This is a genomic window from Viridibacillus sp. NPDC096237, from assembly GCF_050278625.1.
GTDB lineage: Bacteria > Bacillota > Bacilli > Bacillales_A > Planococcaceae > Viridibacillus.
In genome coordinates, this window is the sequence record NZ_JBNNTI010000025.1 from 1 (window position 1) to 57,671 (window position 57,671).

The window sequence follows — 57,671 nt, forward strand, 5'->3', positions numbered from 1 at the left end:
TTTCGCAGCGAATGAACCGGTTTCTTGATGATTTTTAATCCAACGATCTAAAGCCGAAGGCGTTATATCATATTCTCGGGCAATATCTGCACGAGATTTTCCATTTTCATAAAGCTTCACTAATTGTAATTTGAATTCAGATGAAAAAGTTCGACGTTGACGTGACATAGTAGCACGCTCCTTTAAGTTGGTAGTCTAAGTGTAATAGCCCTTATTTTTTTTGTCCAACTTAGTGTAGCCGATTCACAATTTTCATCGAATATGGAGGGCCACATAACGTTAGAAGAGTTTAATCGTTGGCTGAAATGGCGAACATTCCCGCCTACAAGAGTCAATGCCGATGTACTACTGGCGTCCTTAGGGATAACTATTTTTAATCGGTGGGAGATTGTACAAGATGTAGAGTGATAATAAAGTAGTTTAATTTACAATAAAGTCCTTTAAAATATAATAAAGTTGTTTAATTCCTTATAGAGCTAACGGAGCAGTCTAGTTTAATAAGTTGGGAAGTAATGCTTAACTACTTGATAAAGCATGAGCTAATGAAATACAGAAAAAATAACTGTACCACGAAATAGTGCTATAATTGGGCTTAGAAACAAGTCGATAAATTAGAATTTGTAATGGAGATTATTTATATTTTGTGCGGAGCGCAACTTTGAATTGGCAGAAAGCAAACATTAGGTGATAAAAGTCAAAGCGTCCATCCGTTAAAATTTAATGAATACTTTAAAATGTGAGGTGAAGAAATCGTGACAGACAAAAAAATCACAGTACAATTTACGATGCTGACATTTTGCATAGCCTATCTTGTGTCAGGTGCTTTGATTGCTCTTGGGCAATTCGGATATTCGGTTCACAATTGGGTTCACTCGTTACAGCAATTCGGGATGAATATCCCTTTTGCAATCTATATTTTGTCGCCCGCTATTGCTTCATATATCGTTCTGAAGAAAAATAACAAAATAGCAGGTTTCAAGGAATGGTTGAGAACTGTTTTTTATGCCAAAAATAGCATATCTCTCTATTTGTTCGTTGTTGCGGGACTTGCACTGTATTTTTTGATACATATTGCAGTTTCAGGCCGCACGGAAATGGTGCTTCCATTTTATATGTTCTTCCTTTCCCTGCCTGGTAATCTTATTATCGGTGGCTTGGAGGAAGCTGGCTGGATGTACATATTGCAGCCTGAACTTGACAAAAAATACGGTTTTGTTTTGTCTTCTGTTTTTGTTGGAATCATTTGGATTTTATGGCATATCCCTCTCTTCTTCATTCCGGGGACGAATCACGGAGAGGGACTCATTAACTTTTGGATGTTTGCAGTTCAACTCATTGCGTTCCGGTTTTTCAACGGGGCAATCTACAAAATATCAGGAAAAGGCAGTGTGTTTATGTGCGTATTATTCCACACCATGTTCAATGCGGCATCCCCCATCTTCGGCACCATGACTATGTCTTGGGCGGGAACCATTGCCGCAAATGCTGTGATTGTTCTTGTTTCAATTGTAACCGTTGTGATATACGACAAAAAGAACAGGCGAATAGTATACTCATAATCCGTGTTCGCCAAATTCCAGTTTGTTGAATAGCCATTTACATAAACGAAACGTCTTTGCAGGAGTGGCGATGCCACGACTACATGAACAGCCCCCCAGTATCTAACAGGGGCGCAAATTAACCTATAATTCCCCTTTCTGAAAGAAATGTGATTAACATCAATGTGTAAGATTGTGAAATGTTGTACTTAAAGTAACAGGGGCTTTAGTTGAAAAAAAATTAAACAACTTTATTATCATTTTAAGTAACAATATTCATTTAGATCAATTCAGTTTTAAACAACTTTTTTAAAGCCTTATTACATTTGATATGTAGTAAGGCTCTTGCTTTATTATAGTGAATTAAACAACTTTATTATCACTCTACACAAGAAACGCACGGCGTGATGGCTGATGATGAGATATGGCTCCGGTTTAAAGGGGAAGTATTGAAACATCGCGATGTATGTTTAAGAAAAGAACTTTATTATCCCGAAGAATTTGAATAGTAAGTGGAATTATTTAAAAAACGGTCATCAGTTATATGATGTCCGTTTTCTTATGGAAGGGTTCGGTTATTTAAAGCTATTAACAGCAACAATCTTTGAGAAAACAGCCTTATTTTTTTTGAATAAGACCAAAACTAATGCCTGTAGGGTCAACTAAGTATGCGAGAAAAAATTCATCAAACTCCATCTTATCTCTAACTAAAGTAGCTCCATTATCTTTTGCTTTAGAAATAACATCATCTATTGAATTCATCCCATGGGTTCAGCTCACTTCAACAAAAAAACTTGTATTTTCAATACAGTCTTTTTCATCTTAAAAATATATATAAATAGATAACCGTTGATTTCCACTACGGTGGATGCTTTCCGCGGGCGGACGCCAAGCCGCTTCGTCGCTACGCTCCTGTAGGGTCTTGGACTGTCTCGCTTTTCCCGCTGGAGTCACCACCTACGCTCCAATCAACTACACATGTAATATAAACAAATACATAAGACGCTGATTTCCACTACGCTGGATGCTTTCCGCGGGCGGACGCCAAGCCGCTTCGTCGCTATGCTCCTGCAGGGTCTTGGGCTGTCCCGCTTTTCCCGCAGGAGTCGCCACCTCCGCTCCAATCAACTACACATGTAATATAAACAAATCTTTTGAAGTTAGGAAATGATGATTAAAAAAAATAATCCTGAAAGAGATCAAATTAAAATGACTACTTTAGATCAACTAGTACCTCAAGAACATCTTGTGAGAAAATTGAGTATGCGGTGGACGACTTTAAAAGATCTTAAAAATTGTCCATACAGGTGATACTGACTTTTGCTGCTATGAATTTTAAAGAAACTCTTCAAACGGGAATTTAATCAACTTAAAACCACATTTTTTTATTTATCGATCTTCTACTATTATATAAGTTGCTTTTATTGGTCCGTGCACACCAACTACTAGATTCATCTCAATATCAGCTGAATTACTTGGTCCAGATATGATATTAATACATGGCGGCACTGTTTCACCATTTTGAACTTTTTCAGAGATGATTTGTGCTGCTTGCGTCATTCTTGGGACAATTGTACTTTTTGGAATAATCGCAATATAGGTTTGTGGAAGCAAACTGACCGATCGCCCTTGACCGCCTGTTGAAAATAAGACAACAGTTGCAGACTCGGCAAGTGTTATATCACTAAATGTAATACCCACATTCGCATATTCTGCAAGTTTAATATTGTCATCTCCATTTTCTACATACCATTCATTCACTTCAACACCAGCTATTTGCCATTCTTCTTCCAATAGATTTCGTAAACCGAATGTGTCGAAGCGTTCATCTTTCCAAATAGAAACAGGACCACCTCCGTACAAATCTACACGATTTGCTAACACTTCTTTTAATTGGTCTGCAGTTGTTTCAATATAGTCTGTATGAATATTACTACATTGTTTCTGAAACACTTGCACTAGCTCATCTTGAGATAGATCAGTAAGAGTTTTTGCTTGCGGATTGTACTTCCAGTTTCGTTCAGGCTTTTTTGTTGTATTCATTTCTCGGCCAAGCGCTGTTGCGATATTTTTTATAAATGGTGCACGTTGTTGGATCATTTCTAGTCTCCTCCTTCACGGTTTTTATACCAGTCGCGGAAACGTTCATTTTTTGGTGCAGGGAATTCGCGAATCATCGTCCATTCTTTTAATGGTCTCGGCCCTTTAGATATAAACTCTTTATCTTTCATAAAGGGCTTCATTACTTTTGTTGCGAGTTTTGTTCCTGTTGTATATAGTGGATTGGACGCTGCCCCAATACCAAATGCCTTCATCATCAAACCTTCAGAAATTGGTGCTTTACCTTCTTTTTCTACTATTATTTGTCGATGCTTGTGAAGTAACTCATGCAACGGAATCTTCACAGGGCATGCTTCCGTACAAGCACCACATAATGTAGAGGCGTAAGGTAATTCTTTAAAGTCATCATATCCTGCAAGTAAGGGAGTCAAAACAGCTCCTATTGGTCCTGGATAGATTGAGTTATATGAATGACCTCCAATATGACGATATACAGGGCAGACATTTATACAGGCGGCACAGCGTATACATTGCAACACTGATTGAAATTCTGTACCTAAAATTTTTGAACGACCATTATCCACGATGACTAGATGGAATTCTTCAGGACCATCAGCATCACCTTCACGGCGTGGACCTGATAATACCGTGATATAACTCGTTAACTTTTGCCCAACAGCACTTCGTGTCAACAAACTCACGAGTACTTCTAACTCTTCAAACGTTGGTACAATGCGCTCCATTCCCATAACGGTAATTTGCGTTTTCGGAACAGTTGTAGCTAGACGAGCATTCCCCTCATTTGTTACTAAACTAATAGAACCAGATTCAGCAATTGCAAAGTTACAACCTGTAATACCGACATCTGCGGTTAAAAATTCATTACGTAGTGTCTCACGTGCATGACGTGCCAGTTCTGTTGGATCGTTAGATTTTTTATAGTTTATCTTCTCTTCGAATACCTTACGAATTTGTTCTTTGTTTTTATGTAATGCAGGTGCAACTATATGGGATGGTGGGTCGTGTTCGTCAAGTTGTAAAATATATTCTCCTAAATCGGTCTCAATTACATTACAACCAGACTTTTCTAATACAGCATTTAAGCCAATTTCTTCAGTAACCATAGATTTCGATTTGACAATCTTTTTTGCATCTTTCTTTTTAACAACCTCTTCAATATATCGATTAGCGTCATCTGCGGTTTGTGCAAAGAAAACGTGACCACCAAGCTTTTGTACGTTGTCAGATAACTCTTGTAAATAATAATCTAAATTTTCAAGCACATGTTGGCGAATTTCTTCCCCGTGAGAGCGCCATTCTTCCCAGTTCCCAAGTTCCTCAGCATTTTCTAATCGGCGAGAACGAAGGCGATCCTGTGCACCAGACACCGCACCGCGCATAAAATCATCTTGTAAATTAACTTTTACATTGTCTTTAAAATTCCCATCCTTAATTTTTACGGCCATACGTTCACCCCTCAATGTGAATTTAATACTTCTGCAATATGCATTACTTTCACCGGAACCTGTCTACGGTGCATTCGTCCAGCAATGTTCATAATGCAACCACCATCTGATGCTACTAAAATCTGTGCATTTGTTGAAATTGTCGCATCAACTTTTTCATCAACCATTTGTTCCGAAATATTGCCCATCTTCATGGAGAACGTACCCCCGAAACCACAGCAATTATACGCATATGGTAAAGGTTTCATTTCAAGGCCTTCTACGTTGGATAAAAGTGTATAGGGTGCATCTTTTATACCTAATAAGCGTGTCATATGACATGATGGATGATAAGTTGCTTCTCCAGTTAACTTAGCTCCGACATCTTCTACCTTTAATACATTAACGATAAAATCAGTTAGTTCGTACGTTTTTTCAGCCAATAGCCTTGCACGTGCAGACCAGCCTGGTTCATCTTTTAAAATTTTCGGATATTCATGAAACATTGTTGCACACGAACCTGATGGTGTGACAACAACTTCCGCTGCTTCAAACGTTTTAATCATTTTCTTAATAGCTGCTTTCGTATGCTCTACATATCCTGAATTGTAAGACGGTTGACCACAACATACTTGCGCTGTAGGAAAATCTATTTCACAACCAAGTCGTTCCAATAACTCCACAGTCGCTTTCCCCACATTCGTTTCAAACATATCTACAAGACATGTTACAAATAGTGTTACCTTCATGTACAACCCTCCATTAAAGATATGGTCATCTGATGACCTGTTTTTATAATAATACATGAATTAACTAAGGTTTTTCAATCTTTTTATTGAAAACACTAATTTTTCTGTTAATTGTAAATAGGTAAATGACCCTCTATCTAGTCATTTTCCTCCTGAATATGTTTTGCTAATACTGCCTCTACAAATTGCAAATGTGATTTCATCGCCTGTGTAGCACCTTCTTCATCTTGTGCTTCGATTTGATCATAAATCAAATGGTGTTGTTCGTTTAATTGGTCTAATGTTTGCTTTTCATCATATAAACAAATGCGACGTGTCTCATGCATTGATTCAGACATTAAATCAGACACATGCTGCATTAATGTGCTTAGTAATACATTATCCGCAGCCTTTGCTATGGCTAAGTGGAAGGCTAAGTCCGCACGCTCTCCTAAATCAGAGTTTTTTGTATGATGAATCATTTCCTTTAAATGAACGCGCATCACTTCTAAATCTTCAGCCGTTCTTTTTTGAGCCGCACTTGCGACAATACCTGTTTCTAAAATTTGTCGAACTTCTAACAACTCTTGAATATTTTTATTCGTCATAAGCATTGCACTTTGAATAGGATACGCTAGATTATCTGCAGTGAATGTTTTTACGAATGTTCCTTCCCCTTGTCGCATTTCAATAAGTCCCATTGCTCGCAAGGAAGTTAGTGCTTCACGAATTGCTGATCGTCCCACTTTGAAGTTGTTTGCTAATTCTTGTACAGAGTCTAATTGATCTCCGGGTTTCAACTGACCATCTTTAATCATTTCTAATAAGATTTCAGCTACTTCTTCGTATATCTTTTTACGTGTTATCTTTTTATAGTTCAATTGTAAGCCACCTCTATTCTATTATAACCAAATGAAATACTATTTTAAAAACTTAAATTAAATAATAATTGCAGGTCATTTTAATACATATACAGTTGGTTTATCGTGTATTCTTCAGTTATAAACAAAGTCACAAAAAGCATTGTTTTCTTTAGCTGTTGTGTTATTCTTGCTTATTTGTATGGTGGTAGAAGTATGTCTTGGTTGTTGAAAAAAATTGGGAAGCAGTGATGTATTTTTTATACAGACTAGCGAGGTTTATATATAAACTATTTATAGTTACATATCTTCTCCGTAATTGCTTTCTCTATCGAATTACATCATTTTTAGATTGACTAAAAAACCGTCCAGACGGTACAATAAAATATAAAAAGACTGCCTGGATGGTTTAATAATGGAGTTGAAAACATGGAATCAAAAGCGGAGGTTAAGCGCAAACATATCTTAAAATCTACTAAGGACTTTATTTTGGAAAACAATATTAATTCGCTTACTTTAGATTCCGTAGCGAAGCAAGCTGGAATTAGTAAAGGTGGATTATTGTACCACTTCCCAAATAAAGAAGCATTATTAATGGGATTAACACAATATATTTTCGAAGATTTCACTTCTCTATTTATTGAATATGCTATGAATGATTCGATAGAAAAAGGTAAATGGAGCCGCGCATTAATTAAAACGACAAAAGAGGACTTGAATCACAATGCTGAGTTAAATATAGGAATAATTGCTGCTTCTATGTTAAATCCAGATTTATCAAAAAGTATGTCTCAAAACTATCAGTATATGCAAAATCAAGTGGAGCAAGATAGTATAGACCCTGTAACAGCAACGATTATTCGTTTGGCAATAGATGGGCTTTACTACTCTGAACTGTTTAATATAGCCCCTTTAGATGAAAAGTTACGTGAAAATGTAATTCAAAAATTGATCAATATGACAAAGTAGGAGGAATTCATCTTGAATCCTTATGTAATTTTGGCAGTAGCCATTATTAGTGAAGTATTTGGTAGTTCTATGTTAAAAGTTTCGAATGGCTTTAAAAAGCTATTCCCTTCCATAGGAGTAATTTTTGGCATGTGTATAGCTTTTTACTGCTTATCTTTATCACTTAAAACAATTCACTAGGTACGGCTTATGCAATATGGTCAGGTGTAGGTACAGCCTTAACTGCATTAGTCGGTGTAATCGTTTATAAAGAATATTTTAATTTTAAAAAAGCATTAGGATTAGTGCTAATCATTGGTGGAGTTGTTGTATTGAAACTCTCAAGTGGTGGAGTTCATTAATCTTTAGTTAATCGGAGGTTATCGTATGAAAGGTTATATAGCTTTAGGGATATCCATAATAAGCGAAATATTTGGCACGACAATGTTGAAATTATCAGAAGGGTTTACTGTTGTACTCCCTTCTTTTGCGGTTATCATTGGCTTTGGATTAGCGTTTTATTGCTTATCACTATGCCTTAAGACAATTCCTTTGAGTTTAGCTTACGCTATTTGGGCAGGAGTAGGTACAGCTATAACAGCGGTAATTGGGATATTGTTATGGCAAGATCCATTTAGCATCCTGACATTCCTTGGCATAGTATTAATAATTGGAGGAGTAGTTTTATTAAATGCTTCCAACAGCCCTGAAAAAGTAGAAGAACTACCAAGTTAAAAGCTTGATGGATTCAGTATCTCTTTTGTTATTTTATATATTTTGATTATTTAAGATCCCCTTTTATAGATGAAATATTCTACGAGTATTAGCTTTTATGCCATTTTCAGAATTTACTAATTTCAATTGGCGAGTTTCTTATAATTCAGAAGCAAAAGTCATCATCGCCTGCAAGAACACTTTGCAGGATGATTTTGACTTTGAGTACAATGTGCGAACTTAAAAGATTTGTTTTTATTACATGTGTAGTTGATTGGAGCGAAGGTGGCGACTCCTGCGGGAAAAGCGGGACAGTCCAAGACCCTGCAGGAGCGTAGCGACGAAGCGGCTTGGTGCCCGCCCGCGGAAAGCGTCCACAGTAGCGGAAATTAACGGTCTTTTCTATTTATATATTTTTTAAAAAGACCGTAGACAAACCCGAATTTCTTCGAGTTTGTCTACATTCTGAAACCATCAAGTTAAAAGCTTGATGGTTTTTCTTTACTCTATATGAAGTTATTCCAGATATGAAAGCAAATCGAATTACGGTAATAGTCTTTTGCGTTCATCTAAACTTGGTAAATGGCAACTAACTGGTGCTTTCATTAATTTATGACGATTACGAGCTATTAGACGATATATTGGATTCCGCACAAACAGTGGAATAAGTTTAAAAATACTGAGTAAAGAAAATGGTGCTTTTAAATACGAGAGTAAAAAAAATACAGCCTCTGTTTCTGTCATTATTCCCGAAGGACCTTTTACTACAACAGAATCCAATTTCTTAGTAAGATTGGGCGACAGTGTATTTCTAGCTGTTTCACCTTGTAATGGAGCAAAAAAAATGTCGTGATTCCTTTCATGTTTTAATACGAACTGTACTGTCCACTGGCAGAATCCACAATTACCGTCATAAAACAGAATTATATTTTGATGACTGGTCAATATTCTCCCCCCCTTTTCTCTATGTATTACTATTAATTGTACATTATTTACTTCTTTCTTTTCAAAAAATCTAATCGAATTAGTAGAAGTTTCATTCTTATCCTCTCCAAAATATGGTTCATACTTTGTTTGATTTATGTATAATATAAATAATGGTTTTTTATTCAAATAGAAGGTCGTTGTAGTAAATTAGGGGGGATATTATGAGCAACTTAGCTTTATCAGGTGTTGTAAACTGGATCAGCATTCTTTCGGCAATATTCTATGTATTATGTTTTTACTTCACTTTAACTTTCTTTCAACAGTTAAAATCGAATGATGATAGACTAATAAAACAAACGAAAATAGCAGCGGTTGTCTGTTTATTGGTTGCATTACTAGCTCCATCACTATATGGATTCTATGTGTACAATGAAATGATGAAATAAGTATTAAGAAAACAAAGGAGGTACCACACTTCAAATGTAGTACCTCCTTTAACGTCAGATTTTGCAAAACTTAGCGCTAACTTTTTGAGTTTAGCAAAGCATAAATTGCACCCCTTTTCAAAGATTAATAATAAAAAAAGCTTTGATTAAAACGTAAGCAGTATTAAGTCGTCATAAATCACAAAAACTACCTAATGCCAAATTAGACACTAGATAGTTTAATAAACTTATTTAATACACTTTTCGAGTTGCTTCATATTGAGTAATTTGCTCATCATATTGGAAAGTTAATGAAATCTCATCCCAACCATTTAAAAGCATTTGTTTATAGTAAGGATCAATTTCAAAATTATATACTTTGCCATCTGCTGTGACAGTTTGGGCCTCTAAATTCACTTCTGTTTCAAGTGGTGATGCTTCTCCAACTGCAAGTAATTCTTCTACTTCAGAAACAGGTAACTTAATTGGTAGAATACCATTCTTGAAGCAATTGTTGTGGAAAATATCCGCAAAACTTGGAGCAATGACTACGTTGAATCCATAGTCTAAAATCGCCCATGGTGCGTGCTCACGAGATGAGCCACATCCAAAGTTTTCGTGAGCTACTAAAATTTGAGAGCCTTTATATTTTGGTTGATTTAAAACGAAATCCTCATTCGGTTGATCATTTTGATCGAAGCGCCAGTGATAAAAAACAAATTGACCAAAACCTGTACGTTCAATGCGTTTTAAAAATTCCTTAGAAATAATTTGGTCTGTATCGACATTTTTTCTGTTAAGTGGTGTTAGTACACTATTCACTATATTAATTGGTTCCATCCTCTACGCCTCCATTACACAGGTACATTTAAAATTTCGCGAACATCTACGAAATGTCCAGAGATTGCGGCTGCAGCTGCCATTTGTGGGCTTACAAGATGCGTGCGAGAACCTGCACCTTGGCGACCTTCAAAGTTACGATTAGATGTAGAAGCACATCTTTCTCCTGCTGGTACAACATCCTCATTCATTGCAAGACACATACTGCATCCTGATTCACGCCATTCAAATCCAGCTTCAATAAAGATTTTATCTAAACCTTCCTCTTCCGCTTGTTTTTTAACTGAGAATGATCCAGGTACTACGATTGCTCGAACGTTTTCATCTACTTTTTTACCTTCAATAACTGCTGCTGCAGAGCGTAAATCATGTAAACGAGAATTTGTACATGAACCGATGAAGACGTGCTGGATTGCGATATCAGTGAGAGGTGTACCCTCTTTCAAATCCATATATTGTAGTGCTTTTTTAAGTGCCTGTTTATCTGATTCTTCTTCAAAATCTGTTGCAAATGGAACATGATTCGAAATACCCGAACCCATTGAAGGATTTGTACCCCAAGTTACAAAAGGCTCGATTTCATATGAATCAATTTCCAGAGTGCGATCATATGTAGCATCAGAATCCGAAGCTAAAGATAGCCAATACTTAGCAGCTTCATCAAATGCTTTTTCTTGTGGTGCATTACGACGCCCTCTAATGTAATCAACTGTTATCTGATCTGGACTGATTAAACCTGCTTTTGCTCCTGCTTCAATTGACATATTGCAAATCGTCATGCGTTCTTCCATCGATAATTTATGAATAGCATCGCCAGTGAATTCAACGATATGCCCAGTACCTACATCAATACCAAACTTCGCAATAATTGCAAGAATAATATCTTTTGCAGTTACGCCAAAACCAAGTTCACCTTTAACTCGGATTTCCATTGTCTTTGGTTTATTTTGCCACAAAGTCTGTGTAGATAATACATGTTCCACTTCACTCGTACCAATACCAAATGCAATTGCACCGAATGCACCGTGAGTAGAAGTATGTGAATCACCGCAAACAATTGTTTTACCTGGTTGTGTTAAGCCAAGTTGTGGTCCAATTACATGAACAATTCCTTGATCAGGGTGACCCATATCTGCTAATTGAACGCCAAATTCAGCACAATTTTCAGCTAATGTGTTAATTTGTTTTTTGGCAATTGGGTCATTGATAGTCGGTAAATTCTTTGTTGGCACATTATGATCCATTGTTGCAAAACAAAGATCTGGACGACGTACTTTACGATTGTTCAAACGAAGCCCTTCAAACGCTTGTGGAGATGTTACTTCGTGAATTAAATGCAAGTCGATATAAAGCAAATCCGGTTTCCCATCCTCTTGATAAACGACATGTTGATCCCATACTTTTTCGATTATATTTTTGGCCATATAATATCACCTTTTCTTAGATATATGATGTCATAATGCTATCTGAAACAAAGCTCGTATCTAGTTCATTGATGACTTTTTCAGTCCATTCAGATGTTGTTAATACGCGACTTCCTGGAGTTGCAAGATCCGCAGTATAGTAACCATCCTCGAATACCGTTGCCACTGCACGTTCGATTTCAGCAGCTTCTTCATATAGGCCAAATGAATACTTCAACATCATCGCTACAGATAGAATAGTTGCAGCTGGGTTAGCAATGCCTAGCCCTGCAATTTCAGGAGCCGAACCATGGACTGGCTCATATAAACCGAAGTTATCAGAACGTATACTTGCAGAAGGTAACACACCAAGTGAACCTGTAATCACTGAAGCTTCATCGCTTAGGATGTCACCGAACATATTTTCCGTTACTACAACGTCATAATCTGCAGGGTTCGTAATTAACTTCATAGCCGTAGAATCGACTAAGCTGTGTTCTACTTCAACATCTGGATACCCTGCTTTCTTTTCATCTACAATTTGACGCCATAACCTTGAAGATTCAAGAACATTTGCTTTATCTACAGAAGTCAATTTCCCTCTACGAACACGCGCTAATTGGAAAGCACTATCAACAATACGTTCAATCTCAAATCGTGTGTACACTAATGTATCTATAGCTGATTTTTCCGTACGTTGACGTGGTTCGCCAAAATATAAACCACCAGTTAATTCACGAACGATAAGTAGGTCAACATCTTTCACAATTTCTTCTTTTAGAGGAGAAGCTTTTAAAAGTGACGGGATTGCTTGCACAGGGCGTAAGTTTGAAAATAAATCAAAATGCTTACGAATGCGTAGTAACCCCTTTTCAGGCCTCAATTCATCTGGGTTTTGATCCCATTTAGGACCCCCGACTGCTCCAAGTAGAATCGCATCACTTTGTTCACAAAGGGTAATCGTCTCTTGAGGTAAAGGATCGTTATGATGATCAATTGCTGAGCCACCTATTGCACCAAAAGCAATGTGGAATGTATGATGATATCTTTTACCGACTGCTTGTAACACTGACACTGCCGAGGCGATAACTTCTGGGCCAATGCCATCACCCGGTAGTACTGTAATTTTCTTTTCCATAAAAAACTCCCCCTCTATATGATTAACGAATTAATTCTTTAGCTCTTAAACCTGATTGAATAATCTGTCTATTGATAGCATTTAAATACGCTTTTGCTGAAGCTTCCAAAACATCTTGCGCTGCATCACGACCAGTAACTATTTGGTCATTGTACGTTAAGTTAATAACTGCTTCACCTAATGCGTCACGACCCTTACCTACTGACGTTACACGGTAATCTAAAATTTCTACCTTAGAGTTGATTAGCAATTCCAAAGTGTTGAAGATTGCTTCAACAGATCCAGAGCCAGTAGAAGCTACTGTTACTTCTTCTCCATCTGGTTGAATTACTTGCACAGTAGCAGTTGGAATGTTTTCTGTTCCGTATTGAACTTGCACACTTTTTAGTTCATATACTGGAATTTCTTCATACTGGATTTGTTGATCTGTCAATAAAGTTAATAAGTCTTCTTCAGTAATTTCCTTCTTACGATCAGCTAACTTTTTAAATTCCGCAAATGCGCGGTTAATTTTATCATCGCTTAAGTCAAAGCCCATCGATTCAGCACGGTCTTTGAAGGCGTGTCTTCCGGAGTGTTTACCTAAAACGAGAGGAATCGCGCTTTCTCCAATTAAAGCCGGCGTAATAATTTCATAAGTCTCAGGATTCTTTAACATACCATCTTGATGGATACCTGATTCATGAGCGAAAGCATTCTTACCTACGATAGCTTTATTTGGTTGAATAACGACACCTGTAAGTTTACTGACGAGTTGACTCGTACGCTTAATTTCTTGCAAGTTAATGCCCGTTTCGATTCCGTAAAAGTCTTTACGAATGTGCATTGCAACAGCGATTTCTTCTAAGGCTGCATTACCAGCACGTTCACCGATTCCGTTAATCGTACCTTCAACTTGATTGGCGCCATTTTCAATAGCTGCGATTGAGTTTGCAACAGCCATGCCTAAATCGTCATGACAATGAGCGGAGAAGTTCACTTTGTCACTACCAGTGACATTTTCTGTTAAATACTTAAATAATGCACCATATTCAGCAGGGCTTGCATAACCTACTGTATCTGGAATGTTAATAGTAGTTGCACCTGCTTTAATTACTTCGTTAATAATACGTACAAGAAATTCACGGTCAGAGCGGAAGGCATCTTCTGCAGACCATTGAACAAGTGGAAATGTATTTTTTGCATATTTGACAGCTTCTACGGCTGCTTCCACAACTTGATCAGGTGTTTTGTTTAACTTGTATTGCATATGGATTGGACTTGTTGCAAGGAATACATGAATATGTGGTTGTTCAGCATTTTTAAGGGCGTCCCAAGTAATATCAATATCCTTTTTAATTGCTCTAGCAAGACCTGTAACGATAGAGTTTTTAACTGTACCTGCAATACGTTGTACAGCTTCGAAATCGCCAGGGGATGAAGCAGGAAAACCTGCTTCAATAATAGATGCCCCAAAGCGTTCTAGCTGTTTTGCAATTTCAAGCTTCTCGGCGGTATTTAAGTTAATACCAGCTGATTGCTCTCCATCACGTAGTGTAGTATCAAAAATTTCAATTTTGCGCACTCTTAACCACTTCTTTCTCAATCTTTTTGCCGTTATTTACGAAAGGCATCATTTCACGAAGCTTATCTCCAACTTCTTCGATTTGGTGCTCAGCTTCTGCTTTTTTAATAGCATTGTATTTTGGACGGTTTGTTTCGTTTTCGTTGATCCAATCTTTTGCGAATTTACCTTCTTGGATATCAGTTAGAACGTCTTTCATACGTTCTTTTACAGATGCATCGATTACGCGTGGACCAGATACGAAATCTCCCCATTCAGCTGTATCTGAGATTGAGTAGCGCATGTTAGCGAGACCGCCTTCATACATCAAGTCAACGATTAATTTTAATTCATGCATACATTCGAAATAAGCGATTTCTGGTTGGTAACCTGCTTCTACTAAAGTTTCGAAACCAGCTTTTACTAGAGCTGTAGTACCCCCACAAAGAACTGCTTGCTCCCCGAATAGGTCTGTTTCTGTTTCTTCTTTGAAAGTAGTTTCGATTACACCAGCACGTGCTGCACCGATACCTTTTGCATAAGCTAAAGCTGAATCTTTTGCGTTACCAGTCGCATCTTGGAAGATACCGAATAATGCTGGTACACCTGCGCCAGCTTCGTATGTGCGACGTACTAAGTGTCCTGGACCTTTTGGAGCTACTAAGAATACATCAACATCAGCTGGTGGTACGATTTGGCCAAAGTGAATGTTAAAACCATGTGCGAACACTAACGCATTGCCTGCTTGTAGTCCTGGTGCGATTTCTTCTTCATAAACTGCTTTTTGGCGTTCATCTGGAAGTAAGATCATGATTACATCTGCTTCTGCAGCTGCTTCTTTAACTGTTTTTACATTTAGGCCGTCTTGTTCTGCTTTATCGAAAGATTTCCCTGGACGGATACCAACTGTAACGTCGAATCCTGATTCATTAAGGTTTTGAGCATGTGCATGACCTTGTGAACCGTATCCGATTACTGCGATTTTTTTACCTTGTAAAGTTGCCTCGTTGATATCGTTGTTATAGTACATTTTTGCCATTTTAAATTCCCCCTGATTGGTTTAGTAGTTTTTGTAAAGCTATTTATTATAAAATCGAAAGTTGCGCTGTTGGTTTTGCTTGTGCATCACGTACAAATGCAGTAACGCCAGTACGTGTTAGCTCTTTAATACCATATGGTTGGATCAACTCGATGAAAGCATCAATTTTTTCTGGATTCCCGACGATTTGGTAAGTTACTACATTTTTACCCATATCGATAATGGAACCACGGAAAGGTTCGACAATTGAGTTAATCTCCATGCGCAAATTCGGTGGAGCAACAACTTTAATGAGTGCAAGCTCACGTATAACGATTGATTTTTCAGTGATGTCATTAACTTTAATCACATCAATTTGTTTTGAGAGCTGTTTGACCAATTGTTCAATTTTGTTTTCATCTTCAACATGTACGATGAAAGTCATTTTAGAGATATCCGGCTGTTCTGTATGACCAACCGTGATACTTTCGATGTTAAATTGTCTTTTCATAAGTAGACCTGTGACGCGATTTAATACACCACTTTGATTGATTACAGTTACTGTTATAACTCTTTTCATCCTTTTTTCACCCCAATCATTTCATCCAATCCTTTACCCGGTGCTACCATTGGGTTTACAACTTCAAGTTGTTTTACACGACAATCGATTAGTACTGGTTCATCTGACAATAGTGCTTCAGTCAGTACATTTTCAGCCTCATGGATTGTATCGATGCGATAGCCCTTAACACCATACGCCTCAGCAAGTTTTACGAAATCTGGCTGAACTGGCATTAAAGAAGATGAATAACGCTCTTCATAGAACGTTTCTTGCCATTGTCGAACCATTCCTAGACAGCTGTTATTTAAAATAACAATTTTCACTGGTAAGTTAAATTCTTTCAATAAAGCAAGTTCTTGAGATGTCATTTGGAAGCCTGCATCACCTACAATAGAGATAACTCTTTGATCAGGTTTAGCAAACTGTGCACCAATTGCAGCTGGGAAACCAAAGCCCATTGTTCCAAGTCCACCAGATGTTACCCAGTTATGATCACTTTTAAATTTGTAATATTGCGCTGTCCACATTTGGTGTTGCCCAACATCTGTCGTGACGATAGCTTCACCATTAGTAATACGGTTGATTAGCTCTACTGCTTGTTGTGGATAAACTGTATCTGGCTCTTTTGCGTCATACCATAATGGATACTCTGCAAGACATTCAGTCAAATATTCGTGCCAAAGCTTCGTATCTGGTGTTACAAACACTTGTTTTAACAGTACTTTTAATGCTTCTTTTGCATCAGCAACAATCGGAATATCAGTTGGAACGTTTTTGCCAATTTCAGCTGGATCAATATCGATATGAATAATTTTCGCTTTTTTAGCGAATTTGCTTAGATCTCCTGTAAGACGGTCATCGAAGCGCGCCCCTATATTGATAAGTAGATCACAGTTACTAATCGCCATATTTGACGTAAATGTACCGTGCATACCTGCCATTCCTAGGAAGAGCTCGTGTTCCCCGTTAATACTGCCAAGTCCAAGCAAAGTGTTCGTTACCGGAATATTGTGTTTTTCGGCAAATTCAGTTAATTCAGCTGATGCATCTGCTGCTAAAATACCAGCACCCGCTAATATTAAAGGTTGTTTCGCTTCCCCAATAGCTTTCACAGCTTTTTGGATTTGTAAAAAGTTCGGATGTAATGTTGGCTGATAACCAGGTAAAATAATTGGAGCATTATCATCCACTTCTGATTGGAAGATAGTATTTGCGATATCTTTTGGGATATCAACCAGTACTGGTCCTTTACGACCTGTTGAAGCTATGTGAAATGCTTCCTTCACGATTCTAGGAATATCATTAATGTCCTTCACTTGATAGTTATGCTTAGTAATCGGCTGAGTAATGCCAACAATATCAGCTTCTTGGAAAGCATCCGTTCCAACAACTGTTGTTGCGACCTGACCAGTAAAGACTACAAGTGGTAATGAATCCATCATGGCATCTGTAATACCTGTTACTAGGTTTGTAGCTCCCGGACCTGATGTAGCAATAACGACTCCTGTTTTACCTGAGACGCGAGCATAACCTTCTGCAGCATGAATTGCACCTTGCTCATGTCTGGCGAGTATATGTTTAATCGGATCTTTATAAAGTGCGTCATATAATGGTAAGACTGCACCACCTGGATATCCGAAAATAATTTCTACATTTTGTTTCTTTAACGATTCAATGAATAATGCAGCACCATTTTGTTGCTTTTTAATTTCTTGCTTGGCCTCTTCTGGTGCTGATTCTCTACTCTTTAGTGGAACTTGTGCATTCATCATATAACTCCTCCCTAATTTTCTATATAAAAAAAGCCCATTTCTCCGCACGCAAAGAAATCCTTTACGTAGGGATGAAAATAAGCTTTTCATGGTACCACCCTTGTTCATAGTCAAAAGACTACCTCTTGAATAGACGAATCCATTCTTTATCTAACGAGCACAATTGGTTGCGCCCGGGGTTACCTAATTACTTGCGTGTTTAGTAACCCACTCAGAGGGGATGTCGGATATAGTTGTATTACCGGCTCCCAGCACTACCGGCTCTCTGTGAATACTAAAATCTATAACCTTTAACCTCATCAACGATTTTATTATTTAATTGTTAACTAAATTTTCATTACGCCACCAGTAGAAGCGCTCGTTACAAGTTTGGAATATCTTGCTAAATACCCTTTTTTAATCTTTGGTTCAAATGGTTTTAAGTTTTGCTTTCTTTCAGCTAGAATTTCAGCGGATACTTGTAATTCTATTGTACGGTTTGTTAAATCAATAGAGATTGTGTCACCATTTTCTACTAATGCGATCGGTCCACCATCTGCAGCTTCTGGAGAGATATGCCCGATTGAGATACCTCGTGAAGCACCTGAGAAACGACCATCTGTAATAAGAGCTACCTCTTTTCCTAGACCACGTCCCATAATAGCGGATGTTGGTGCAAGCATTTCAGGCATTCCTGGTCCGCCTTTTGGTCCTTCATAACGGATGACTACGACATGACCTGCTTGAACTGTGCCATTATCGATGTTCTCTTGAGCTTCCTCTTGAGAGTCAAAGACAATCGCTTCACCAATGAAATCTTTGATAGAAGGATCAACAGCACCTACTTTAATAACTGCGCCTTCAGGAGCAATGTTACCGAATAGTACTGATAAACCGCCTACAGGACTATATGGATTATCTTTTGTACGTATGACATCCGTATTTGTAATTTCATGTCCTGCTACATCTTCAGCAATTGTTTTACCTGTTATGGTAATACGCTCTTTATGAATTGCACCATCAATTTTACAAAGCTCATTGACGATTGCACTGACACCACCTGCAAGATGAACATCATGCATTGAATAGTTTGAAGCTGGCATAATTTTCGATAAATACGGCACACGTTCAGCTACCTTATTAATGTCTTCTATGTTGTAATCAATTTCTGCTTCATGGGCGATGGCTAATGTATGTAAAACGGTATTAGTTGAACCTCCCATTGCCATATCAAGGGCAAAAGCATCATCGATAGTTTCTTTCGTAATGATATCGCGCGGTTTTACATCATCCTTGATCATTTGGACTAAATGTTTTGCAGCGTCTTTGATCAATTGATGACGCGCCTCAGAAGTTGCTAAGATTGTACCGTTTCCTGGTAAAGCCATTCCTAGCATTTCCATAAGAGAGTTCATAGAGTTAGCGGTAAACATCCCTGAGCATGAACCACAAGTTGGGCATGCATTGTCTTCAATGTCTTTCAATTGCTCTGCTGTCATTTGGCCGCTTTTATAAGCACCTACACCTTCAAATACAGAAGTTAATGAAAGTTGCTCACCTGTAGATGAAACACCCGCTTCCATTGGACCACCTGATACAAACACAGAAGGTACATTTGTACGAACCGCTGCCATTAGCATCCCTGGAGTGATTTTGTCACAGTTTGGTATGTAGAATACTCCATCAAACCAGTGTGCATTGATAACTGTCTCAGCAGAATCTGCGATTAATTCACGGCTTGGTAGTGAATAACGCATTCCGATATGTCCCATAGCAATCCCATCATCAACACCAATAGTATTGAATTCGAATGGAATCCCACCAGCTTCACGAATCGCCTCTTTAACTACTTCAGCAAACTTTTGAAGATGAACATGACCTGGAATAATATCAATATAAGAATTACAAACTCCTATAAATGGTTTATCTAAATCTTTTGTTTTAACACCTGTTGCATATAGTAAACTTCTATGCGGAGCACGGTCGACTCCTTTTTTTATCATGTCACTTCTCATTTTTAACGCCCCTTATTACACTACTGTAGTTTTTTTATCGTAAACTTTTACCCCATCTTGTTCTACTATTGCACGGAAACCTTCTAAGATGTCATTTGTTACTTTCCCTGGCGTTCCGTCGCCAATGACACGGCCATCTACTTTTACTACAGCGATTACTTCTACAGCTGTACCTGTTAAGAAAACTTCATCAGCTACATATACATCATGTCTAGTAAATACACCTTCAATTGCTTCGTATCCTTTATTCGCAGCAACTTCTAAGATTGCATTACGTGTAATTCCTTCTAAAGCTCCGATAAAACCTGGAGGTGTGATTAATTTGTTGTCTTTAATGATAAATATATTATCGCTTGAACCTTCCGCTACATAACCTTCAGCATTCAACATTAATGCTTCAGGAACACCTGCTAAGTTAGCTTCGATTTTAACAAGAATATTATTTAAATAGTTTAATGTTTTCGTTTTTGGACTTAATACATCAGAGCGATTACGACGGCTTGAAGCTGATACAATTTCAATACCAGTTTTGTAAAGTTCTGCTGGAAATAGAGCTAGTGGTTCAGCAATTACAATTACGCTCGCACGTTTACAGCTTCTAGGATCTATTCCTAAATTACCTATGCCACGTGAAATGATTAAACGAATATATGCACTTTGTAGAGAGTTTACTTTAATGGTTTCCTTCACTATTTCAATCATTTCTTCAATTGTGTATGGAATTTCTAGTAAAATGGATTTTGCTGATTCATAGAGACGTATTAAATGTTCCTCTAAACGAAAGATATTTCCGTTATATGCTCGAATTCCTTCAAACACACCATCACCATATAAAAAGCCATGGTCATAAACTGATACTTTCGCATCTTCCTTCTTAACAAAATCTCCATCAAGATAGATTAACTGTTCTCCCATACTTATCACTCTTTCTTTAAATAACATAGTCACGTTTTAAATGTTGTCTCAAACGTTTTTTTAAATTGTTGCTATCATAGTACGTATTTGAACCGACGTCAACCTTATTTTTTTGAATTGTTTATCAATTTAGATATCTAGTTACTTATGTATGCGTTTTCATTCCCTTTCAGTTTGATTTTAGCTAAATAATGAACAAATTATTAATTTTTAGAAAAAATTATTAATTAGATTAATTTAGATATAAAAAAATAGCCCCATTCCATTTTTATGTAAGAAATGGAATGGGGCATAAAAGGAGTTACATTATCATACTTTTGCACTCTACACTAGAAAATAAAGTCTTAAAATAAGCTGTCATGAAAACGTTATTTGGATCGCTTTTTTCACGCTGCGCTAAAAATACCGGTAAATTCGGATACAATTCCAGCATTCTTTCAGCAGTTAGTCCGTTTACTTTTCCAAAATGAGGTCGACCATTATACTTTATCATAAGATGTTGCACCCATCTAAAATAAGGTTTTTCATCCATACCCTTATACATATGGAATGCTAAAAATGCTGATTCTACTCCCCCCGTCGGACTCAAGTAGCCCATCTCACCTGCTGCCGTTCTGCATTCAATCGGAAAATGCACACGGAATGGATGTGATTTCAACGTATAATGTATCTCTTCCATACAAGCTTCAAAATGTTCTAAAGGTATCGCATATTCACATTCTAAGAATTTCACATTACGAGGTGTTGGGAACATTTCATAGCTAAGGCCAGTTTTAACACCATTTGGCACACTTGAAGCAGAAATTTTACTAACAAATGCTGTTCTTTTTGGCTGTTTACGACAAATCTCTGACATTAGATAAAACAAACCATTTTCTACAAATTGATTTTTAACGCTTTCAATAACTTTAGATGATTTCGATTGTTCTATGATTGGTACCATGTTCATCATTTTCACTTGTACTTTCTCACTACCTGGGAAGTAAAACCATTCTAAATGACGATTTTCTCTTATCATCTGTGACCAATCCTGTAGTGCCACTGGTAATAAAGATTGTGTTGAAGTGCATTTTAAACTATATAAAGGCACTGTTTGAAGTGTTACCTGAACAAGAACTCCTAGCAGACCTAAAGATAGATGTAAGGAGTTAGATAATTCATCATCTGCCCTTTTATGCTCATGATACTGTCCTAATCCATCTACAAAACCCCAAGCAATCACTTGATTTGAAATAGAGCCAAGTGTAATACCTGTACCATGTGTCCCTGTAGAAACTGCTCCAGCAATAGTTTGCTCTTGTATATCCCCCATATTCTGAAGTGCTAAACCGTATTCCTTTAGCATTGGCCCGATCTCATATAAATAGGTCCCTGCCCATAGCGTTACTTCTCCTGATGCCTGATCAACATTGATTAACCCTCGCATATTGTGTAAAGATACAGCTATATCATCAGGCATAGCAACGGGGCTAAAAGAATGGCCTGCACCCGTTACGCGAATTGTTTGACCATTATCACTTACCTTTTTTATAATTTCCGATAGATGTTCAGTAGAAAGTGGCAATAAGGATCTAGACGGTTTACTAACCACATTGCCAGACCAATTTATCCATTCTTTTTGATCAATCCAATCTTTTACAGAAAACATTTCCCTTCCCCCCTATAAGTTACGAAACTATCAATATATTGATCTTCTCGTTTCGCTTCAAGGCGTAGAAAGCGCTCACATAACTCTCCTGCCTTGGCGTGACGAAAATAGATATTATCCCCAATACTTACTTGATGACCACCGTGTAATTGAAGAGGTGTTTGCACTTCACCTGCACCTTCTAAATCATAAAAACTATATTTATGTTCGTCGTAAGGCACCGGTTGTTTGTCCTTTCCTATCGCACCTGAAGCAATATATCCCCCTCCATGACAAACAACGACATTCGGTGCAGGTTTTCTCGTGACGCGTAAAGTAAATCCTGCCGCTGGTTGTAAATGCAACGTATGATAGCGATCAAAAAGTGCTGGCGCAAAAAACGCTGAACCAACTGTCACCTCTGTCACTTCATCTTGAGTCACCGTATATTGTAGGCTACCCGAACCTCCTCCATTAACAATTTCTAACGTTGAATAGCATCTTAATATTTCCTCAACAGCTTGTTTACGAAAAATGGCTAACTTCTTTTTCGAATTATTCTTCAAAAATTTGATCATCGGCGCTTGCCACTTTTGAAGTGGTTTATCGATAACTCCAGCAATTTGCGCTTCGTACCCCATCAAGCCCTTAATGACAATATTAGGGAACTTCGATAGTTGTGATAGAAATTGTGTTAGTTGCTGCATAGAATGCAACGACGAACGCCTTGTCCCGAAATAGATAAAGGGAGTTTTCATCGAAAGATTGATATCGATACAAATATGTAAAGGCGTTTCGTATTCACTTGCTATATCTTGTAAAAATTGAATTTGTCTCACATCATCTACCATAAAGGTGATATCCTTACCTTCTTTTACATGAGACACAAGCTTTCTCGTACTCTCTCTTTCCAGTATTGGATAACCAATAAGAAAGTGATTGAACCCTTCATCTATCAAAAACGACGTCTCTTCGGCAGTAAATGTCATCCATCCTGAAAAAGACTTTAACTTTGAAGCGATATAAGTGAGGAGTGATTTAGAACGAATCGATTTTGTCGCAATTCGAATGTCCTTCCCATTTGTATGTTGATTGATAAAATCGATATTGTCATCTAGTGCGTTTAAATCAATCCACGCAAACGGACATTCTAAATGTTCAAAGGCTCGATCAAACGGTTCCATTGCCTCACATCCTATCTATATATTAAATGACAAAAAATGCCCTTTTAGCGAGAAACCCATCTAAATAATGATGTTTTACTTTTCCGGCTAAAAGAGCATTTGAAAAATCATAAGCATTTCAATTCGACAGCGACTAACGAATCTCCCATAAATCCAATGTAAGATTTAAGAAGAAAATTGTGTGAATAAGCACAAATATTAATCCTTGTTTATTAAATTTCTTCTTTAAGGTTTGATTCATAAGCACTTCCCCCTTCTTTTTCCATATTATAATCATAAACAGCTTATTTTGCAAAAATTCAAACTTATACGTTTTATATGACAATTCCACCTCTCTATGTAATGATATATGTAAAGACATGTTTGGAGGTTATTATCATATGAAGAAAGCTTTATTAGTAATCGATTATACGAATGATTTTGTGGCTGATGATGGAGCATTAACTTGTGGCGAAGCTGGTCAAGCAATTGAACAAACCATTGCTTCACTCACAGAACTATTTATTAAAGAAGATGAGTTCGTTGTTTTTGCTTGTGATCTACATGAAGCGAATGATAAGTATCATCCAGAATCTAAATTGTTCCCTCCTCATAATATTCTCAATACTGCCGGAAGAGAACTCTTTGGATCATTACAAAACATTTACAAAAACCATCAAAAACAAAGTAACGTGTTATGGATAGATAAAACACGCTACAGTTCATTTGCTGGGACAAATTTAGAACAACTTTTAGCTGAAAGAGGCATTCGTGAAATTCACCTAGTCGGCGTTTGCACGGACATTTGTGTCTTACATACTGCAGTAGATGCATATAACAAAGGTTTCAAGACGTATATCTATGAAAATGGTGTTGCGAGCTTTGACGAAAACGGCCATAATTGGGCATTACGACATTTCAAAAACACGCTTGGTGCAGAGATTATTTCAAATTAAGGTTTAAAATCACTTCTTTAAGGCTATACGAATAATATACACCTAAAGGAGTGGTCATAAATGAGTATTATTTTATATTTAATCGTAGGTGGATTAATCGGCTGGGTTGCTGGTTTAATTTTAGGTAAAGATATACCTGGAGGAATCATAGGTAATATGGTTGCAGGGATTTTAGGTTCTTGGCTTGGTGGGAAATTGCTTGGTTCATGGGGATGGGAAGTTCAAGGTTTCTACGTATTCCCTTCAATTATCGGTGGCGTGATTTTAGTCTTCGTCGCAAGTTTAATTTTAAGAGGTATGAACAAGTAACCTATAAAATAGAAGGCTTGATCAAGCAGTTAAATTTGCTTGATCAAGCCTTTATTATCTTATTTATGCCACTACTTCATAAAATGATACTAAGTACTTCATCTAAAACACACGTGATATACCCTTATTATTTAATGTTACAAGTATCATTGTCTTACTTTTTATCAGAGTGTAGCGCAATTTTACTATTAAATACGAGTTCTTTTTTATGTTTATCATAGAGTTTGTAGTAATAGAGTACATTCTCTACATATTCGTCATCATGATTATAATGATAAACAGCTTTTTTTATATTACCATCTGCTGCGCCGCTAGAAGCTAAATAATTGGCAGCACTATAAATAGCATCTTCGATATTATATGGATCTGCTAAACCATCATCATTAGCATCTACACCATAACCACCGTAACTTTTAATTGTTTTAGGATCTGTCAATTCCTTCTTTTTAATATTGCCCTTTCCAAGGTTTTTACAAGAAGGATGCTGCCAACCAACAAAAGTACAAGGCATAAATTGCATATGCCCTACCGCTCCAACAGGTGATTCTAATGTTTTCATTGTTGAGAATCTCGTTTCAATACGATGATGGGCAGCGAGTAGCGTCCAAGGAATTTTATATTTCTTTGCTGCCTTCTGATAAATCGGAATATACTTATTTGGAATTTCTATATCAAATGCTGGTTTATCTTTCATATCTTCAGCACCAAGTTGTTTAATAATAGGTAACTCTTTAAGCTGCTGCCACATGATGATTGTCGTTGTATACAGTGCAATCGATACAGGGATTAGTAAAATAATCAGCCAGAGCTTCAATTTCATATGTAATTGTTGCTTCTTTTTATTTACCATTCTCTAAACACCTATCATCACATTATAAAGTAAGATTATCGACATCGACTATTGGATGGGTTTCTTTTTAGCGATGAAGAACGCTAACACAAATGCGATAATAGCAAATGCAAAAGAACCTGAATATACGACACGAATGCCGTTAGCTATAATATCGACCAGTTGGCCAATTTCTTCACTAGAAAATATATTTGTATCAAAATCACCATTTAAATTGATGTCACCCTTGCCAAAACTAGCTAATTTTTCGCTTGTTGCTAGATTAAACAACATACCGAAAATTGCTGCCCCTACGGATTGACTAAATGTATTTATAAAAGAATTTAAACCAATCGATGTACCAAGTTGGTCTCTTTCTGCAGAAGTTTGTACAGCGATGATTAACATTGGCGCTATAAAGCCCATACCAATACCTAACATCCCTGTTCCAACGTAAACAAGTATTTCATTTGAGTCAGCAGACAAAGTTGTTAAGATAAATGTCGCAATTAATAACAAACCTGTCCCGATCTGAATAATCGTTTTAGTTGTTATACGACCTATCAAATTCCCCGCTAAAATTGCGCCGACCGTCCACATAACAGATAATGGTGTCAACATTAAACCAGCTTGAGTTGCATTCTTGCCAAAAACCGATTGTGCAAAAATAGGTAAGTATGCCGAAATACTAATAACAATCGCCATTACGAACAATGTTAAACCGTTCACTATATTTAAGCGACGATTTCTGAATAATGATAGAGGTACAATCGGCTCTTCAGCTTTTAGTTCTACTCGAACAAATATGAAAAGTGCAATAGCTGCTACTGCATATAAAATAATTGAGGTAGTGCCAAACCAATTTTGTGTATTACTGCCTTCAATAATCGTATAAAGTAATGCAATCATCCCTATTGAGAAGAATAGCGCTCCTGCGTAATCAATTTTACGCTTCTCCGCTTTTACTTCGTCCTCATAGTATTTTGCAATCATAAAAATAGAGCCTAAACCAAACGGTATATTTAATAAGAAAATATAGTGCCAAGTTAATTGGTCTACAATAAACCCACCAACTAGTGGTCCAACTACACCAGAAACGCCCCAGACCATACTAATCCAACCTTGACCTTTTGCACGTTTTTTCTCAGTATCAAATAATTCCCCTACAATCGTTAATGTAATCGGTAAAATCGAACCCGCACCAATCCCTTGAATTGCTCTGAATATGATTAACTGCTCCATAGACTGTGCTAGACCACACAATAATGAGCCTAATAAGAAAATAGAAATACCAATGATAATCATTTTTTTTCGACCAAATAAGTCCGCTAATTTACCAAATATAATTGTCGCAATAGCTGATGTTAGTAAATAAGCTGAATAAATCCAACTAATTAGCTCAACACCCGACAAATCGGTAGTAATACTTGGAATTGCTGTAGCGACAATCGTACCTTCAATTGCTGCAAGTGCCGTAGCAAGTAAAACGGCGATAAATACTCTATTCATAAAAAACCTCAATTCTAAGAAAAAATATACAATCCTACTAAATAAAATATTATAACACGAAAACAACAAATTACCTATATGACTAAATTTTCCTAGTTTCTCACAAAGAGGTTTGATACTGTAAAAAAATAGGTATTATTCAAAATGGACAAAACAACCATTTAGTTTGTTTATCCATCTATTTAGGAGGTACATATACATGTGGGAAGATTTTAAAAAATTCGCCTTAAAAGGCAATGTTATTGACTTAGCTGTAAGGGTTGTAAAAGGGGGAGCTTTCGGGAAAATCGTAACTTCGTTAGTAAATGATATTATTACACCGATTGCCTCTTTATTACTTGGAACAGTGTCATTCACTGACTTACATTACAAGGACTTAAAATATGGTAACTTTATACAAAGTTCACTTGATTTCTTTATCATTGCATTCTCAATTTTCATGTTCATTTGAATCATTTCTAAATTGAGTCTTAAGAAGAAAAAAGAAGAGGTTGTTGTTGAAGCACCTACTACTGAAGAATTATTAAAAGAAAAGCAATCATAAAATAGACAGAAAACCGAGCGACTCTCAACGAATCGCTCGGTTTTTTATTTACCATCTTCAATTATTGTTTCCATATCGATTGCAATTGTATCAAAAGGTACATCTATTTCGCCACTATAGCTTTTCACTACAACACCGTTTTGATCAACTAAAAAGAAAGTTGACTGATGCGTAACTTGATCTGTGTTATCCGTTTTTTTGACAAATGCATGAAAGGATTTAGCAGCAAAGCTTTCGATTTCTTTTTGCGTGTACCCTGTTAAAAGATTCCATTTTGAATCATCAGGTACTGGATAGTTTTTTAAGTGATTTTTTAATACTTTTGGAGAATCCGATTCAGGGTCAACACTAAATCCGACAATGTTGTAGTCTTCTAACCCTTTGTCTTTGAAAGATTTTTGAATATCTGTCATATTTATCGTCATTGGCGGACATACAGTAGTACACTTTGTAAAGATGAACATAGCTAACCAAGGTTTTCCTTTTAAAGAATCTAACGAAACTTTTTCGTTGTGCTGATTAGTATATTCAAACGGTTGAATTTCATAATTTATATCCGCCTTAAATTTCTCATTGCCACATGCAGATAATACTAATGCAATAATTAATAATAAAGGCAATGTTAAATTTCTTCTTGTCATGATTAATTCACTCCTTCATACAAACAATCTTATCGAATTGAATGCAATAATACAAGAAGGCTGTATCATCCGTTTCTGACGAATTTGTGAAGGCTTACGCTTTTAAAGAGACTAGCACATCGTGAATCGATTCCAGTTTAGACTCGACACGGTGCATCAAATAAAATGATACGACGATTGGAAATCCCACTTCCTGTATAAACGTCAACCATTGCTCCATCTCATTCACCCCTTTTCAAATAGAAAAGATTATAGAAAAGATTGCCCCATCAGCTCTATTGGCGAACGAGACAATCTATCCTTATTATGCTTGTACTAGATATTCAGTCACTTGACGATCTACTATTTGTGCACCCTTAATCATTGCTAAAGGCTCGCCGTTCACTGAAAATACTGCACTGTCGATTATTGCTACCATCGCTTCACTAATTTCATGTTCAGACAGCGAGTCCTTTGGTGCATCGATGTTAATCGTATAATTTTTGTTACCTACCGTTTTGAATTGTAGCTGTAATACTTTTGCCATTCGTATCCCCTCCCCTCTTTAAGCTATTTACTCAATACTTCTTGTAATTCGTTATACTCAATTTTGTTCACATTATTGCTTGTTAGTCCTGCAATTGCATTTGATACTGCTACCAACGCTTCTGCTTGTACACCTTTAATAACATTGTTGTACGTTTTCTTCTTTTCCAATGGCGCTCCTTTGTCATTTGTACCAACTACGAATGTCAAGCGCAGTGTTGCGGTATTGAAATCAAATATTGCCATGCTGTTCACCCCCTCTCACTCATTAAATAGATTTTTTAAAAAGAAAAGGAGACAACAGGTGAATTTTTTACAACTTCCTTTTATAATGGTATAAGAGTATAGAAGAGGTGAGAGGTTTGTTAACTGGCTGGTTTCTGTGGTTTATATTAATTTGGGTAGTTTTATTCATTGGCTTAATGGCAATTGGCGGATTCTTTATGTTCCGTAAGTTCTTAAAAAGGATGCCTAAAGAAGATGGTAAATCTGCTATGGATTGGGAAGAACATTATGTTAGTGAGACAATCCATTTATGGGGTGACGACTCTAAGGCTTTATTAACTGAGCTTGTAAGCCCTGTTCCTGATTTATTTAGACCTGTTGCAAAGCAAAAAATAGCAGGTAAAATTGGAGAGTTGGCATTAGAGGAAAAAGCGTCGTCTATTTCATTTGATTTAATTATTAGAGGATATATTATCGCCTCTCCAAAAAGAGATCATAAATTTTTACGTAAAAAATTAACACAAATGAAAATAGATACAACACCGTACGAACATCTACTTGATTAAGTAATAAAGAAAAAGGTTCTTCTCCATTTGATATAGAGAAGAACCTTTTTTATTTTGCATGTAATTGTTTTTCAAGCTTTTTATAACGAACTAACATCGCAATTCGCCATGGAACAATCATTGAAAATGCCAAAATCCAGAACATACCGCCAAGTTCACCTAAATGGAATGCACCACTTAGACAAATTTTCGCTACAGTACGGACAATCAATAAACCCGCTAAAATAAAGAAAAACGCTTTAGAAGGCTTTAAAAAGATGTCATCTTCAACAATATGAAATTTTGATGTAGCAATTAATACGGTTGAAAATATGATTCCTACTAAAATTGCTTCTAACACTTGTGGCCATGGTACCCTGAAATATTCAAAGCAAAACATTAAAGCACCGGTAGACATCGCAATTGGTGGTATAATGATTTTCTTTGCACTCGCAGGTTTTTTAGCCGATTTAGCTCTCACAGTCATCGCCATAATGCCCATAAAGACAACGGCGACAGTTGAGCCTATAACCATATATTGAGAAGGAATTGAACTCAACATAATAGACCCTCTCCTCACATAACTAATATTCCACTACTTTTACAATTGTAGACATTAAGCGTTGCTGATCAAAAGGTTTCGTAATAAAATCTTTGGCACCCATTGAGAGTGCTTGTAAAATCATCTTCTGCTGTCCTAACGCACTAATGATGATAATTTTCGCATCAGGAAATTCATCGATGATCACTTTAGTTGCATCTAACCCCGTCATAACCGGCATGGTTACATCCATTGTCACGACATCTGGCAATAATTCACGATACTTTTCAATTGCTTCCTTGCCATTAATAGCTTCGCCAACAACTTCATAAGTTGAGTCAGCTAACATTGTTTTAATCGCATGACGCATAAACATCGTGTCATCTACTACTAATACCTTCGTCAAACACCCAACCCCTAATATGAAACTAAAAATACTATACTACTAAAAAGTTAGTTAAGCCAATTATAATCCGATAAAATCCCCGAATATTGGTTGTAAAAGACGAATAATTAGTGTCATCCCATTAAAGTATAATAGAATACCAACAACAATCATTACATACCCGCCGACTTTAACGATTTTCTGACTATGGTTACGAATCCAACTTAATCTTGTCATAAAGAATGATAAAAGAAGAAATGGAATAGAAAAGCCAAGACTATATGTCAGTAAATACCAAATTCCTGAACCAGGATTTGTACCAGCAAGTGATAGTATACCTCCTAATATCGGGCCAGTACATGGTGTCCAACCCGCTGCAAACGCTAAACCAATTAAGAAAGAGCCAATGTATCCAGCTGGTCTATTTTTAAATTGGAATTTGCGATCTTTCATTAAAAAGTCCGGTGTAAATACGCCAATAATCATTAATCCAAAAATAACAATTAATATCCCACCAACTTGTCGAATCAGGTCATCATACCTGTAGAAGAATCCTGAAAGATAAGATGTAGTTAATCCTAGAATAAGGAATATCATTGTAAATCCTAGTAAGAAAAACAATGTGTGCAAAATAGCCGTCTTTTGAAGCATTCCTTTGTCATTTTTTAATTTATCAAATGACACGCCTGTTATGTAAGAAAGAAATGCTGGATAAAGCGGCAACGTACATGGTGAGATAAAACTTAAAATACCTGCACCAAATGCTAAAAAATAGTTAAAATCAGTATTCATATTTTGTTGTCGCTCCTTAAAGTTTCTGTACCCATCGTACCAAACTTTTTAACAAATTTCTTTTCTTTTGTCTGTGAATTTTTCATGACAAAATAAAGCAATGAATATAGCGACACTAATTACTATAGAATATGCTCTGAAATTATGTGATAAAACTAGGTTGAGGATGGGATTTGGGAGATTTGGGGTTACTCGAGCTTTCTTTAGCGCTACTCGGGCTCTCTTTAGCGCTACTCGGGCTCTCTTTAGCGCTACTCGAGCTTTCTTTAGCGCTACTCGAGCTTTCTTTAGCGCTACTCGAGCTCTTTGGGCTACTCGAGCTTTCTTTGGCGCTACTCAAGCTTTCTTTGGCGCTACTCGAGTCTTCTTTAGCGCTACTCGAGCTTTCTTTGGCGCTACTCGATCTCTCTTTAGCGCTACTCGATCTCTTTAGCGCTACTCGGGCTCTCTTTAGCGCTACTCGAGCTTTCTTTGGCGCTACTCGATCTCTTTGGCGCTACTCGATCTCTTTGGCGCTACTCGATCTCTCTTTAGCGCTACTCGGGCTCTCTTTATCACTACTCCCCCTCACAAAAAAATCTCCAAAAAGCCACTAACTAACCGCGACCTTACAGAGATTATCCCCTTATTACCCTACTTCTTGTACTAACCCATTTTGCAATTTATACATTTTGTGATATAAACCATTTTTAGCAAGTAACTCTTGGTGTGTCCCTCGCTCAACAATCTCGCCATGGTGGAGCACTAAAATTTGCTCTGCATCTTGAATCGTACTTAGGCGATGTGCGATGGCAATTGTCGTGCGGCCTTGACGCATTTTATCAAGACTTGCTTGAATAGCTACTTCAGTTTCCGTATCTATTGTTGCTGTTGCTTCATCTAAAACGAGCACTTTCGGATTTGTTGCAATGGTTCTCGCAAAAGCAATGAGCTGACGTTGCCCACTTGAGAATGTGGATCCACGCTCCGATACTTGATGTTTATAGCCGTTAGGCATGGATTCTATAAATTGATCAGCTTGCACAAATTCCGCTGCGGCCTTAACATCTTCTTCCGTCATATCTTCATTAAAGAGTTTAATGTTACTTTCAATATTTCCGTAAAATAGGAATGGGTCTTGGAGTACTAAGCCCAATTGTTGTCTTAATGTTTGTTTCGGATAATTTTTTATAGACTGACCATCTATTACTATTTCTCCCTTTTCAAACTCATAAAAGCGCATTAATAGATTAATAATTGAACTTTTACCGCTCCCCGTATGACCGACAAGTGCAACCGTCTCTCCAGGATTAACTGTAAATGTAATATCTTTCAACACATCTGTATTGCCATCATATGAAAATGTCACATTTCGGAATTCAATACGTCCGTCTGTCATTTCCACTGAAGAATCATCTAATTGTTTTGGGTCCAATTCCTTGTCATCCAATAATGTGAAGACACGCGATGCTGATACAATAGCTTGTTGGAAAATTGAAAGTCTTTGCATGACTTGGTTAATCGGTTCAAAAAAGCGATTAATGTAGCTGACAAATGCATATATTACACCGATTTCCACCGGTTCACTAAAGGATGTTATGCCAAAAAAGCTCAGCATTAAAATTAGACCAAATGCATAGACCAAGTCAATTACAGGTCTTAACAATAGACCATCTAGCTTAATACTACTCATCACTGCCTTATAATGCTTCTCATTAATTTCGTCAAATTCATCTCGGAAACGTTTTTCCTGACGAAATGCTTGCACTATCGACATACCCGATAATGATTCTGCTAATTTGGCATTTAATTGACTCAATCGTTCACGCATATCCATATAATAAAAGGCACTATATTTTCTGTAGATATAGATAATACAGAAAAGAATAGGCAGTAAAATAACAGTTGCTAAGGCGAGTTTCCAGTTTAGTGCAAACATTGCAACATAAACTCCGATAATTAAAAAGCCACTTTGTACAAAACCAATTAATACACTAACGAACATTTCCATGATAGCTTCCGTATCATTCGTCACACGAGATACGATACTGCCTGCTGGTGTTTTGTCAAAATATCGCATACCTAGCTTATGCACTTTCGTATACACATCTATCCGTAGCTGCTGAATTACCTTTAGAGCCAATACATTGAAGCGAAGCATCTGTAAATAACTAATGAACGAATTCAAAATTTGAATGCTAATGTACACTACAGCCAGAACGATTAACGTATTTGTAGGGAAATGACGTGGTGTTAAATAATCATCCATGAATATTTTAATCAACAAAGGACCTAGGATATCGCCGAGAACGGTAATTAAGAGCAACATTAATGCAATCACAATGGACTTTTTATGTGGTTTCAAATATGTAAGAAGTCGTTTTAATACTTGCCATTGCTCCTTACCTGTTAGAGTGATTTTTTGCTCTTCATTCATGTTGACTCACCCCCTCTTCCACTTGTTGTTCAAGTTGTTGTAATTGATACATTTCGAAATAACGACCTTTTAGCGCCATCAATTCATCATGTGTTCCTTTCTCTACGACTGCCCCTTCATGTAAAACAATGATGAGATGCGCATGGACAAGTGCACTTAGTCGATGGGACGTAATAATTGTCGTGGAGCCTGTTCTAGCCTTTTTTAATGACTCTAAAATAGCTTCTTCAGTCTTCGCATCAACCGCTGATAAAGAATCGTCTAAAATAAGAAGTTCCGGTTTCATTAACAACGCTCTTGCGATTGAAATCCGCTGTTTCTGTCCACCTGAAAGTGATACACCCCGTTCTCCAACAACCGTATTGTAGCCTTCTGTAAAGCGCAATATATCATCGTGAATTTGAGCGATTCTAGCTGCATTTGTCACTTCAGCTTCATCTACACCCGGGTTTGTAAAAGCGATGTTTTGATATAAGGATGCTGAGAATAAGAAATGCTCCTGCGGTACATAGCCAATTGCTTCGCGCAGTTTTATTGCTTCATAATCTCCTATGGCATGATCTCCGTATCGAATTTCACCATCGTAGCCATCAAATTCACGCATCAATAATTTTAAAATTGCTGTTTTACCTGCCCCCGTCTTACCGACAATGCCAAGTGTTTCACCACTTTTCAACGTGAAATGTACATCTTTTAGAGAAGATGTTTCATCTCCAGGGAATGTAAATGAATAGATATTAAACTCTATATCCCCCTGCGGTCGAACGGATATTGCATCTTCTTTATCTTTAATATCCATTTTTACATCTAATAGTTTACGAATTCGGTCATATGATGCACTACCTCTCTCCATAATATTAAAGAGTAAACCAAATGCTAGCATAGGCCATACAAGAAGCCCTAAATACGATGTAAAAGACACTAAATCGCCAAGTGTCATATCGCCCGCAACAACAAATTTAGACCCAAATATTATCGTTAAGAAAAATGAAATACCTACGACGAGAGAAATGGTTGGATCAAATAGTGAATCCACTTTTGCCACTCGTGTATTTTTCTCGACAACTTCATCAGATAAGCGTTTAAAATCTTCAATATCCTCTTTATCTTGACCGAATGTTTTCATAACTTTAATGCCAGTAATACTTTCCTGCGTTTTATCATTTAAATCTGAAAATGCGGCTTGGGCATGATGAAAACGTGCGTGTAAAAGTTTACCGTAATAATTCGTTGATAGCGCCATAAAAGGCATTGGGATTAAGGCGATTAACGTCAGTTTCCAATCGATCGTAATGGCCATTGCCAATATGACAAAGCCTCCTGTTGTTATAGAATCTACAAGTGTTAAAACCCCGTTACCCGCTGTTTGTTGCACAGCTGATACATCATTTGTTGCATGTGCCATTAAATCTCCGATACGACGCTTTTGATAAAAGGACGGTGCCATCGACGTAAAATGATGGAATAATTTTGCCCGAAGCCTTTTAGCTAATGTCATTGACGATCCAAAAATCATAATTCGCCAATAGTAACGAATAACATACATCAATAGTGCAGAAACAGCTAATAGACTCAACCATTTAACTAGAGAGCCCATGGTCAGATGACCCCCTCCAATCTCATCGACAACAATGCCAATAATTTTTGGAGGCACTAACTGTAATATCGCCACCATGATTAACAGTGAAATCCCCACCAAGTATTGCTTCTTACGTTCCTTAAAAAACCAACCTAACTCAAAAAATACCTTCATCTCTATTCACCTACTTTTCTTCACAAATATCAGTTTATCAAATATTCTGAAATGATTGAAGATAAAAATAAAAATAATTTCGGTTTCCTAAATAAATTATTATTTTCAAAAAAAATTAATAAAAATAACCCTTTGCGATTTATAATCATAAAGAGTTACTTAAATTAAAAATTTGTAATTGTTTTGTCCACTTTAAAATATTGACTAAAGTTTTACATGAATGATTGTAGCAAATTCATTTTAAAGTACCTGTACTAATTATAGACGTATCGACACGGACGACCACTTGTAATTTAGCAAGAGTTTCTTTCGTCAATTTTTTATTCCATTTTCCTTTGTGATACATTCTAAAATTTTCACTTAGACCAATTGGGTCAATCTCCAAATCATTAATCTTCTCTATAAATTTTTTAATGTCTTTTTCAACTTGTTCATTAATATCTTTTTCTAGAATTGCAATACTTTTTGGCGTATTCAATTCATGCTCCCTTTTACCTTTATATTCACTTAGAGTTCCTTTGATTTTCAAGGAAATAGTCAACTTTGGAGAATCAACACTTTTATTGCTCTCAAATTTCACATTACTTTCTATTAAATCAAGCATTACTTTTTCTTTGTTATATCCTTGATTCATTTCTATCAGTAATGGTGCTAGTTTTTTTCTTCCTTGTATTGCTTGAATGATGAGTGCATCTTCTGGTGTTATCATTTCAAGCATGTGCCTATTTTTAAATAAGGCAACTCCCTTTATCTCTATTTTATCATCAATTTTTTCTATTACAGGAATGATGGGATCAAACACTGGATTTGTTATCGTGTATATAAAACCATGTATATTAGTGTTTGGATTAAAAGCAGTATTGATACTAGGCAGTAATAAATCATTTAAATAAAAATTGATATTTGGTTTATCCAGATATTTTCCCTTTAACATTTCTTCTGCATTACCTTTAACTATTGCAATAAGTACTTTATTACCTACTTCTGCATTTCTGTATAAATGTTGTATCACTTTCTGAACATTTCCCTTTTGTGCATATTCTTCATTAATAAGAACAACACGTAATTGGTTTAAAATAACTTTTTTATCTGAAAGTTTCTCAATTTTAACAATTCCCTTAGATACTAAATCCGTTTTAACTGAGAAAATCTGTGTATTCCGCTTCGCTTCGGGAGAATATTGTGGAATTGCTACGGTTAACTTAGTTGTATCTTCATCAATGTAGTCAAATGCCATTATACCAACCATACCTACTTCTTCTAAAGGTACTTTCACCTCTTTTTCTGAACAACCTATCAAAAAAATAAGAACAAAAAAAGTGAAAATTAATACAAGTTTTCTGCTCATGTTTGCACCTGCTTTTTTCGAAGTAGATGTACAATGGCCAAAAACAATGGCCAAACTATTAATACATATCCCACATAGTTGCTTCCTGAAAATAATTTTTCTTGGAATTCTTGAGAAAATGGCATCTTCACGACCAGAAAAATGATTAGTGCAAGAATGTAAATATGATACTTCTTTTCTTTAGATCGTAAAGAATCCATCCCTCTCTTAGCACTCCATAAATATACTGAAACTGTAGACAAAATTAGAAATACCCACAATGTCATGCCAATAATATCTATTCTTTCTACAAAAGAAAACTCTCCAGCTTTAAACAAATTTAGTACTGAAAACTCTACATACTTTAACTGCCATTCTGAAAAATACATTACGCTTACAACAGTGGTTATAAAACAAAGACTAATACTTATCCAAATCCCTATTAATGCATGTTTATATGCCTTTTTTTGGTCAATAATGTTGGGGAAATAAAACATAATTAGTTCATATCCTAAAATAGATAAATAGCCTTTTTTCATCGCATCATAAAAATCCCTGCTATTAAAATTAAATAAAGGTAGGAAGTGACTTATGTCTCCTTTTTCAATTGCCCAACGAAGAAAAAAAAACATAGGTATAGTTATAAAAAAAGTCATAATGCAGAACCTTGCAATAGATCTAATCCCTCCATGAACTATGTAAATAAGTAATAGAAGAAAAAAGAAAACAGGTGCAGTAATAGTTTGTTCTGATAGAGCTGTACTCTGTATAAGATGCATATAATTACTGATAATTCCTGCTGTAAAAAGTGTGAATTGTAGGACAATGAATAAATTAACACCCTTCCCTAACCATTTCCCTAATAAAATTTCATTGATTCTAAATAAGTTTTCGTTAGGATACTTACTATTAATCCAAATCATCGGTAATAGAGTTAGACTTGCAATTACGCCAAATAGGAGCGGGAAAAGTGTCTGACTATAGCCTACAGCACTCAGTTTTTGAGGTAGAGTGAGTATTCCAGTACCAATCATTACGCTTTGTACCAAAAAGATAACATGATAACGATTTAAAAATTTCTGTTTGTTTGTACTCAACTTAAACTACCTCAATTCTTTTGAGACATTTACTTTTTCTGTGATTTTGAAATCCCCATCTTACTTTTTAACAATGCTGTTGGAAATCTTATAATGCTATCTAACAAATCTGATGCTTTACGAGGAATAATAGGTGCCAAATATGGCGTTCCTAAAGACTTTAAACTTTGTAAATGGGCTATTAGCCAAGCAAATGCTAGCATTTGTCCGAACAATCCAAACAATCCCGCAGATATAATAAAGAAGTATCGAATAAATCTACTTGTATTACTCATTAAAAAAATTGGAGGAAGAAAAGAAAGTAATGCGGAAGTTGCAACTAGTACGACCAGTATATTACTGATTAAACCGGCTTCTACTGCTGCGGTACCAATCACAATACCTCCTACGATACCGATAGTTTGACCTACTTTCGCAGGCATTCGTGATCCAGCTTCCCTTAAAACTTCAATGATTAATTCAATAAACAATACTTCAAAAAGTGGTGGGAATGGAACTTTACTTCTCGATTCTTGTAGATTCAGTAGAAGTTCGTATGGTAGTACCTCGGGATGAAATGTTAACGCAGATATATACATTGGTGTTATCATGATTGTTAAGAAAAAACCAAAAAATCGAAGCATTCGAAGCAAGGAAGCCGTTGTCCAACGGTTGTAATAATCTTCAATAGAAACAAACATTTCGAAGAATGACGTTGGACAAACGATTGCAGCTTGACTGTTGTCCATGAAAATAACGATTCTTCCATCAATAAGGTAGCGACTGATACTATCTGGTCGTACACTCATGTAATACTGTGGAAATGGAGATAAAGGATTATCTTCAATCAATTGCTTTAACACGGAGATATCTGTAAATATAGGATAATGAATTTTATTTATTCGCTTTCTTAAAGTTTCTAAATTTTCCTCATTCACACTTTCTTCCATATACATAATACTTATTTTTATGTTCGCTTCTGTGCCAACAGTAAGATTTTCATTTTTCAACAAAGGGTTTTGAATGCGTCTTCTCACTAAAGAAATATTTGTTTCTAATGATTCTGAAAATGCATCTTGTGGTCCAATAACAGTAGACTCTGTTTCCGTATTTGTTATAGCACGAGTTGGCGCGCTATAAGTATCAATAGTCAGTATTGTATTAGTTTGATGAAAATACATTAGTGTTTGTCCAGAATCAAGCTTTGCAGTTACTGTCTGAATATCTGTTGCATCAATTTTTTCAGATACTTGGTGAATTTGATTTATGTGATTGGCTAATGGAATAAAAATCATCATTTGTAGGGTTATCTTCTCTACAAGTGAAGAGGAATAAATTACAGTAACAACGCCTTCACTTGTAGGAATTTTTTTAAAAATAACATCATCTATATTAAGTGTTTTTTTCTTTAAAGTTTCAATTGTTTGCTCAGCTTGATTTTTCTTGTTGGTAGGCTTTTTAATAAGCTGTTCAACTTTCGTGGTACGTACCAATTTAAATTTCAAAAGTACCACACGCCTTTCTTAAATATTTACTTAGTTTGCCCATTTTTTAAAAAATGTATGCCATAAGTTTTTTTGGAAATGTTGCTAGACTTTCAAACATCCTTTTAGAAGTTAGTTCGTAATAGTTGAGTTAATTGTTATACTAAAGTAGTAAATTAAGTAGAAGAATACATATCAATTACTAATTGGAGGAAATCGCATGAAACCGAAAACAGATTTATCAAGCTGGAACAAGAATTTTATATCGTAATTAAAAAAAGCAGACGATGAGTATCACAACCTCAACAATCAATTAGAAAAATTATTAGAGTCATATTTCGTAAGGGTACATACTGATTTGTTTGAGGTAGTGGAAAATTAGAAGATATGAATTGTAAGACTTACTCCAGTAAATACAAAAAGCTAACTTCCCTCTAGAAGTTAGCTTTGCTGGAACATATATGTATGCCCATAACTAATGGAATCGGTTCCCCTCTGTGAACATTCATCCAATCTATTTTTTTTATAAAAATTCTTTAGCTTTTGCAATTTGAATTTTTACTTGCTCGAAACCAGTACCACCTAATGAGTGACGACGTTGCACAGCTGCTTCTGGTGCTAATACATCGTATACATCTGCCTCGATTAATGAGCTTGCTTCTTGCAAGTCTTCAATTGATAAGTCTAACAAGTAAATACCACGTTGGATGCAAAGGAATACCAACTTCCCTGTAACCTCATGTGCTTCACGGAAAGGCATACCTTTTGTTGCTAAATAATCCGCAAGTTCTGTTGCGTTAGAGAAATCTTGATGCACTGCTTTATGCAATGTTTCTTTTGCAACAGTCATTGTACGAACCATTCCTTCGAAGATTTTCAGTGAGCCGACAATTGTGTGCAATGTATCGAACATACCTTCTTTATCTTCTTGCATGTCTTTGTTATAAGCTAGTGGAATTCCTTTTAAGACAGTTAGTAAGCCCATTAGATTACCGTACACACGCCCCGCCTTACCACGGATTAACTCCGCCATATCAGGATTTTTCTTTTGTGGCATAATACTAGAGCCAGTTGAGAACGCATCATCTAACTCGATGAATTTAAACTCCTCACTTGACCACAAAATAATTTCTTCAGCAAATCGTGATAAGTGCGTCATTAAAAGTGAACCATTACTTAAAAACTCAACGATAAAATCACGATCACTTACTGCGTCCATACTGTTTTGATAAACAGCAGAGAAACCTAGTAGCTCAGCACTCATTTCACGATCAATCGGGAAAGTCGTACCAGCAAGAGCTCCTGCTCCAAGTGGCGAAATATCAGTACGTTTCAATGAATCTTGGAATCGTTGTTTATCACGTTCTAACATCCAGAAGTAAGTCATCAAATGATGCGCAAATGAGATTGGCTGTGCACGCTGTAAATGCGTGTAACCAGGTGCTAGTGTATCAATGTTATCTTCTGCTTGTGTAACAATCGCTTTTTGGAAATCTTCTATTAAAGAAATAGCCTCTTGAACACGCTTTTTAAGAAACAAATGCATATCTGTTGCGACTTGGTCATTTCGACTACGGCCAGTATGCAATTTACCGCCAACTGGCCCAACTAAATCGATTAGCATTTTTTCAAGATTTAAGTGAATATCTTCATTAGTAATTGAGAACTCAAGTGAGCCCTCAGTTGCCTTTTGTTGTAGTTGATGTAGACCATCTTTTATCGTGTTGACTTCATCTTGTGATAAAATGCCACAAGCACCAAGCATCGTAACATGAGCAATACTGCCTTCAAGATCTTCAGTTACAAGCTGTTGGTCAAACCCGATGGATGCCCCGAATTCATCTACCCATTGTTCTGCAGAATTTTGGAACCGTCCGCCCCATAGTTTACCACTCATGCTTGCACCTTCTTTTCTCCTTTGTTTACCATAGAGTTCACTTTCGTTGGAAGACCCCATAGTTCGATGAAACCTACAGCTTGAGCGTGGTCGAATTCATCATCTTTTGTATATGTAGCTAATTTTTCGTCATATAGAGAGTTAGGAGATTTACGTCCTTCAACAATTGCATGACCTTTGAATAATTTCACACGAACTGTACCATTGACAAATTTTTGAGTTTCTTTTAAGAACGCTTCTAATGCCGTTCTTAATGGAGAGAACCATAATCCTTCATAGATAAGTTCAGTTAATTTTTTCTCGATTACTGGTTTGTAATGTGCGATTTCTTTTACTAGAGTAATATCTTCTAATTCTTTATGAGCTAATAGCAAAGTATGTGCACCTGGGATTTCGTATACTTCACGTGATTTAATACCTACTAAACGATTTTCAACATGGTCGATACGGCCAACGCCATGTTTACCAGCTACTTCGTTCAATTTTAAAATTAAGTCAGCTAATTTATAAGAAACACCGTCAATTGCTACTGGCACACCTTGTTCGAATTCGATTTCGATAATATTAGCAGTATCTGGAGCATTTTCAAGTGATACTGTTAATTCGTACGCTTCTTCTGGTGGTGTAGCCCAAGGATCTTCTAAGATACCACATTCGTTCGCACGGCCCCATAAGTTTTGGTCGATTGAAAATGGAGAATCTAAAGAGATAGGAAGTGGAATATTTTTTGCCTTTGCGTATGCGATTTCTTCTTCACGGCTCCAAGCCCATTCACGAACTGGTGCAAGAACTTCTAAATCTGGGTTTAAAGCTTTAATAGAAACCTCGAAACGAACTTGGTCATTCCCTTTACCAGTACATCCATGCGCTACTGCAACTGCACCAGTCTGCTCAGCAACTTCTACTAATTTTTTAGATATAAGTGGACGAGAAAGAGCTGATACTAAAGGATATTTTTGTTCGTACCACGTGTGAGCTTGAAGAGAGATTAATGCGTATTCTTCAGCGAACTCGTCTTTAGCGTCGATCATGTAAGATTCAATCGCACCAACTTCTAATGCTTTGTTTTTCACGAAGTCTAAATCTTTACCTTCACCTACATCTAAGCAGCAAGCTACTACTTCGTAACCTTGATCGATTAACCATTGAATCGCAACTGATGTATCTAAACCGCCTGAATATGCAAGAACTACTTTTTTAGTCATGTGACATTCCTCCGTGTCGTGTATGTTTATACGTATTCACTTAATATTTATGCACTTATAATATCATGGAATAAAAATGAATACAAGTGTATTTTTTTGCATTATTAAAACTTTTAAAGTTTGTAAATATACTTTTAAAAATAGCCTGTATACATACAAAGTCTTGATATACATAAGAAAAAGGCTATCCTAAGTAGAAACCTCTACTAGAACAGCCCTTTTAACGGATATATTCATTTGTTTAATTTATACATTTTTCTGCATAAACAGTTGACTGACAACTAAATCATGAATAATGATTCATGTACCAATGTATATTCATGAGATTTTTACTTCTTATTAAAAAATCGTTTGCCTAATTTTTCAACAAGGGAAGGTGCTACTGCATAGAGTTTACTTGTAATAGTCATATATGACGGTAAATTCACCTCTCTAATATTACGGCCAATTGTTTTGACCGTCGCTTCAGCTACTTCCTCTGGTGTTAACAACACATTCTTCATAGCATCACGATATGTAGCAGTTTGATCTGCATGATCCAAGAAAGGAGTGTCAATTGGGCCCGGATGGATTGTTGTCACCTGAACATTATAAGGTGCAAGTTCCATCCGGAGTGCATTAGTAAAGCCTATGATTGCATGTTTAGTCGCTGCATAAACTGAAGCTTTTGGTGTAGCTACCTTCCCTGCTTGTGAACCAATGAAAACAAATTGACCACTTTTCCGTTCTATCATTTGCTGTGATAATGCTTTTGTAAGAATTATTGGTGCTTGAATATTCACATGTAGCATCTGTTCAATTTCAGCATCCGTTAAGTCTGTTGCATAAGCAAACGTTCCAACTCCAGCAGAGAAAATAGCAATATCAATTGCAGGTAATTCTTCAACTAAAGCATGATTTCCCTCTATAGTAGATAAATCAGCTTGAATCGTTTGTATATTTGGAGCAGTAAAAGACTGTAAAGCTTCTTTCGAGCGCCCTGTTGCAATGATTGTATGCCCCTTAGTTGCAAGAATGTCTACTATACACTTACCAACTCCACTTGTCGCTCCCGTCACGAGAATGGTTTTATGCTTGCTCATAAAGAAAGACGCCTTCATTGTTCATCTTCTCTTTAACTAGCCCTTCGTCGATTAAGTAATCTAATTGACCTATTGTTTCTGACAAAGTTAAACCTAATTCTTTCTCATAAGCATAGGGGAACAGTTCAACATTCAGTTCAAACGTAGTTTTTGGACCACCCTCTAACATTCCATAAACTTTCATTGCACGTTTATGCTGTTTTTCAAGGCGTTCCTTTACTAGCTCATGCACGTTGCGAATGTCTTCCCCGTGTCCACTATAAAGGACATCAATCGGTAAGGTTAATAGCTTCTTTAATGAAGCATTTTGCTGTAGTAATGATTTTGCACGTTTAGACTTAGGATTAAGCGGTGGTTCTATTAAAGGATTAGAAGATACATGTCCAATGAGTAAATCGCCGCCAATCATCGCTCTCTTTTCTTCATGCCAAAAAGCTAAATGACTTTGTGCGTGACCTAGTGTTTCCATCGCAATAAGACCAGGATGTCCCGGTACTTCATCTCCATCATGCAAGATAGAGGTTAATGGGCGAGTCCCTACAAAATCCGTAGATCTTGTCATCTTCTTAACCCAATAAAAGTACTCTTCCGGCACACCTTCTTCTTTTAAACGGTCAGTATAAAAATCAAAATGTGAAGCGAGAAATACTGGATCTCTTCGTAGCCAAGCATCATTATAAACATGCCCTAACACTTTTGCATTTGGAAATGCATCAACTAAACCCATATGATCCGGATGATGATGCGTTAAAATGACTTGTTCTATATCTTCAAAGCGATAGCCTACTTCTTTTAAACCTAATTTTAAAGCCTCATGCGCTTCGGGCGTTTTCGTACCCACATCGAAAATTGATAATGCGTCCCCTTTTAATATATAGGAATTTACAGTCCCTACTGCAAATGGCGTTGGTGTAATAATCTTATGAAACAATTCAAAAACCCCCTACAAAAATGAATACCTATTCACCTTATTGTACAAGATAAGCTAGAAATCGTCACCTAATAATGTTGACAAAATATTGTTAAGACACTATACTTGCAATCACATATAAAAAAGCGTAGATGAAGAATAGTATAGATTTTGATGGTGTAAAGAGAGTGTGACCACCGGCTGCAAGTCACATGACCCGCTCATTATTTAGAACCTACTTCTGAGCTGCTATGAAAACATAGCCGTCCCTTAGCGATAATAAGGAGCGAGAGTTGTGCTAGAGTTTTTTAGCAAAACAAGGTGGTACCGCGGAAACATGCGTTTTCGTCCTTTTATAGAAGGATGAGAAGGCTTTTTTTATTGAAATAAACAGGAGGCGACAATTATGCAAACAATTGTATTTGCTGGAGCAGGTTCAATGGCTGAAGCTATGATTCAAGGTTGGGTAAAAGAAGGTGTCGTATCGCCCAAAAGTATTCATATTATGAATAAGTCCGATCGTCAAAAACTGAATCGTATCGCTGATGCACATGGCGTACAAATTGTTTCTGACAGTCGCGATGTTGTAAAAGTTGCAGATTGCATTATTTTGGCTATGAAACCGAAAGACGTTATTAAAGGAATGGAAGCATTAGCTCCCCTTTTACAAGAACATACAGCTGTCTTATCCGTTGTTGCAGGTATTTCAATTGCAACGATTGAAAATAGTTTAGGAAAACGACCAATTGCTCGCGTTATGCCAAACACTTCAGCTACAATCGGCATGTCAGCAAGTGGCGTATCATTTAATGAACAAATCGATGCAAGTTTAAAACAAGAATTTATGACAATGCTAGAAGCAATAGGAACAGTAATCGAAGTCGAAGAAGATAAATTGCATGCAGTAACTGCTGTCTCAGGTAGTGGCCCTGCTTATTTATACTATTTAGTCGAAGCATTCGAACAAGCTGGCATTAAGTACGGTTTATCACGTGAAACTGTACGCTCACTTGCCATTCAAACTATTGCAGGTGCAGCCGAAATGCTAAAACAATCCACAGAAGAACCAACAGAGCTACGTAGAAAAGTAACAAGTCCAGGTGGCACTACTGAAGCTGGTATTAAAGCCTTAGAAGAAAACCACTTCAAAGACGCTATTATGGCTTGCATTCATGACGCAGAAGCTAAATCACGCGAATTGGCGAAAAATGAATAAAAGCAAAAGAAACCCTGAAAAAGCATATTTATCATGCTCTTTCAGGTTTTTTTATAACTAATCCAATTTTGTATATATTATGTTTGGAATGTCTTTAAGACGATTTTATTTTTAAATGAGTCTCTTCATGTGTATAGAAAGTCAATTCATAACCGAAACGATTTTTCTTTCGAAGTACCAAGTTATGAAAAAATGTGTAGAGATGAAAGAATAGGTTTTTAACACACCGAGATTTATACCCTCATTACATTAGATAAGTTGATTTTGCACTTTGTGTAAAGATCATTTTATTTAACAAAATATAATTATAAGCAACTACTTACTACACTCTCATATTACATCCCTCTTAAAGGAAATCTATACTAACCTAAGACAATACGCTAAATTTTTTCAGCGTGTAGTCTTAAGATCGTTTTTTGTGTTCATATCTATAGAACTTTTCATTAATTTTGAGGCACAGCATGATAATAGTATAGATAATTCTCGCCCACATTAGGAATGTAGTTTAGTTCCAATTTGCTCTACAAATTATTTATTAGAGTGAATACCTGTTGTTTCGAACCGCTTTTTGTTCAGACTTTTAGCAAATTTAATTGCCACCAATTGTGGGATTAAATTCACTACACTCACAACTACTAATAAACTAATTGAGCCAATGGGCTTAAAATATCCATCCCACGAGTCAATATTTATCATCTTACTATTAAAATAAAAAGAAATAATGACCGATCCAATATTCCCTATAAATACGGCTATTGTGTTATTAGTCAAGCTACCAAAGTATGCAATAATCGTTGTTGCAATAATCATCAACAAATAACCCATCATTGATCTATCATAAAAGTCTTGAGACATTGAAAAGTAAGCATAAGGAAAGCTAAATAAACAGATGATCAAACTATAAACTACTACTTTTTTCATTATTAATATCCTCCTAGATATTGTGTTTAAATTATCAATAAACATAAAACGCCCTAATAATGTAATAATACACTATAAGGGCGTTTTATGTAAATAAGCATCAGAAGTAACTTTAAAGTCTTTTACTCATGTTATACTAAACTTCACCACCATGCACTGAGTTAGAAACCCCATCATTGTTATAGCCTTGTTTTTGATATTCTGGAGAAACTGCTAATCCTAATATGCTTTGATGTCCATCAGTTGTTGGGTTGAGCTTTATTGCACTGAATAAGTCATCGGTTATTTTAGGTTGTTCAATAGCAGGACCATTGATCAAACCTACAACAGAACCATTCACTTCCGCTACAAAAAAGCTATCGGTTATTAATTGGATTCGCTTCTCAAATGATTCTTGTGTTGCTGCTTCTTCTTTTGTAAAACATAGATTTTCAATAGTCCATTTTTGGTAAGTCTTCTATTTTCACATTACGTATTTTCAACATTTTATTTCCCCTCCAAAGTCACATAAATTCTAATTAGTTCAATACATTTATAATAGCAACATTAACTTTCTTTTATCTATTATAGAGTTCAAAGTTTGAAAATAAAGAACTTTCAATAAAAAGTTGTCTTTTAGTTCTTTGACGTGGAATTTTATCATTTGCACCCTCTTACTTAGAAATTAATAATACATGAAACATTTAGATGCACCTAAGTCATTTTAATAAACCAATTCCTACCACTTTGCTATAATATAGGAAATATTAGAATTGGAGTGATTTCATCCATGACAAAATTATTCGAACCATATCAGGCAGGTAATTTAACGCTAAAAAATCGCATTGTAATGTCACCTATGTGTATGTATGAATGCCATAATGAAGACGGTCTCGTTCAAGATTTCCATAAAATCCACTATACAACAAGAGCAGTTGGACAAGTTGGACTTATCATTTTAGAAGCTACTGCTGTACAACCTGAAGGACGTATCTCTCCACAAGACCTTGGTATTTGGAGTGATGAGCATACCGCGGGCCTCACTGAACTGAACCGTTTAATACATGATGCAGGTTCAAAAACAGGTATCCAATTAGCACATGCAGGTCGTAAAGCAGTGCTTGAAAGCGATATTTTTGCACCTTCTGCTATTGCCTTTAGCGATAGATTTAAAACACCAATTGAAATGACGACTGATGATATTAAAAATACAATAGACGCATTCAAAAAAGCCGCTATACGTTCAAAAGAAGCTGGCTTTGATGTAATTGAACTACATGGTGCCCATGGTTATTTAATCAATGAATTTTTGTCTCCGCTTTCAAATAAACGTACAGATGAATATGGTGGCTCAGTAGAAAATCGCTATCGTTTTTTACGTGAAGTAATTGACGCTATAAAAGAAGTATTTGATGGACCACTATTTGTCCGCATTTCAGCAAACGATTATGCTGAAGGTGGAATGGAGCCTATTGATTATGTTCCAATAACAAAGTGGATGAAAGAGCAAGGTGTCAATTTAGTGGATGTAAGCTCTGGGGCGGTCGTTCTAGCAAATATCCCAGTATTCCCGGGATATCAAGTGCCATTTGCTGAATTAATAAAACATGAAACTCCAATTCCAACAGGAGTAGTCGGCCTTATCACTTCCCCACTACATGCTGAGGAAATCCTGCAAAATAATAGGGCAGACTTAGTCTTCATGGCAAGAGAATTATTGCGTAATCCATATTGGGCTTATCAAGCAGCGAAAGAATTGGGCATAGAAATTGAAGCAATAAACAATTCCTATAAACGTGGGTGGAAATAAGATTTTACTTAAAAATCAACACAAATAAACCTACATGAAATTTCAGTATTATAATACTCAGAAATCATGTAGGTTTTTTTAAAAGTGCTTTTACTTTTCTAGTTTGTATCTAAAAAAAATTATTTAATGAGTCACTTACTTGATGTGAAACGCAGTATGACTATGGCCCTCTCTTGATTTTGTTACTTCTAAGATAGCAGGCATTGCTGCTTTTAGTTCTGCCACATGTGAGATGACACCAATCATACGACCAGATTTCTGAAGATCAATCAATGTATCGATTGCTTTAGTCAACGATTCTTCATCTAATGTTCCGAATCCTTCGTCTATAAACATCGTATCGATTCTGATATTCCCTTGGAAGCTTTGAATCACGTCTGACATGCCAAGCGCTAAGCATAGTGAAGCATTGAACTTCTCCCCGCCTGATAGGGTTTTCACATCACGGGTTTGACCTGTATAGGCATCATAGACATCTAAACCTAAACCACTTTGTTTACCTCTAGCTTCTTGGCGATCGCTACGAATCAAATTGAATTGCCCATTCGATAACGGTTTTAAGCGTTCGTTTGCAGCATGAATAATCTGCTCCAAATATTCGATTTGGACATACCGTTCAAACGAGATTTTCATAGAATTTTGACCTCGTAATAAATCATAAAGACCAATAATTCGACCACATGAGGCTTCGAGTTCAGTTATATTTTTGCTAATTTCCGTTAAATCGGTTATCAGCTGGCGTGCAATTTGACTATACTTTTTAGAGTTATTCCATTGTTCATATGCAGATTCATAAGTTTGTTTCATCTGACTTACGGCCTCTGACAATATAGTAAGATTAACTAATTCTTTGCCCGTTACATGTTCTTTTTCTTCATCAATTTGTGTAGATAATGAATGTATTGTGTTTTTATATTGCTGACAGTCATTTTTTAGTTTTTGACACTGTGATTCGTTTCTTCTCGCTGCTAGATAGTCTTTCCCTTTTTCAAATCCAGCATTTTCAACAGCTTGTTTAAAATCTTCTTGTGCTTGCTCTAGCAATTCGTGGGATTCTGTTAAATCCTTTGTCGCATGTTGTAAATTCGCTTGTGCTATTGTATTTTGTTCATTTGCTTGTTGCATACACTTTTGCGCGAGTACCCAGCTTTCCTCTAATTGAGCTCTTTGCTGAGTCGCTTCATTTGTTAATTGATATAAATGATGTAGCGACGTAATATTTTGCGGTATAGATTTTCGTTTTTCATCATAAATTGCTGTTGCATTATTTAGTGCTTGCAGCTGAGTTTGATACGTCTTTTCCAAATGTTGTAGTTGTAGCTGATATTCGTCTACTGCTTGTTTTTGAGATTTAGTTTTCTCTTTTAACTGATTCCATTGCTCCTTTTCTTTCTTTAACTGTTGAACATTAGCAAATAACTCTTTATATTGGTCTGTTAAAGACGGTCCTTCACCTACTGTAATGCTGAGTTCTTGTAGATTTGTTTCTAGTGTATAAAATGTCTCCATTTCAGCCTGAAGTTGTCCATTTGTCACAAAGAATTGTTGCTCTAGTTTTGAAGCATATTTACGCATTTGTTCTAATTGCTGTTCGTCAACTACTTCCACTTTTTCTTCATGCTTAGCTACATGTTCCGTGCTTCCACATACAGGACACGGCGCACCGTCTACTAACTGTGATGCAAGAATACTCGCTTGGCTGGAAACCCATCTATCTTGTTCAGCATTCGCCTTTTGTCGAGCTTCTATATATACTTTTTCTTTTGTAATGACTTGCTCTTTTAAATCCTGTACTTTTTTTTGTTGTGTAGACCATTGGTGAAAAGCTACTGCTCGGTCCTTTAATTGAGCCAATTGATCAATTTTGTCATCTAGAGGTTGTATCGTCTCCTCTAAAGTTGCTGATTGTTCTTCTATTGCTTGAAGTACGAGCATTCGCTCTTCATATTGTTGATTTTGATTAGTAAATACTGCATGCAATTGTTGAACTTCTTGGTGTAATTGATTTTTTATCTGATTTTGTTGTTCTAGATCTTTGAATATAGGTTCTAAAGATTGCAATTGCATTAGCCTTTTTAACCTATCATTACGCTCATTTTCTTTTTGTTGTTCGGAAACAAATTGAGCAGTTACATCTTCTAGTTGAAGCTTCCTTTTTTGTTCTGAATTTTTGGCATCTTCAAATGTTGCTTCTTTTTGTAAAACCTTTTGCTTTGCCATACGGTAATATTGCTCAATTGGTATAATATGACTAGCCTTTTCAGCAGCAGCTAGCTCACGTTCTTTTTCAATGAACAGAGGCTCTTGTTGTTTTAAAGCGAGTAGCTTTTGTTCTTTTTCTTTAAATGCCTCTATTTTTTGATTTAACGTAACGGCTTCAAATTGTTGGCGTTGTTTGTTTTCAAGTTGTTTGCCGACAGCTTTATAATTAGCTTCGTCTTCTGTAATTTGCTGAGTATAAAAATCGACTTCTACCTTCAATGCATCCACTAGTTGATACATATTGAACTGGTTTGTACGTAGTAACTCGAAAATTGCAGACTCTCTTTTAGGAAGGGTGCTTGCAATTTTACTAGTATGCAAATTACGGACTGCTATCGCCTGTTGTAACTCTTTGTCGGCTTCTTCCTTTTTCACTTTAAGCTGATCTGCAATATGACGATAAGGTTCGGTTTTGAAAATTTTTCGTAAAATCGCTTCTTTGTTTTCTGTTTCAGAAGTTAATAATTTACGAAACTCACCTTGAGGTAGCATGACAATTTGTTTAAATTGATCTTTTGTTAGACCGATAATATCTTCAATTTTTTTATTAATTTCTCCAACTTTTTGTGATTCAACGACCGGTTTTTCTCCTTTAGGAAGGATCTCGACAAGTTCAAATGATTCACCAGTTGCTGTTTTATTGCCATTTTTACGATGAGCTAACTGGCGAAGTACACGATATTGACGGTTATGGATTTCAAAAATGAGTTCAGCAGACGTGTGAGTATCATCATCTGCAAAGTCGCTGCGAATTTCTTTAATATCCGCACGATCTTCACCACTTGCGCTACCGTACAAAGCAAAACTAATACCATCAAATATAGTTGTTTTACCTGCCCCAGTTGCACCCGAAATAACAAATAAGCGATGCTCGCCTAATTCACCAAAGTCGATTATTTCTGTCTTTTTATACGGACCAAAAGCGGTCATTTTCAGTTGAATTGGCTTCATTTCACATCACTCCCTACTTCTCGTTCTTTTGCTAATCCTTCTTGTAGCACTTCTTGGAATAGCTGTTTTGTTTCATCTTCTACTTCCGAACCTACTATCTCCTTATAGAAAGCCTCAAAAAGAGTCAAGTCATCCATCTTTTGACGAGATGTTGTTAGTTGCTCTGTGCCATCAATCTTTTGATGAATTATTTTACGCTCCACATGCATGGCATTTGGAAAGACTGTACGTATTTTCTCCATCGGCGAAATAATTGGTGTATCATCAAGTAATTTGACGTAAATATAATCTTCACTCACTTCTGACTTAAGTAAATTATCTATCGTATCTTCTACAGTTCGCATATCTCTACGCGGTTGTAGTAATTTCTTTTCGACTGTTATTTGTCCATCTTTTGCTAAGTCCACGATTAAATAACCCTTTTTATGATTCTCCTCAGAAATTGAATATTTCAATGGTGAACCTGCATACCGAATTGTTTCATTTAATACAAAATGAGCTTGGTGTAAATGTCCAAGTGCTGTGTAATGGAATGGCTCAAATAATGCTGCATCAATACATTCTGTACCCCCGATGGCTAAAGGACGCTCGGATTCACTTGTATTCTCCTCTTCTTGACCGTGGGAGGTAACAAAGGCATGTCCTACAAAAACATGTCTTTTTTCTGAATCCATATTCTCTTTCAGCTCATTGGTTATACGTTTCATTGCAGATTGGTGAGATTTAATTGAATCATCATCAAATACATATCGAACTTGTGAAGGATCTGCATACGGTATTAAGTGAAAATGTACCTCTCCAAACTCATCATTCAGAATAACTGGTGGTAGCTTGTCATCCAGATTCCCAACTATATGTAAACCACTTTCCTTCATTAACTGACTACCGAAATGTAAACGGCCTGGACTATCGTGATTTCCTGCAATGCTAATGAGAGGAATATGTCTTTTTACTACAATCTCTGCGAAAATATCATCTAATAATCGAACAGCTTCTGTCGGAGGTACAGCTCTGTCGTATAAATCACCGGCAACAATTATGACATCTGGCTTCTCATCGTCAATATCTGCCAAAAATTGTTGTAAAATATAAGCTTGATCCTCAGTCATATAAACCCCTTGTACAAGCTTACCTAAATGCCAATCTGCTGTATGAAATATTTTCATATAACTTCCTCCTTTTAAACGTATTATCTATTTTAACATTCAATTGATATTGTTGTGATTGTAAAATATCACACAGAAAACACTGTCTATTTATTGTATCATAGCAGCTCGAAACAGAATAAATGTTCCTTTTTATTCCGACTTATCTAATAGCTTTTATTCGGCGAAAAGCTCTACTTATCTCCAGTATTAGACCTATTTAACGATGAAATCATTACGTATACAATCGGCTCTCTTGTCCCCATAGAAAAAACACCTCCACGTTGGTTTTTAAAGGTAGGATACCCATTTTTTCAACGAAAGGTGTTTTTATTTGTCTCATATTTTTAGGTCAGTGTAAATTTCAATGGCTTAGGTTTTTTGAGTACGGTTAATATTGTGTTATAGAATAGATAAAAACAATGGTAATAACGATTGGTACTACAAATGTCATTAAGAGTTTCCACGTTTTAAAATATATAGGCGATAACTTTCCACCTTGCATAAATTCATCTTTCACAAACGATTTCTTTACTTTATGCATGATGAATATGGCGATTAGTAAGTTTCCTAAAGGAAGCATAATATTACTTACTAAATAATCTGTTGCATCGAAAATACTCTTACCAAATATCGTAAAATCATTCAAACTGCTAGTTGATAAAGCAGCTGGAATAGACACTATAAACACAACCACCCCTAAAACAAATGCAATATTTCTTCTTGCATTTGGCCATTTTTCTACTAAAGCTGCTACAATAATTTCATATAAACTAAATGACGAAGTAAGTGTAGCGAATAAGAATAGTAATAAGAAAATAGCTAAAAATAGTTCACCAAATGGCATTTGGCTAAATACCGAAGGCAATATCATAAATAATAAGCCAGGTCCTTCAGCAGGTTCATAACCAAATGCAAAAACTACCGGGAAAATAGCAAGCCCTGCAAGTAATGACACGAAAATATTCATTAGTACAACTGACCCTGCTGAATTAGGTAAACTCTCATCTTTTTTCAAATATGAACTATACGTCACCATACACGAAAAACCAACAGCTAATGCGAAGAACGACTGTCCAAGCGCATATAACACGGCCTTGCCTGTAATTTTTGAAAAATCAGGCGCTAAAAAGAATTTTACCCCTTCCATCGCTCCATCAAGTGATAATGCACGAATCACAAGTATGAAGAAGAATACAAATAGTAAAGGCATCATATATTTATTTGCTTTTTCAATACCATTTTGTACCCCTAAGGAAATAATAAGAACATTAATTAATGTGAAAAGTGCTAGTCCAACTAATGTAATCCAAGGTGTTCCTGTAATCATGCCAAACAACTGGTCTGGCGCGGTTCCATTTTGAATGACATTTCCTACAACTGACTTACCACTATATATTAATATCCAGCCCCCTACTACACTGTAAAAAGATAGTAATAAGAAGCATCCTGCTACGCCAAGCCGACCGATCCAAACCCATGTACTTTTTGGTGCTAGTTTTTTATATGCTGAGATCGCTTCTGCACCAGATCCGCGACCAATGATAAATTCTGAAATTAGCATCGGTAAACCGATCAATAGCGTAAAAATGACAAATAATAAAAAGAAGGCTCCTCCTCCACTTTGCCCCGTTACATACGGCATTTTCCAAATGGCACCTAGCCCAATCGCTGCTCCAGCCGACGATAATATGAAGCCTAACTTTGTCGACCACTGTCCTTTACTTGAATTCAAAAGGTGTTCCTCCTCTACTCTGCTCAGCTCAACAACTCTAACGATTGATGAGACGTAAATTATCAATTCTTATTCTATCATGAATATTCTTAATTTATAAGAAAGGTTATTCTTTTTTAATACAAGTTAGACACTTTTCATATTTCTCATGTAGACTAGTATTTGCTTAGTATTTTAGAAGGAGATGTAGTATGGATAAAACAAAATTAAATGAGCGTGTGATTTCTAAAACGTGGATTGTTCTCATTTTAGGCTCATTAACAGCATTCGGTCCACTTTCAATGGACATGTATTTGCCCTCTTTACCAACAGTTGCAACTGATTTAGGTACTACAACTTCATTTGCACAATTAAGTTTAACTGCTTGTTTATTAGGACTTGCTTTTGGCCAACTGGTTTTTGGACCATTAAGTGATATTAAAGGACGTAGAAAACCATTACTGTCTACATTAATCATTTATTCTGTTGCCTCTTTACTTTGTGCCTTTAGCAGTAGTATTTGGATGCTAATTGGTTTACGCTTTGTACAAGGTTTTTCAGGAGCGGCGGGTATTGTTATCGCTAGAGCTTCAGCACGAGATATGTATGAAGGGAAAGATTTAACAAAGTTCGTTGCTTTACTTTCTTTAGTTAATGGTGCTGCACCAATTCTAGCCCCTATCTTTGGTGGCATGGTGTTGAAATTTGCTCCGTGGCCAATCGTCTTTATCGTATTAGCAGTCATCGGTATATTAATGCTAATAAGTGTAATTTTTATCTTACCGGAAACATTACCAGTAGAGCGTAGAGCAACAGGTGGTGTTTTTGCGACCGTCAAAACTTTCGGAGGTTTAGTGAAAGATCGCTCATTTATCGGTTTAGCACTTACACAAGCTTTTATTATGACAGCCATGTTTGCATACATAGCAGGATCTCCCTTTGTTTTGCAAAAGATTTACGGTGTTTCACCACAAGCTTTTTCACTGTTTTTCGGATTGAACGGTATAGGTATTATCATCGCTTCTCAAATGACAGGTAAATTGTCTGAAACAGTAGCTGAAACTAAATTGCTTCTTTCTGGAATCTTAATTGCTTTTACAGGAAGTCTACTATTAATAACTGTTATTGCATTTAAATTACCCCTAATATTTATTCTTATTGCATTATTTATTATCGTATCGACAGTAGGGATCGTTTCAACAACCGCCTTCTCACTTAGTATGCAAAAGCAAGGCAATAATGCCGGCAGTGCCTCTGCTTTACTTGGTTTATTACCATTTATCGGTGGTGCCCTTGTTTCCCCATTAGTTGGAATCGCTGGCGAAATGAATGCTTGGCCCATGGGCATCATCATTTTAACTAGTACACTACTTTCTATCATTGCCTTTTTATCATTACCGAAAAAGTAATCGTAATCGTCTTATTTGATTAGTTGCAAATAAGACGATTTTTATTTTATAGATTAATCTATCATATGTTTTTACAATACAACAAAGATTTCACTATAATTCGTTATGATTTTCACATTTAAATCATATTTTCGTGCAACTATAGGTTTTTTGACTACAACAGGTTTAATCTGTACTATAATAGAAGGAAGCGTTGTTTTAGAGGGATACAAATGAAGGTTATTACTACACGACTTGAGGCAGAGGATGCAAAAAGCGTTTATCAAGAAACAGCAGGTATTGCAATTATTACCATTCACCGCTCACAAGTAAAAAACGCTTTGTCAACTTAATCGGGCCAAGTATGACGAAAGATTTAGTATTTTCAGGACGTATGTTAAAAGCGGAAGAAGCATTTCGCGTTGGTATGCTGAACTACTTAGTTGCCGAAAAAGACTTAGATCGTTATGCGATTCGTATGGGTAAATTAGTTGGTTCAATGTCTCCTGCTTCACTACTTGCGGTCAAACATTCCGTACAAGAATGCATTGATTCAGCGCTGGTTTTATGGAAAGGATCAACACCATTTGTTGACGCAACTGATTTCCCTGAGGGAGTTCGAGCATTTGTTGAGAAACGTCCACCTGTTCTTGCCCGTAAACTGCAACAATAATAAAACAATAAATGTTAAGGCCCGTTATTAAGAATATTATAGGATAACTGAAAAAAACGGTTAAGTATTTATTATTTATAAGATCCCTTACACAAATCCATCCCCTATAACATCATTATAGATATTGTAGGGGATTAAAGATTATTATGATTTAATTCTTCTATTAAAAAAACTTAGGTATCCCTTCATTATTTAGTTTTACTATAAATTAAATGAAGAATATCTCTGCCTCGATAATGCTTCATATATTCTCCTTCAATTTCCATGCCGATTTTTTCAGCAACTTTACTTGAAGCCAAATTATCTGGCCTAATTTGTGCAATAACTTTATCTGCTTCTAATTCATTAAAAGCATAATCTAAACAAGCCTTTGCACCCTCTACTGCATAACCCTTGCCCCAAAATGCTTTATCAAGAATATAGGCAATTTCTATATAGGAGATCCCTTCAATAGTATCTATCATAGGTCCGATAACACCAATAAATTCTCCCGTCTCTTTTTCTATTGCTGCAAAGTAACTAAAGCCATCTTGGTCATATCGAATTAAATTTTTTTCTATCCACTCAAGCACTTCTCCATCTGAAAATGCATGGCCCCATGCGTACATTACTTCAATATCTTGAAAAAAACACATAAATTATTAAAATCATCTTTTGTAATTTTTCTATATCTAAGTCGATCAGACTGTAAAATCCATTCCATTGTACTCACCTCGTAAAATATTATTCCACAACGCATCAAGATCTTCCATAATTCACTCCCTAAATAGAGGAATTATATTCATAATTAGGATACCATATTAACCTAAATTTTACCAAGTTCAGAATTGTAAATAACAATTCCATCGTATGCATAGGGTAGAAAACTCATTTTATAATAAGCAGTATGACCTTATATACTCACTAGCGTTGTGATTTATTTTAACTTCACCACACCGAACTTTACATAAAAGTTATTTTTTGTTTACAATCTAATTAAAAGGAGCGATTTGGATTCAAAAATCCCTATACCAGTCCAAAATATTCTAAGTGAGTATATT

The 57,671-nt window shown here is 36.2% G+C and carries 52 protein-coding genes, 4 pseudogenes and 2 other annotated features (1 of these 58 running past the window's edge); of the genes and pseudogenes, 14 read left to right on the forward strand and 42 right to left on the reverse strand.

Annotated elements, in window-relative coordinates; translation table 11 throughout:
* A partial coding sequence (locus ACQKMD_RS13955; RefSeq protein ID WP_427752803.1) for a transposase occupies positions 1–168 on the reverse strand: 168 nt, incomplete at its 3' end.
* Between the two features lie 584 nt (positions 169–752).
* On the opposite strand from ACQKMD_RS13955, the gene ACQKMD_RS13960 reads away from it, so the two are divergent.
* A complete protein-coding gene (locus ACQKMD_RS13960) occupies positions 753–1,559 on the forward strand; it encodes a CPBP family intramembrane glutamic endopeptidase (RefSeq protein WP_427752743.1) in 807 nt (268 codons plus the stop codon).
* A gap of 597 nt (positions 1,560–2,156) precedes the next feature.
* Here ACQKMD_RS13960 and ACQKMD_RS13965 read toward each other — a convergent pair.
* The 5 genes and pseudogenes from ACQKMD_RS13965 to ACQKMD_RS13985 all read right to left on the reverse strand — a co-directional run.
* Positions 2,157–2,300, reverse strand: a pseudogene (locus tag ACQKMD_RS13965) (VOC family protein); the annotation flags it as partial.
* Between the two features lie 627 nt (positions 2,301–2,927).
* Positions 2,928–3,638 (reverse strand): LutC/YkgG family protein, encoded by a 711-nt coding sequence (locus ACQKMD_RS13970; RefSeq protein ID WP_427752745.1) that lies wholly within the window; start codon positions 3,636–3,638, stop codon positions 2,928–2,930.
* Positions 3,639–3,640: 2 nt separating this feature from the next.
* Positions 3,641–5,065: a LutB/LldF family L-lactate oxidation iron-sulfur protein gene (locus tag ACQKMD_RS13975; protein WP_427752746.1), complete on the reverse strand. Its 1,425-nt coding sequence runs from the start codon at positions 5,063–5,065 to the stop codon at positions 3,641–3,643.
* Positions 5,066–5,076: 11 nt separating this feature from the next.
* Positions 5,077–5,793, reverse strand: a complete 717-nt coding sequence (locus tag ACQKMD_RS13980) for a (Fe-S)-binding protein (RefSeq protein WP_427752747.1) — start codon at positions 5,791–5,793, stop codon at positions 5,077–5,079.
* A 137-nt stretch (positions 5,794–5,930) separates the two neighbouring features.
* Positions 5,931–6,653: a FadR/GntR family transcriptional regulator gene (locus tag ACQKMD_RS13985; protein ID WP_427752748.1), complete on the reverse strand. Its 723-nt coding sequence runs from the start codon at positions 6,651–6,653 to the stop codon at positions 5,931–5,933.
* A gap of 408 nt (positions 6,654–7,061) precedes the next feature.
* Between ACQKMD_RS13985 and ACQKMD_RS13990 the strand changes: the two genes are divergently transcribed.
* The 3 genes and pseudogenes from ACQKMD_RS13990 (at position 7,062) to ACQKMD_RS14000 (ending at position 8,315) form a co-directional block, all read left to right on the forward strand.
* Entirely contained in the window at positions 7,062–7,601 is a 540-nt protein-coding gene (locus ACQKMD_RS13990; RefSeq protein ID WP_427752749.1) for a TetR/AcrR family transcriptional regulator, read from the forward strand.
* Positions 7,602–7,613: 12 nt separating this feature from the next.
* A pseudogene (locus ACQKMD_RS13995) lies at positions 7,614–7,942 on the forward strand (DMT family transporter).
* Between the two features lie 25 nt (positions 7,943–7,967).
* Entirely contained in the window at positions 7,968–8,315 is a 348-nt protein-coding gene (locus ACQKMD_RS14000; protein ID WP_427752750.1) for a DMT family transporter, read from the forward strand.
* Positions 8,316–8,837: 522 nt separating this feature from the next.
* Here ACQKMD_RS14000 and ACQKMD_RS14005 read toward each other — a convergent pair.
* The gene (locus tag ACQKMD_RS14005) at positions 8,838–9,239 is read right to left on the reverse strand and encodes a thiol-disulfide oxidoreductase DCC family protein (protein WP_427752751.1); all 402 of its coding nucleotides are present in this window, start codon (positions 9,237–9,239) and stop codon (positions 8,838–8,840) included.
* A gap of 203 nt (positions 9,240–9,442) precedes the next feature.
* Here ACQKMD_RS14005 and ACQKMD_RS14010 point away from each other — a divergent pair, with 203 nt between their 5' ends.
* Positions 9,443–9,667 carry a hypothetical protein gene (locus ACQKMD_RS14010; RefSeq protein ID WP_427752753.1) on the forward strand — a complete coding sequence of 75 codons (225 nt, stop codon included), beginning with the start codon at positions 9,443–9,445 and terminating at the stop codon, positions 9,665–9,667.
* A 231-nt stretch (positions 9,668–9,898) separates the two neighbouring features.
* Here the strand turns inward: ACQKMD_RS14010 and leuD are convergent, their stop codons facing one another.
* The 11 genes from leuD to ACQKMD_RS14065 form a co-directional block, all read right to left on the reverse strand.
* On the reverse strand, positions 9,899–10,486 hold the full coding sequence (gene leuD, locus ACQKMD_RS14015) for a 3-isopropylmalate dehydratase small subunit (RefSeq protein ID WP_427752754.1): 588 nt from the start codon (positions 10,484–10,486) through the stop codon (positions 9,899–9,901).
* A gap of 14 nt (positions 10,487–10,500) precedes the next feature.
* On the reverse strand, positions 10,501–11,910 hold the full coding sequence (gene leuC, locus ACQKMD_RS14020; RefSeq protein WP_427752755.1) for a 3-isopropylmalate dehydratase large subunit: 1,410 nt from the start codon (positions 11,908–11,910) through the stop codon (positions 10,501–10,503).
* A gap of 16 nt (positions 11,911–11,926) precedes the next feature.
* Positions 11,927–13,027 (reverse strand): 3-isopropylmalate dehydrogenase, encoded by a 1,101-nt coding sequence (leuB, locus tag ACQKMD_RS14025; protein WP_427752756.1) that lies wholly within the window; start codon positions 13,025–13,027, stop codon positions 11,927–11,929.
* 22 nt (positions 13,028–13,049) lie between these two features.
* The gene (locus tag ACQKMD_RS14030; RefSeq protein ID WP_427752757.1) at positions 13,050–14,591 is read right to left on the reverse strand and encodes a 2-isopropylmalate synthase; all 1,542 of its coding nucleotides are present in this window, start codon (positions 14,589–14,591) and stop codon (positions 13,050–13,052) included.
* A complete protein-coding gene (gene ilvC / locus ACQKMD_RS14035; RefSeq protein WP_427752758.1) occupies positions 14,578–15,609 on the reverse strand; it encodes a ketol-acid reductoisomerase in 1,032 nt (343 codons plus the stop codon). Before ilvC ends, ACQKMD_RS14030 begins: the two co-directional genes overlap by 14 nt.
* Before the next feature lie 46 nt (positions 15,610–15,655).
* The gene (ilvN, locus tag ACQKMD_RS14040; protein ID WP_427752759.1) at positions 15,656–16,168 is read right to left on the reverse strand and encodes an acetolactate synthase small subunit; all 513 of its coding nucleotides are present in this window, start codon (positions 16,166–16,168) and stop codon (positions 15,656–15,658) included.
* A complete protein-coding gene (ilvB, locus tag ACQKMD_RS14045; protein WP_427752804.1) occupies positions 16,165–17,919 on the reverse strand; it encodes a biosynthetic-type acetolactate synthase large subunit in 1,755 nt (584 codons plus the stop codon). The genes ilvN and ilvB overlap by 4 nt, the downstream gene beginning before the upstream one ends.
* 67 nt (positions 17,920–17,986) lie before the next feature.
* Positions 17,987–18,234 (reverse strand) — a binding site (T-box leader).
* Positions 18,235–18,248: 14 nt separating this feature from the next.
* Entirely contained in the window at positions 18,249–19,916 is a 1,668-nt protein-coding gene (gene ilvD, locus ACQKMD_RS14050) for a dihydroxy-acid dehydratase (RefSeq protein ID WP_427752760.1), read from the reverse strand.
* A 15-nt stretch (positions 19,917–19,931) separates the two neighbouring features.
* A complete protein-coding gene (gene ilvE, locus ACQKMD_RS14055; protein ID WP_427752761.1) occupies positions 19,932–20,831 on the reverse strand; it encodes a branched-chain-amino-acid transaminase in 900 nt (299 codons plus the stop codon).
* Positions 20,832–21,132: 301 nt separating this feature from the next.
* Positions 21,133–22,479, reverse strand: coding sequence for a D-arabinono-1,4-lactone oxidase (locus tag ACQKMD_RS14060; RefSeq protein ID WP_427752762.1), 1,347 nt, complete (start codon positions 22,477–22,479; stop codon positions 21,133–21,135).
* A complete protein-coding gene (locus ACQKMD_RS14065; protein WP_427752764.1) occupies positions 22,467–23,642 on the reverse strand; it encodes an alanine racemase in 1,176 nt (391 codons plus the stop codon). The genes ACQKMD_RS14060 and ACQKMD_RS14065 overlap by 13 nt, the downstream gene beginning before the upstream one ends.
* Positions 23,643–24,022: 380 nt before the next feature.
* Here ACQKMD_RS14065 and ACQKMD_RS14070 point away from each other — a divergent pair, with 380 nt between their 5' ends.
* Entirely contained in the window at positions 24,023–24,577 is a 555-nt protein-coding gene (locus ACQKMD_RS14070; protein WP_427752765.1) for a cysteine hydrolase family protein, read from the forward strand.
* A gap of 60 nt (positions 24,578–24,637) precedes the next feature.
* Complete coding sequence (locus ACQKMD_RS14075; protein ID WP_427752766.1) at positions 24,638–24,886, forward strand: GlsB/YeaQ/YmgE family stress response membrane protein; 249 nt, start codon at positions 24,638–24,640, stop codon at positions 24,884–24,886.
* Between the two features lie 154 nt (positions 24,887–25,040).
* Here the strand turns inward: ACQKMD_RS14075 and ACQKMD_RS14080 are convergent, their stop codons facing one another.
* Positions 25,041–25,736 carry a lytic transglycosylase domain-containing protein gene (locus ACQKMD_RS14080; RefSeq protein ID WP_427752768.1) on the reverse strand — a complete coding sequence of 232 codons (696 nt, stop codon included), beginning with the start codon at positions 25,734–25,736 and terminating at the stop codon, positions 25,041–25,043.
* A gap of 48 nt (positions 25,737–25,784) precedes the next feature.
* A complete protein-coding gene (locus ACQKMD_RS14085) occupies positions 25,785–27,224 on the reverse strand; it encodes an MDR family MFS transporter (RefSeq protein ID WP_427752769.1) in 1,440 nt (479 codons plus the stop codon).
* Positions 27,225–27,423: 199 nt separating this feature from the next.
* On the opposite strand from ACQKMD_RS14085, the pseudogene mscL reads away from it, so the two are divergent.
* Positions 27,424–27,768 (forward strand): annotated as a pseudogene (mscL, locus tag ACQKMD_RS14090) (large conductance mechanosensitive channel protein MscL).
* A 44-nt stretch (positions 27,769–27,812) separates the two neighbouring features.
* Here mscL and ACQKMD_RS14095 read toward each other — a convergent pair.
* From ACQKMD_RS14095 to ACQKMD_RS14110, 4 genes are all read right to left on the reverse strand, one after another.
* Positions 27,813–28,409: an SCO family protein gene (locus ACQKMD_RS14095; RefSeq protein ID WP_427752770.1), complete on the reverse strand. Its 597-nt coding sequence runs from the start codon at positions 28,407–28,409 to the stop codon at positions 27,813–27,815.
* A gap of 94 nt (positions 28,410–28,503) precedes the next feature.
* Complete coding sequence (locus ACQKMD_RS14100) at positions 28,504–28,629, reverse strand: YvrJ family protein (protein ID WP_083446074.1); 126 nt, start codon at positions 28,627–28,629, stop codon at positions 28,504–28,506.
* Between the two features lie 84 nt (positions 28,630–28,713).
* On the reverse strand, positions 28,714–28,935 hold the full coding sequence (locus ACQKMD_RS14105; RefSeq protein WP_427752771.1) for a DUF2922 domain-containing protein: 222 nt from the start codon (positions 28,933–28,935) through the stop codon (positions 28,714–28,716).
* A 23-nt stretch (positions 28,936–28,958) separates the two neighbouring features.
* Positions 28,959–29,180 (reverse strand): DUF1659 domain-containing protein, encoded by a 222-nt coding sequence (locus ACQKMD_RS14110; RefSeq protein ID WP_427752772.1) that lies wholly within the window; start codon positions 29,178–29,180, stop codon positions 28,959–28,961.
* A gap of 116 nt (positions 29,181–29,296) precedes the next feature.
* Here ACQKMD_RS14110 and ACQKMD_RS14115 point away from each other — a divergent pair, with 116 nt between their 5' ends.
* Positions 29,297–29,725 carry a DUF2621 domain-containing protein gene (locus ACQKMD_RS14115; RefSeq protein ID WP_427752774.1) on the forward strand — a complete coding sequence of 143 codons (429 nt, stop codon included), beginning with the start codon at positions 29,297–29,299 and terminating at the stop codon, positions 29,723–29,725.
* A 49-nt stretch (positions 29,726–29,774) separates the two neighbouring features.
* On the opposite strand, the gene ACQKMD_RS14120 is transcribed toward ACQKMD_RS14115, so the two are convergent.
* The 12 genes from ACQKMD_RS14120 to ACQKMD_RS14175 form a co-directional block, all read right to left on the reverse strand.
* Entirely contained in the window at positions 29,775–30,266 is a 492-nt protein-coding gene (locus tag ACQKMD_RS14120) for a CcdC family protein (protein WP_427752775.1), read from the reverse strand.
* A 22-nt stretch (positions 30,267–30,288) separates the two neighbouring features.
* Entirely contained in the window at positions 30,289–30,651 is a 363-nt protein-coding gene (locus tag ACQKMD_RS14125; protein ID WP_427752776.1) for a response regulator, read from the reverse strand.
* 60 nt (positions 30,652–30,711) lie between these two features.
* On the reverse strand, positions 30,712–31,422 hold the full coding sequence (locus tag ACQKMD_RS14130) for a cytochrome c biogenesis CcdA family protein (RefSeq protein WP_427752777.1): 711 nt from the start codon (positions 31,420–31,422) through the stop codon (positions 30,712–30,714).
* 628 nt (positions 31,423–32,050) lie between these two features.
* Positions 32,051–33,838: an ABC transporter ATP-binding protein gene (locus ACQKMD_RS14135; protein ID WP_427752779.1), complete on the reverse strand. Its 1,788-nt coding sequence runs from the start codon at positions 33,836–33,838 to the stop codon at positions 32,051–32,053.
* On the reverse strand, positions 33,831–35,591 hold the full coding sequence (locus tag ACQKMD_RS14140) for an ABC transporter transmembrane domain-containing protein (protein WP_427752781.1): 1,761 nt from the start codon (positions 35,589–35,591) through the stop codon (positions 33,831–33,833). The genes ACQKMD_RS14135 and ACQKMD_RS14140 overlap by 8 nt, the downstream gene beginning before the upstream one ends.
* Positions 35,592–35,826: 235 nt before the next feature.
* Positions 35,827–36,939 (reverse strand): Ger(x)C family spore germination protein, encoded by a 1,113-nt coding sequence (locus ACQKMD_RS14145; protein WP_427752782.1) that lies wholly within the window; start codon positions 36,937–36,939, stop codon positions 35,827–35,829.
* The gene (locus tag ACQKMD_RS14150; RefSeq protein WP_427752784.1) at positions 36,936–38,015 is read right to left on the reverse strand and encodes a GerAB/ArcD/ProY family transporter; all 1,080 of its coding nucleotides are present in this window, start codon (positions 38,013–38,015) and stop codon (positions 36,936–36,938) included. Before ACQKMD_RS14150 ends, ACQKMD_RS14145 begins: the two co-directional genes overlap by 4 nt.
* A gap of 29 nt (positions 38,016–38,044) precedes the next feature.
* Positions 38,045–39,499, reverse strand: a complete 1,455-nt coding sequence (locus ACQKMD_RS14155) for a spore germination protein (RefSeq protein WP_427752786.1) — start codon at positions 39,497–39,499, stop codon at positions 38,045–38,047.
* Between the two features lie 502 nt (positions 39,500–40,001).
* Complete coding sequence (gene argH, locus ACQKMD_RS14160; RefSeq protein ID WP_427752787.1) at positions 40,002–41,375, reverse strand: argininosuccinate lyase; 1,374 nt, start codon at positions 41,373–41,375, stop codon at positions 40,002–40,004.
* Positions 41,372–42,580: an argininosuccinate synthase gene (locus tag ACQKMD_RS14165; protein ID WP_427752789.1), complete on the reverse strand. Its 1,209-nt coding sequence runs from the start codon at positions 42,578–42,580 to the stop codon at positions 41,372–41,374. Before ACQKMD_RS14165 ends, argH begins: the two co-directional genes overlap by 4 nt.
* Before the next feature lie 329 nt (positions 42,581–42,909).
* On the reverse strand, positions 42,910–43,662 hold the full coding sequence (locus tag ACQKMD_RS14170; RefSeq protein WP_427752790.1) for an SDR family NAD(P)-dependent oxidoreductase: 753 nt from the start codon (positions 43,660–43,662) through the stop codon (positions 42,910–42,912).
* On the reverse strand, positions 43,649–44,593 hold the full coding sequence (locus tag ACQKMD_RS14175) for an MBL fold metallo-hydrolase (protein ID WP_427752791.1): 945 nt from the start codon (positions 44,591–44,593) through the stop codon (positions 43,649–43,651). Before ACQKMD_RS14175 ends, ACQKMD_RS14170 begins: the two co-directional genes overlap by 14 nt.
* A gap of 119 nt (positions 44,594–44,712) precedes the next feature.
* Positions 44,713–44,928, forward strand: a binding site (T-box leader).
* Positions 44,929–44,978: 50 nt separating this feature from the next.
* Here ACQKMD_RS14175 and proC point away from each other — a divergent pair.
* Complete coding sequence (gene proC / locus ACQKMD_RS14180) at positions 44,979–45,788, forward strand: pyrroline-5-carboxylate reductase (RefSeq protein WP_427752792.1); 810 nt, start codon at positions 44,979–44,981, stop codon at positions 45,786–45,788.
* A gap of 528 nt (positions 45,789–46,316) precedes the next feature.
* Here proC and ACQKMD_RS14185 read toward each other — a convergent pair.
* Both ACQKMD_RS14185 and ACQKMD_RS14190 read right to left on the reverse strand, forming a co-directional pair.
* Positions 46,317–46,709 carry a hypothetical protein gene (locus ACQKMD_RS14185; RefSeq protein WP_427752793.1) on the reverse strand — a complete coding sequence of 131 codons (393 nt, stop codon included), beginning with the start codon at positions 46,707–46,709 and terminating at the stop codon, positions 46,317–46,319.
* A gap of 136 nt (positions 46,710–46,845) precedes the next feature.
* A complete protein-coding gene (locus ACQKMD_RS14190) occupies positions 46,846–47,145 on the reverse strand; it encodes a GNAT family N-acetyltransferase (RefSeq protein WP_427752806.1) in 300 nt (99 codons plus the stop codon).
* A gap of 333 nt (positions 47,146–47,478) precedes the next feature.
* On the opposite strand from ACQKMD_RS14190, the gene namA reads away from it, so the two are divergent.
* A complete protein-coding gene (gene namA, locus ACQKMD_RS14195) occupies positions 47,479–48,498 on the forward strand; it encodes an NADPH dehydrogenase NamA (RefSeq protein WP_427752794.1) in 1,020 nt (339 codons plus the stop codon).
* A 135-nt stretch (positions 48,499–48,633) separates the two neighbouring features.
* Here the strand turns inward: namA and ACQKMD_RS14200 are convergent, their stop codons facing one another.
* The 3 genes from ACQKMD_RS14200 to ACQKMD_RS14210 all read right to left on the reverse strand — a co-directional run bounded on the left by ACQKMD_RS14200 (position 48,634) and on the right by ACQKMD_RS14210 (position 54,591).
* Entirely contained in the window at positions 48,634–51,711 is a 3,078-nt protein-coding gene (locus ACQKMD_RS14200) for an AAA family ATPase (protein WP_427752795.1), read from the reverse strand.
* Positions 51,708–52,877 (reverse strand): exonuclease SbcCD subunit D, encoded by a 1,170-nt coding sequence (locus ACQKMD_RS14205; protein WP_427752796.1) that lies wholly within the window; start codon positions 52,875–52,877, stop codon positions 51,708–51,710. Before ACQKMD_RS14205 ends, ACQKMD_RS14200 begins: the two co-directional genes overlap by 4 nt.
* Before the next feature lie 370 nt (positions 52,878–53,247).
* Positions 53,248–54,591, reverse strand: a complete 1,344-nt coding sequence (locus ACQKMD_RS14210; RefSeq protein ID WP_427752798.1) for a sodium-dependent transporter — start codon at positions 54,589–54,591, stop codon at positions 53,248–53,250.
* Between the two features lie 191 nt (positions 54,592–54,782).
* On the opposite strand from ACQKMD_RS14210, the gene ACQKMD_RS14215 reads away from it, so the two are divergent.
* Together ACQKMD_RS14215 and ACQKMD_RS14220 are read left to right on the forward strand one after the other, a co-directional pair.
* Positions 54,783–55,979, forward strand: coding sequence for a multidrug effflux MFS transporter (locus ACQKMD_RS14215; RefSeq protein ID WP_427752799.1), 1,197 nt, complete (start codon positions 54,783–54,785; stop codon positions 55,977–55,979).
* Positions 55,980–56,292: 313 nt separating this feature from the next.
* A pseudogene (locus ACQKMD_RS14220) lies at positions 56,293–56,631 on the forward strand (enoyl-CoA hydratase-related protein); the annotation flags it as partial.
* A gap of 188 nt (positions 56,632–56,819) precedes the next feature.
* Here ACQKMD_RS14220 and ACQKMD_RS14225 read toward each other — a convergent pair.
* On the reverse strand, positions 56,820–57,266 hold the full coding sequence (locus tag ACQKMD_RS14225; RefSeq protein WP_427752800.1) for a GNAT family N-acetyltransferase: 447 nt from the start codon (positions 57,264–57,266) through the stop codon (positions 56,820–56,822).
* Between the two features lie 354 nt (positions 57,267–57,620).
* On the opposite strand from ACQKMD_RS14225, the gene ACQKMD_RS14230 reads away from it, so the two are divergent.
* Positions 57,621–57,671: the start of an aminoglycoside adenylyltransferase domain-containing protein gene (locus ACQKMD_RS14230; protein WP_427752802.1), read on the forward strand. The gene runs 774 nt beyond the window's last position; 51 of the gene's 825 nt are visible here — the first part of the coding sequence; it begins with the start codon at positions 57,621–57,623; its stop codon lies beyond the right edge, outside the window.

What these genes read in the sequence shown, in the direction of transcription:
- ACQKMD_RS13970 (WP_427752745.1), bottom strand. Translation starts at nt 3,638, where the DNA reads ATGATCCAACAACGTGCACCATTTATAAAAAATATCGCAACAGCGCTT.
- ACQKMD_RS13975 (WP_427752746.1), bottom strand. Translation starts at nt 5,065, where the DNA reads ATGGCCGTAAAAATTAAGGATGGGAATTTTAAAGACAATGTAAAAGTT.
- ACQKMD_RS13980 (WP_427752747.1), bottom strand. Translation starts at nt 5,793, where the DNA reads ATGAAGGTAACACTATTTGTAACATGTCTTGTAGATATGTTTGAAACG.
- ACQKMD_RS13990 (WP_427752749.1), top strand. Translation starts at nt 7,062, where the DNA reads ATGGAATCAAAAGCGGAGGTTAAGCGCAAACATATCTTAAAATCTACT.
- ACQKMD_RS14000 (WP_427752750.1), top strand. Translation starts at nt 7,968, where the DNA reads ATGAAAGGTTATATAGCTTTAGGGATATCCATAATAAGCGAAATATTT.
- ACQKMD_RS14010 (WP_427752753.1), top strand. Translation starts at nt 9,443, where the DNA reads ATGAGCAACTTAGCTTTATCAGGTGTTGTAAACTGGATCAGCATTCTT.
- leuD (WP_427752754.1), bottom strand. Translation starts at nt 10,486, where the DNA reads ATGGAACCAATTAATATAGTGAATAGTGTACTAACACCACTTAACAGA.
- leuC (WP_427752755.1), bottom strand. Translation starts at nt 11,910, where the DNA reads ATGGCCAAAAATATAATCGAAAAAGTATGGGATCAACATGTCGTTTAT.
- leuB (WP_427752756.1), bottom strand. Translation starts at nt 13,027, where the DNA reads ATGGAAAAGAAAATTACAGTACTACCGGGTGATGGCATTGGCCCAGAA.
- ilvC (WP_427752758.1), bottom strand. Translation starts at nt 15,609, where the DNA reads ATGGCAAAAATGTACTATAACAACGATATCAACGAGGCAACTTTACAA.
- ilvN (WP_427752759.1), bottom strand. Translation starts at nt 16,168, where the DNA reads ATGAAAAGAGTTATAACAGTAACTGTAATCAATCAAAGTGGTGTATTA.
- ilvB (WP_427752804.1), bottom strand. Translation starts at nt 17,919, where the DNA reads ATGAATGCACAAGTTCCACTAAAGAGTAGAGAATCAGCACCAGAAGAG.
- ilvD (WP_427752760.1), bottom strand. Translation starts at nt 19,916, where the DNA reads ATGAGAAGTGACATGATAAAAAAAGGAGTCGACCGTGCTCCGCATAGA.
- ilvE (WP_427752761.1), bottom strand. Translation starts at nt 20,831, where the DNA reads ATGGGAGAACAGTTAATCTATCTTGATGGAGATTTTGTTAAGAAGGAA.
- ACQKMD_RS14060 (WP_427752762.1), bottom strand. Translation starts at nt 22,479, where the DNA reads ATGTTTTCTGTAAAAGATTGGATTGATCAAAAAGAATGGATAAATTGG.
- ACQKMD_RS14065 (WP_427752764.1), bottom strand. Translation starts at nt 23,642, where the DNA reads ATGGAACCGTTTGATCGAGCCTTTGAACATTTAGAATGTCCGTTTGCG.
- ACQKMD_RS14070 (WP_427752765.1), top strand. Translation starts at nt 24,023, where the DNA reads ATGAAGAAAGCTTTATTAGTAATCGATTATACGAATGATTTTGTGGCT.
- ACQKMD_RS14075 (WP_427752766.1), top strand. Translation starts at nt 24,638, where the DNA reads ATGAGTATTATTTTATATTTAATCGTAGGTGGATTAATCGGCTGGGTT.
- ACQKMD_RS14080 (WP_427752768.1), bottom strand. Translation starts at nt 25,736, where the DNA reads ATGGTAAATAAAAAGAAGCAACAATTACATATGAAATTGAAGCTCTGG.
- ACQKMD_RS14085 (WP_427752769.1), bottom strand. Translation starts at nt 27,224, where the DNA reads ATGAATAGAGTATTTATCGCCGTTTTACTTGCTACGGCACTTGCAGCA.
- ACQKMD_RS14095 (WP_427752770.1), bottom strand. Translation starts at nt 28,409, where the DNA reads ATGACAAGAAGAAATTTAACATTGCCTTTATTATTAATTATTGCATTA.
- ACQKMD_RS14100 (WP_083446074.1), bottom strand. Translation starts at nt 28,629, where the DNA reads ATGGAGCAATGGTTGACGTTTATACAGGAAGTGGGATTTCCAATCGTC.
- ACQKMD_RS14105 (WP_427752771.1), bottom strand. Translation starts at nt 28,935, where the DNA reads ATGGCAAAAGTATTACAGCTACAATTCAAAACGGTAGGTAACAAAAAT.
- ACQKMD_RS14110 (WP_427752772.1), bottom strand. Translation starts at nt 29,180, where the DNA reads ATGGCAATATTTGATTTCAATACCGCAACACTGCGCTTGACATTCGTA.
- ACQKMD_RS14120 (WP_427752775.1), bottom strand. Translation starts at nt 30,266, where the DNA reads ATGTTGAGTTCAATTCCTTCTCAATATATGGTTATAGGCTCAACTGTC.
- ACQKMD_RS14130 (WP_427752777.1), bottom strand. Translation starts at nt 31,422, where the DNA reads ATGAATACTGATTTTAACTATTTTTTAGCATTTGGTGCAGGTATTTTA.
- ACQKMD_RS14135 (WP_427752779.1), bottom strand. Translation starts at nt 33,838, where the DNA reads ATGAATGAAGAGCAAAAAATCACTCTAACAGGTAAGGAGCAATGGCAA.
- ACQKMD_RS14140 (WP_427752781.1), bottom strand. Translation starts at nt 35,591, where the DNA reads ATGAAGGTATTTTTTGAGTTAGGTTGGTTTTTTAAGGAACGTAAGAAG.
- ACQKMD_RS14145 (WP_427752782.1), bottom strand. Translation starts at nt 36,939, where the DNA reads ATGAGCAGAAAACTTGTATTAATTTTCACTTTTTTTGTTCTTATTTTT.
- argH (WP_427752787.1), bottom strand. Translation starts at nt 41,375, where the DNA reads ATGAGTGGTAAACTATGGGGCGGACGGTTCCAAAATTCTGCAGAACAA.
- ACQKMD_RS14165 (WP_427752789.1), bottom strand. Translation starts at nt 42,580, where the DNA reads ATGACTAAAAAAGTAGTTCTTGCATATTCAGGCGGTTTAGATACATCA.
- ACQKMD_RS14170 (WP_427752790.1), bottom strand. Translation starts at nt 43,662, where the DNA reads ATGAGCAAGCATAAAACCATTCTCGTGACGGGAGCGACAAGTGGAGTT.
- proC (WP_427752792.1), top strand. Translation starts at nt 44,979, where the DNA reads ATGCAAACAATTGTATTTGCTGGAGCAGGTTCAATGGCTGAAGCTATG.
- ACQKMD_RS14185 (WP_427752793.1), bottom strand. Translation starts at nt 46,709, where the DNA reads ATGAAAAAAGTAGTAGTTTATAGTTTGATCATCTGTTTATTTAGCTTT.
- namA (WP_427752794.1), top strand. Translation starts at nt 47,479, where the DNA reads ATGACAAAATTATTCGAACCATATCAGGCAGGTAATTTAACGCTAAAA.
- ACQKMD_RS14200 (WP_427752795.1), bottom strand. Translation starts at nt 51,711, where the DNA reads ATGAAGCCAATTCAACTGAAAATGACCGCTTTTGGTCCGTATAAAAAG.
- ACQKMD_RS14205 (WP_427752796.1), bottom strand. Translation starts at nt 52,877, where the DNA reads ATGAAAATATTTCATACAGCAGATTGGCATTTAGGTAAGCTTGTACAA.
- ACQKMD_RS14215 (WP_427752799.1), top strand. Translation starts at nt 54,783, where the DNA reads ATGGATAAAACAAAATTAAATGAGCGTGTGATTTCTAAAACGTGGATT.
- ACQKMD_RS14225 (WP_427752800.1), bottom strand. Translation starts at nt 57,266, where the DNA reads ATGTGTTTTTTTCAAGATATTGAAGTAATGTACGCATGGGGCCATGCA.